At 42.7% G+C, this 56,349-nt stretch carries 59 protein-coding genes and 1 tRNA gene (2 of these 60 only partly in view); 46 read left to right on the forward strand and 14 right to left on the reverse strand.

Translation table 11 applies throughout. The features are described 5' to 3' along the window. A tRNA-Lys gene (locus tag HMPREF1518_RS04075) sits at nt 1–49 on the reverse strand; it reaches 24 nt to the left of the window's first position. A 264-nt stretch (nt 50–313) separates the two neighbouring features. Next, the gene (locus HMPREF1518_RS04080; protein ID WP_033584341.1) at nt 314–1,585 is read right to left on the reverse strand and encodes a replication-associated recombination protein A; all 1,272 of its coding nucleotides are present in this window, start codon (nt 1,583–1,585) and stop codon (nt 314–316) included. Between the two features lie 115 nt (nt 1,586–1,700). On the opposite strand from HMPREF1518_RS04080, the gene HMPREF1518_RS04085 reads away from it, so the two are divergent. The 6 genes from HMPREF1518_RS04085 to pepF all read left to right on the forward strand — a co-directional run bounded on the left by HMPREF1518_RS04085 (nt 1,701) and on the right by pepF (nt 6,718). Then, nucleotides 1,701–2,171: a DUF3013 family protein gene (locus HMPREF1518_RS04085; RefSeq protein WP_033584343.1), complete on the forward strand. Its 471-nt coding sequence runs from the start codon at nt 1,701–1,703 to the stop codon at nt 2,169–2,171. Nucleotides 2,172–2,180: 9 nt separating this feature from the next. Continuing rightward, nucleotides 2,181–2,618, forward strand: a complete 438-nt coding sequence (locus tag HMPREF1518_RS04090; protein ID WP_033584345.1) for an NUDIX hydrolase — start codon at nt 2,181–2,183, stop codon at nt 2,616–2,618. After that, nucleotides 2,605–3,078, forward strand: a complete 474-nt coding sequence (locus HMPREF1518_RS04095; protein ID WP_033584347.1) for a GNAT family N-acetyltransferase — start codon at nt 2,605–2,607, stop codon at nt 3,076–3,078. The genes HMPREF1518_RS04090 and HMPREF1518_RS04095 overlap by 14 nt, the downstream gene beginning before the upstream one ends. A gap of 137 nt (nt 3,079–3,215) precedes the next feature. Then, on the forward strand, nt 3,216–4,166 hold the full coding sequence (prmA, locus tag HMPREF1518_RS04100) for a 50S ribosomal protein L11 methyltransferase (protein ID WP_033584349.1): 951 nt from the start codon (nt 3,216–3,218) through the stop codon (nt 4,164–4,166). Nucleotide 4,167: 1 nt separating this feature from the next. After that, nucleotides 4,168–4,911 (forward strand): 16S rRNA (uracil(1498)-N(3))-methyltransferase, encoded by a 744-nt coding sequence (locus HMPREF1518_RS04105; protein WP_033584351.1) that lies wholly within the window; start codon nt 4,168–4,170, stop codon nt 4,909–4,911. Nucleotides 4,912–4,921: 10 nt separating this feature from the next. Then, a complete protein-coding gene (pepF, locus tag HMPREF1518_RS04110) occupies nt 4,922–6,718 on the forward strand; it encodes an oligoendopeptidase F (protein WP_033584357.1) in 1,797 nt (598 codons plus the stop codon). A 168-nt stretch (nt 6,719–6,886) separates the two neighbouring features. Here pepF and HMPREF1518_RS04115 read toward each other — a convergent pair whose 3' ends face one another. Further along, entirely contained in the window at nt 6,887–7,276 is a 390-nt protein-coding gene (locus HMPREF1518_RS04115) for a nuclear transport factor 2 family protein (RefSeq protein WP_000106199.1), read from the reverse strand. 149 nt (nt 7,277–7,425) lie between these two features. Here HMPREF1518_RS04115 and HMPREF1518_RS04120 point away from each other — a divergent pair, with 149 nt between their 5' ends. Together HMPREF1518_RS04120 and HMPREF1518_RS04125 are read left to right on the forward strand one after the other, a co-directional pair. Then, a complete protein-coding gene (locus tag HMPREF1518_RS04120) occupies nt 7,426–7,773 on the forward strand; it encodes a winged helix-turn-helix transcriptional regulator (protein WP_001133065.1) in 348 nt (115 codons plus the stop codon). Nucleotides 7,774–7,918: 145 nt separating this feature from the next. After that, on the forward strand, nt 7,919–8,587 hold the full coding sequence (locus HMPREF1518_RS04125; protein WP_033584359.1) for an MIP/aquaporin family protein: 669 nt from the start codon (nt 7,919–7,921) through the stop codon (nt 8,585–8,587). A gap of 253 nt (nt 8,588–8,840) precedes the next feature. Here HMPREF1518_RS04125 and queF read toward each other — a convergent pair whose 3' ends face one another. From queF to HMPREF1518_RS04165, 7 genes are all read right to left on the reverse strand, one after another. Beyond that, nucleotides 8,841–9,332 carry a preQ(1) synthase gene (queF, locus tag HMPREF1518_RS04135; RefSeq protein ID WP_000082587.1) on the reverse strand — a complete coding sequence of 164 codons (492 nt, stop codon included), beginning with the start codon at nt 9,330–9,332 and terminating at the stop codon, nt 8,841–8,843. A 17-nt stretch (nt 9,333–9,349) separates the two neighbouring features. Beyond that, on the reverse strand, nt 9,350–10,066 hold the full coding sequence (queE, locus tag HMPREF1518_RS04140) for a 7-carboxy-7-deazaguanine synthase QueE (protein WP_033584363.1): 717 nt from the start codon (nt 10,064–10,066) through the stop codon (nt 9,350–9,352). After that, nucleotides 10,059–10,502 (reverse strand): 6-carboxytetrahydropterin synthase QueD, encoded by a 444-nt coding sequence (queD, locus tag HMPREF1518_RS04145; RefSeq protein ID WP_033584365.1) that lies wholly within the window; start codon nt 10,500–10,502, stop codon nt 10,059–10,061. The genes queE and queD overlap by 8 nt, the downstream gene beginning before the upstream one ends. Beyond that, nucleotides 10,502–11,155: a 7-cyano-7-deazaguanine synthase QueC gene (queC, locus tag HMPREF1518_RS04150; protein ID WP_033584366.1), complete on the reverse strand. Its 654-nt coding sequence runs from the start codon at nt 11,153–11,155 to the stop codon at nt 10,502–10,504. Before queC ends, queD begins: the two co-directional genes overlap by 1 nt. A gap of 202 nt (nt 11,156–11,357) precedes the next feature. Next, the gene (gene trxA / locus HMPREF1518_RS04155; RefSeq protein WP_001029581.1) at nt 11,358–11,672 is read right to left on the reverse strand and encodes a thioredoxin; all 315 of its coding nucleotides are present in this window, start codon (nt 11,670–11,672) and stop codon (nt 11,358–11,360) included. Between the two features lie 15 nt (nt 11,673–11,687). Continuing rightward, nucleotides 11,688–11,909 carry a DUF4649 family protein gene (locus HMPREF1518_RS04160; RefSeq protein ID WP_000570267.1) on the reverse strand — a complete coding sequence of 74 codons (222 nt, stop codon included), beginning with the start codon at nt 11,907–11,909 and terminating at the stop codon, nt 11,688–11,690. Between the two features lie 97 nt (nt 11,910–12,006). Further along, nucleotides 12,007–12,387 (reverse strand): MarR family winged helix-turn-helix transcriptional regulator, encoded by a 381-nt coding sequence (locus HMPREF1518_RS04165; protein ID WP_000221644.1) that lies wholly within the window; start codon nt 12,385–12,387, stop codon nt 12,007–12,009. Nucleotides 12,388–12,583: 196 nt separating this feature from the next. Between HMPREF1518_RS04165 and HMPREF1518_RS04170 the strand changes: the two genes are divergently transcribed. Continuing rightward, nucleotides 12,584–12,958 carry a CidA/LrgA family protein gene (locus tag HMPREF1518_RS04170; protein WP_002879833.1) on the forward strand — a complete coding sequence of 125 codons (375 nt, stop codon included), beginning with the start codon at nt 12,584–12,586 and terminating at the stop codon, nt 12,956–12,958. After that, nucleotides 12,955–13,650 carry an LrgB family protein gene (locus tag HMPREF1518_RS04175; RefSeq protein WP_033584367.1) on the forward strand — a complete coding sequence of 232 codons (696 nt, stop codon included), beginning with the start codon at nt 12,955–12,957 and terminating at the stop codon, nt 13,648–13,650. The genes HMPREF1518_RS04170 and HMPREF1518_RS04175 overlap by 4 nt, the downstream gene beginning before the upstream one ends. 31 nt (nt 13,651–13,681) lie before the next feature. Here the strand turns inward: HMPREF1518_RS04175 and HMPREF1518_RS04180 are convergent, their stop codons facing one another. From HMPREF1518_RS04180 to HMPREF1518_RS04190, 3 genes are read right to left on the reverse strand one after another with little or no spacing between them, the layout of a single operon-like run. After that, a complete protein-coding gene (locus HMPREF1518_RS04180; RefSeq protein WP_033584368.1) occupies nt 13,682–14,410 on the reverse strand; it encodes a hypothetical protein in 729 nt (242 codons plus the stop codon). Nucleotides 14,411–14,425: 15 nt separating this feature from the next. Further along, nucleotides 14,426–15,121, reverse strand: coding sequence for an ABC transporter ATP-binding protein (locus tag HMPREF1518_RS04185; RefSeq protein ID WP_033584369.1), 696 nt, complete (start codon nt 15,119–15,121; stop codon nt 14,426–14,428). A gap of 4 nt (nt 15,122–15,125) precedes the next feature. Then, the gene (locus HMPREF1518_RS04190) at nt 15,126–15,491 is read right to left on the reverse strand and encodes a GntR family transcriptional regulator (RefSeq protein WP_033584370.1); all 366 of its coding nucleotides are present in this window, start codon (nt 15,489–15,491) and stop codon (nt 15,126–15,128) included. A 140-nt stretch (nt 15,492–15,631) separates the two neighbouring features. On the opposite strand from HMPREF1518_RS04190, the gene nrdR reads away from it, so the two are divergent. The 25 genes from nrdR (at nt 15,632) to HMPREF1518_RS04315 (ending at nt 44,147) form a co-directional block, all read left to right on the forward strand. Beyond that, a complete protein-coding gene (nrdR, locus tag HMPREF1518_RS04195) occupies nt 15,632–16,105 on the forward strand; it encodes a transcriptional regulator NrdR (RefSeq protein ID WP_001203677.1) in 474 nt (157 codons plus the stop codon). Next, nucleotides 16,106–17,269 carry a DnaD domain protein gene (locus HMPREF1518_RS04200; RefSeq protein ID WP_033584371.1) on the forward strand — a complete coding sequence of 388 codons (1,164 nt, stop codon included), beginning with the start codon at nt 16,106–16,108 and terminating at the stop codon, nt 17,267–17,269. It begins immediately after the preceding gene. After that, the gene (dnaI, locus tag HMPREF1518_RS04205; RefSeq protein ID WP_033584372.1) at nt 17,270–18,166 is read left to right on the forward strand and encodes a primosomal protein DnaI; all 897 of its coding nucleotides are present in this window, start codon (nt 17,270–17,272) and stop codon (nt 18,164–18,166) included. It begins immediately after the preceding gene. After that, a complete protein-coding gene (locus HMPREF1518_RS04210; protein WP_033584373.1) occupies nt 18,163–18,876 on the forward strand; it encodes an NADPH-dependent oxidoreductase in 714 nt (237 codons plus the stop codon). The genes dnaI and HMPREF1518_RS04210 overlap by 4 nt, the downstream gene beginning before the upstream one ends. Nucleotides 18,877–18,889: 13 nt before the next feature. Beyond that, complete coding sequence (der, locus tag HMPREF1518_RS04215) at nt 18,890–20,200, forward strand: ribosome biogenesis GTPase Der (protein ID WP_033584374.1); 1,311 nt, start codon at nt 18,890–18,892, stop codon at nt 20,198–20,200. Between the two features lie 227 nt (nt 20,201–20,427). Continuing rightward, a complete protein-coding gene (locus HMPREF1518_RS04220; protein WP_033584375.1) occupies nt 20,428–21,279 on the forward strand; it encodes a TPM domain-containing protein in 852 nt (283 codons plus the stop codon). A 160-nt stretch (nt 21,280–21,439) separates the two neighbouring features. Then, the gene (locus HMPREF1518_RS04225; RefSeq protein WP_033584376.1) at nt 21,440–22,036 is read left to right on the forward strand and encodes a LemA family protein; all 597 of its coding nucleotides are present in this window, start codon (nt 21,440–21,442) and stop codon (nt 22,034–22,036) included. A gap of 131 nt (nt 22,037–22,167) precedes the next feature. Beyond that, nucleotides 22,168–22,458, forward strand: coding sequence for a hypothetical protein (locus HMPREF1518_RS04230; protein WP_033584378.1), 291 nt, complete (start codon nt 22,168–22,170; stop codon nt 22,456–22,458). 142 nt (nt 22,459–22,600) lie between these two features. Then, a complete protein-coding gene (secA, locus tag HMPREF1518_RS04235; protein ID WP_001274110.1) occupies nt 22,601–25,114 on the forward strand; it encodes a preprotein translocase subunit SecA in 2,514 nt (837 codons plus the stop codon). A gap of 79 nt (nt 25,115–25,193) precedes the next feature. Then, entirely contained in the window at nt 25,194–26,225 is a 1,032-nt protein-coding gene (locus HMPREF1518_RS04240) for a 3-deoxy-7-phosphoheptulonate synthase (protein WP_033584384.1), read from the forward strand. A gap of 1 nt (nt 26,226) precedes the next feature. After that, entirely contained in the window at nt 26,227–27,258 is a 1,032-nt protein-coding gene (locus HMPREF1518_RS04245; RefSeq protein WP_033584386.1) for a 3-deoxy-7-phosphoheptulonate synthase, read from the forward strand. Between the two features lie 44 nt (nt 27,259–27,302). Next, nucleotides 27,303–27,665, forward strand: a complete 363-nt coding sequence (acpS, locus tag HMPREF1518_RS04250) for a holo-ACP synthase (protein WP_033584389.1) — start codon at nt 27,303–27,305, stop codon at nt 27,663–27,665. Next, nucleotides 27,655–28,758, forward strand: coding sequence for an alanine racemase (gene alr, locus HMPREF1518_RS04255; protein WP_033584391.1), 1,104 nt, complete (start codon nt 27,655–27,657; stop codon nt 28,756–28,758). The genes acpS and alr overlap by 11 nt, the downstream gene beginning before the upstream one ends. A gap of 18 nt (nt 28,759–28,776) precedes the next feature. After that, entirely contained in the window at nt 28,777–30,792 is a 2,016-nt protein-coding gene (gene recG / locus HMPREF1518_RS04260; RefSeq protein WP_033584393.1) for an ATP-dependent DNA helicase RecG, read from the forward strand. A gap of 310 nt (nt 30,793–31,102) precedes the next feature. Beyond that, nucleotides 31,103–31,585, forward strand: a complete 483-nt coding sequence (locus HMPREF1518_RS04265) for a hotdog domain-containing protein (RefSeq protein ID WP_000894825.1) — start codon at nt 31,103–31,105, stop codon at nt 31,583–31,585. A 158-nt stretch (nt 31,586–31,743) separates the two neighbouring features. Then, nucleotides 31,744–32,724 carry an acetylxylan esterase gene (locus HMPREF1518_RS04270; protein ID WP_033584395.1) on the forward strand — a complete coding sequence of 327 codons (981 nt, stop codon included), beginning with the start codon at nt 31,744–31,746 and terminating at the stop codon, nt 32,722–32,724. A gap of 334 nt (nt 32,725–33,058) precedes the next feature. Then, nucleotides 33,059–36,451 carry an SIALI-17 repeat-containing surface protein gene (locus HMPREF1518_RS04275; RefSeq protein ID WP_033584571.1) on the forward strand — a complete coding sequence of 1,131 codons (3,393 nt, stop codon included), beginning with the start codon at nt 33,059–33,061 and terminating at the stop codon, nt 36,449–36,451. Between the two features lie 233 nt (nt 36,452–36,684). Continuing rightward, on the forward strand, nt 36,685–37,383 hold the full coding sequence (locus HMPREF1518_RS04280; RefSeq protein ID WP_033584397.1) for an N-acetylmannosamine-6-phosphate 2-epimerase: 699 nt from the start codon (nt 36,685–36,687) through the stop codon (nt 37,381–37,383). A gap of 114 nt (nt 37,384–37,497) precedes the next feature. Next, nucleotides 37,498–38,826 (forward strand): ABC transporter substrate-binding protein, encoded by a 1,329-nt coding sequence (locus HMPREF1518_RS04285; protein ID WP_033584399.1) that lies wholly within the window; start codon nt 37,498–37,500, stop codon nt 38,824–38,826. A 219-nt stretch (nt 38,827–39,045) separates the two neighbouring features. Then, nucleotides 39,046–39,912: a carbohydrate ABC transporter permease gene (locus HMPREF1518_RS04290; RefSeq protein ID WP_197018559.1), complete on the forward strand. Its 867-nt coding sequence runs from the start codon at nt 39,046–39,048 to the stop codon at nt 39,910–39,912. 15 nt (nt 39,913–39,927) lie between these two features. Continuing rightward, on the forward strand, nt 39,928–40,767 hold the full coding sequence (locus HMPREF1518_RS04295; RefSeq protein WP_001183243.1) for a carbohydrate ABC transporter permease: 840 nt from the start codon (nt 39,928–39,930) through the stop codon (nt 40,765–40,767). 273 nt (nt 40,768–41,040) lie between these two features. Beyond that, the gene (locus HMPREF1518_RS04300) at nt 41,041–41,493 is read left to right on the forward strand and encodes a YhcH/YjgK/YiaL family protein (RefSeq protein WP_033584402.1); all 453 of its coding nucleotides are present in this window, start codon (nt 41,041–41,043) and stop codon (nt 41,491–41,493) included. A 20-nt stretch (nt 41,494–41,513) separates the two neighbouring features. Then, entirely contained in the window at nt 41,514–42,158 is a 645-nt protein-coding gene (locus HMPREF1518_RS04305) for a YesL family protein (RefSeq protein WP_033584404.1), read from the forward strand. Nucleotides 42,159–42,327: 169 nt separating this feature from the next. Beyond that, on the forward strand, nt 42,328–43,245 hold the full coding sequence (locus HMPREF1518_RS04310; RefSeq protein WP_033584406.1) for a dihydrodipicolinate synthase family protein: 918 nt from the start codon (nt 42,328–42,330) through the stop codon (nt 43,243–43,245). Nucleotides 43,246–43,262: 17 nt separating this feature from the next. Next, on the forward strand, nt 43,263–44,147 hold the full coding sequence (locus tag HMPREF1518_RS04315; protein ID WP_033584408.1) for an ROK family protein: 885 nt from the start codon (nt 43,263–43,265) through the stop codon (nt 44,145–44,147). Nucleotides 44,148–44,162: 15 nt separating this feature from the next. On the opposite strand, the gene HMPREF1518_RS04320 is transcribed toward HMPREF1518_RS04315, so the two are convergent. Further along, nucleotides 44,163–45,014: a MurR/RpiR family transcriptional regulator gene (locus tag HMPREF1518_RS04320; RefSeq protein ID WP_033584410.1), complete on the reverse strand. Its 852-nt coding sequence runs from the start codon at nt 45,012–45,014 to the stop codon at nt 44,163–44,165. A gap of 256 nt (nt 45,015–45,270) precedes the next feature. Between HMPREF1518_RS04320 and pbp2b the strand changes: the two genes are divergently transcribed. The 11 genes from pbp2b to HMPREF1518_RS04375 all read left to right on the forward strand — a co-directional run. After that, nucleotides 45,271–47,313, forward strand: coding sequence for a penicillin-binding protein PBP2B (pbp2b, locus tag HMPREF1518_RS04325; protein ID WP_033584412.1), 2,043 nt, complete (start codon nt 45,271–45,273; stop codon nt 47,311–47,313). A gap of 10 nt (nt 47,314–47,323) precedes the next feature. Continuing rightward, a complete protein-coding gene (gene recR, locus HMPREF1518_RS04330; protein WP_000966754.1) occupies nt 47,324–47,920 on the forward strand; it encodes a recombination mediator RecR in 597 nt (198 codons plus the stop codon). A gap of 173 nt (nt 47,921–48,093) precedes the next feature. Beyond that, nucleotides 48,094–49,137 carry a D-alanine--D-alanine ligase gene (locus HMPREF1518_RS04335; RefSeq protein ID WP_007521202.1) on the forward strand — a complete coding sequence of 348 codons (1,044 nt, stop codon included), beginning with the start codon at nt 48,094–48,096 and terminating at the stop codon, nt 49,135–49,137. 82 nt (nt 49,138–49,219) lie between these two features. After that, nucleotides 49,220–50,593, forward strand: a complete 1,374-nt coding sequence (locus tag HMPREF1518_RS04340; protein WP_000778721.1) for a UDP-N-acetylmuramoyl-tripeptide--D-alanyl-D-alanine ligase — start codon at nt 49,220–49,222, stop codon at nt 50,591–50,593. Continuing rightward, entirely contained in the window at nt 50,580–51,191 is a 612-nt protein-coding gene (locus HMPREF1518_RS04345; RefSeq protein WP_000993247.1) for an NUDIX hydrolase N-terminal domain-containing protein, read from the forward strand. The genes HMPREF1518_RS04340 and HMPREF1518_RS04345 overlap by 14 nt, the downstream gene beginning before the upstream one ends. Nucleotides 51,192–51,387: 196 nt before the next feature. After that, a complete protein-coding gene (locus HMPREF1518_RS04350; RefSeq protein ID WP_007521207.1) occupies nt 51,388–52,092 on the forward strand; it encodes a YwaF family protein in 705 nt (234 codons plus the stop codon). A 233-nt stretch (nt 52,093–52,325) separates the two neighbouring features. Next, nucleotides 52,326–53,696: a cell division protein FtsA gene (gene ftsA / locus HMPREF1518_RS04355; RefSeq protein WP_007521209.1), complete on the forward strand. Its 1,371-nt coding sequence runs from the start codon at nt 52,326–52,328 to the stop codon at nt 53,694–53,696. A 16-nt stretch (nt 53,697–53,712) separates the two neighbouring features. Beyond that, the gene (gene ftsZ, locus HMPREF1518_RS04360; RefSeq protein ID WP_000144258.1) at nt 53,713–54,969 is read left to right on the forward strand and encodes a cell division protein FtsZ; all 1,257 of its coding nucleotides are present in this window, start codon (nt 53,713–53,715) and stop codon (nt 54,967–54,969) included. A 3-nt stretch (nt 54,970–54,972) separates the two neighbouring features. Further along, complete coding sequence (locus tag HMPREF1518_RS04365) at nt 54,973–55,644, forward strand: YggS family pyridoxal phosphate-dependent enzyme (RefSeq protein ID WP_001049621.1); 672 nt, start codon at nt 54,973–54,975, stop codon at nt 55,642–55,644. A gap of 9 nt (nt 55,645–55,653) precedes the next feature. After that, a complete protein-coding gene (locus HMPREF1518_RS04370) occupies nt 55,654–56,184 on the forward strand; it encodes a cell division protein SepF (protein ID WP_000053359.1) in 531 nt (176 codons plus the stop codon). Then, a protein-coding gene (locus HMPREF1518_RS04375) for a YggT family protein (protein WP_000576502.1) crosses the window boundary here: on the forward strand, nt 56,184–56,349 show its 5' portion. Its footprint extends 95 nt past the window's final position; the window shows 166 of its 261 coding nt (coding positions 1–166); its start codon is at nt 56,184–56,186; the stop codon falls past the right edge of the window. The genes HMPREF1518_RS04370 and HMPREF1518_RS04375 overlap by 1 nt, the downstream gene beginning before the upstream one ends.

Genomic DNA, 56,349 nt, shown 5'->3' on the forward strand with positions numbered 1-56,349 from the left:
TGACCCACGGATTAAGAGTCCGCTGCTCTGCCAGCTGAGCTAAGGAGGCAAAGAAAAAAGCTGTATTGGTGCCGAAACTTCACGGTTTGTATTGAACCCGCGCAATTAAGCAGGTGGGCAACTCGCTCTAACTGAAGCTGTTTCCGTGTGAGACGGCCTACATGCTGTTAGAAGACTTTTGTTTCCCTAATAATACAAAAAATAGTCGGTCAACACTTAAGTGTGAAGTCGTACACCACAGCGTTTCTATGTTTATATGATACCACTTTTTCAAAAAAAATCAAGAGGAAAATGCAATTATTTGAAAAGGATTTCACAAGTCCCGTAATTTATCAATGGTTTCCTTGCGTTGAGCTAAAGCCCGTTCGTATTTGCCAGTATCTTCCGGAGTGAAGTAGTGCTGATCTTTAATTTTTTCTGGCAGATAGTCCTGCTTGACCCAGTTTCCAGGATAGTTGTGCGGATAGAGATAGTTTTGCGCATTCCCTAGTTCCTTGCTTCCACTGTAGTGGCCATCGCGCAGGTGGCGCGGAATAGGTAAATGACCTGATGTTTTGAGGTCAGCAAGGGCCTTGTCCATGGCCACATAGGCTGAGTTGGATTTTGGAGAGAGGGCCAAGTCAATCACGACATTGGCAATGAGAATGCGAGCTTCTGGGAAGCCAATCTTTTGAGCAGCATCTAGAGCAGTTACAGTATGAATCTGAGCTTCAGGATTGGCCAAACCGATATCTTCATAAGCGATGACGGTCAAACGACGAGCGAGACTGGGCAAATCTCCAGCCTCAATCAAGCGGGCCGCATAGTGGAGACTGGCATCCACATCTGAGCCGCGGATGGACTTTTGCAGGGCTGAAAGGACATCATAGTGACCGTCCCCATCCTTGTCCATGGGAATGTAGCTTCGTTGCAGGCTATTTTCCATGATATCAAGAGTGATATGGCGGGTGCCCTTGTCATTTTCGGGAGTAGAGAGAACAGCCAAATCTAGTGAATTAAAGGCAGAACGGAGGTCTCCATTGGTAGAGGTTGCGATGAAATCCAGCGCATCCCCATCTAGCTCAACTGGGAAGTCAAAACCACGCTCAGGGTCAGTTAGAGCGATTTGAATCGCCTCTTTGACGTCTTGATTGGACAAGGGTTCTAATTCAAAAATCTGAACACGGCTACGAATGGCAGGAGTGACAGAAAAGAAGGGATTTTCAGTCGTTGCGCCAATCATGACAACCAGACCACTTTCCAAGAGTGGCAGAAGAAAGTCTTGCTTTGTCTTATCCAGACGATGAATCTCGTCTAGTAACAGGACTAATCCTCCAGAGAATTTAGCCTCTTCAGCGATTTCTTGGAGACGTTTTTTGCTGTCAACAGTGGCATTGAAGGTCCGAAAGGCATACTTAGTAGTCCCAGCGATGGCTGAGGCAATACTGGTCTTGCCGATACCCGGAGGTCCATAGAGAATCATGGAGGACAGGCGGTTAGCTTCCACCATGCGGCGGATGATTTTTCCAGGTCCGACCAGATGTTCCTGACCAATGACCTGGTCGATGGTTTTAGGGCGCATGCGAAGCGCGAGATTGTCAGGCATAGCAGTCCTTTCTAACATGGATTTTCTGATGTATATGTGGTAAGATGGTAGTATCTATTTTAGCATAATTCCGAGCAATCGGGGCGATTTAAGAGTCACATAGAAAGAGGACAAAATGGCAACATATGGATTTTTAGATGTTTTAGAGGAAGAATTGGACAAGAACTTTCCTTTTGACTTTGAGATTAGCTGGGATAAGCGCAACCATGCGGTAGAAGTGAGTTTTCTATTGGAAGCACAAAACGCTGCAGGTGTGGAGATGGTGGATGAGGACGGAGAAGTTTCGTCAGACGATATCCTCTTTGAGGAGGCAGTCCTTTTCTACAATCCCGCCAAGTCAACAGTCAATAAAGAAGACTATTTAACGGTCATCCCTTATCTACCTAAGAAAGGTTTCTCTCGCGAGTTTTTAGCTTATTTTGCGCTTTTCCTAAAAGATACTGCCGAGGTTGGGCTGGATGCCCTCATGGACTTCTTGGAAGACCCAGAAGCAGAAGAATTTGTCATGGAATGGAACCAAGAAGTCTTTGAAGAAGGGAAAGTCGGCTTGGAAGAGGGAGAGTTTTATCCTTATCCGAGGTATTAGGAGTTTGACATGGGAATAGAGATTTCTGATTTTACAGGTTGCAAGATTGCTTTGTTTTGTGGGGATAAGCTCTTGACTATCTTACGCGATGATAAGGCAAGCATTCCCTGGCCCAATATGTGGGAGTTACCAGGTGGTGGTCGAGAGGGTGATGAAAGTCCTTTTGAGTGCGCAGCGCGTGAAGTTTTTGAGGAACTGGGGATTCATTTGACTGAAGATTGTCTGCTTTGGAGTAAGGTTTACCCAAGTATGCTTTTTGAGGGGAAGGAGTCGGTCTTTCTAGTTGGCAAGTTGGCTCAGGAACAGTTTGACCAGATTGTCTTTGGTGACGAAGGACAGGGCTACAAACTGATGAATATTGACGAATTTCTTGGCTCAGATAAGGTTGTCCCCCAGTTGCAGGATAGAGTGAGGAATTATATGGAGGAGAAATATGCTAACACTTGAGAGAGCAGGGGCAGAGGATTTAGAAACGATTATTGCCATACAAAGAGCCAGTTTTAAGGCAGTCTATGAGAAATACCAAGATGAGTATGATCCTTATATGGAGAACCGCGAACGAATCAAGTGGAAACTAGTAGAACGTCCTAATAGCTATTACTACTTTGTGAAAGAAAAGGACGAAATTATCGGTTTTTTACGAATTCAGACCAATGAAGAGTTGACGGAGGCTTGGTTGGGAACGGCAGCGATTTTGCCCCAGTACCAAGGAAAAGGGTATGGATCTGAGGGACTGAGCTTGCTGGAAAAAGAATTTCCAACCATCACACAGTGGGATTTGTGTACGGTATTACAGGATGCGGGCATGGTCGCTTTTTATGAGAAAAATGGCTACCGCAAAACCCATATCGAACCTGAAAAAGAAGGTATGGATATGGTCTACATGAAAAAATTGATTGACAAATAGAAAGGATGGTTCGGTTACATTTCTAAACTGAACCCGCCCTAAACAGTGTGCCAAAAAGATAAACTTCTCTTAGACCTAAGCGTTTTCAGAGAATTTCCTATTTTGGCTTTGTGTTTTACGGGCTTGGTATCTTAATTATGGAAACATGGCAAGAGTTAAAAGTTACAGTTAAGCGTGAGGGAGAGGAGCTGGTCTCTAATCTCCTGATTGAGCTAGGTGCTCAAGGTGTTGCGATCGAAGACAGTATGGACTATGTGGGAAATGTGGATCGCTTTGGTGAGATTTTCCCTGAAGTCGAACAGCAAGAAGAAATTGTAGTGACAGCCTACTATCCGGATACGGTTGATGTGGCAGTGGTTGAGGCGGATTTGCAGGCTCGTCTAGCAGAATTGACAGACTTTATGGATTTGGGTGAGGTCAAGATGGGGACGACTGCCTTGGCTGAGGAAGACTGGGCAGATAACTGGAAGAAATACTATGAGCCAGCTCGTATCACTCATGACTTGACCATCGTACCGTCTTGGACAGACTATGAGGCGACTGCGGGAGAGAAGATTATCAAGCTAGATCCTGGTATGGCCTTCGGGACAGGAACCCACCCAACGACTAAGATGAGCCTCTTTGCTTTGGAGCAGGTTCTTCGTGGTGGCGAAACGGTGCTAGATGTGGGTACTGGTTCAGGAGTACTTTCCATTGCTAGCTCGTTGCTTGGTGCCAAGGAAATCTTTGCCTATGACCTAGATGATGTGGCGGTTCGTGTTGCTCAGGAAAATATTGAACTCAACCTTGGCATGGAAAATATCCACGTTGCTGCTGGAGACTTGCTTAAGGGGGTTGAGATTGAGGCAGATGTGATTGTAGCTAATATCTTGGCGGATATCCTCATTCATCTGACAGAGGATGCTTATCGCTTGGTCAAGGATGAAGGCTACTTCATCATGAGTGGCATTATCAAGGACAAGTGGGACATGGTGCGAGAGTCAGCTGAGTCAGCTGGATTTTTCCTCGAAACTCACATGATTCAAGGGGAATGGAATGCCTGTGTCTTTAAGAAGACAAAGGATATTTCAGGTGTGATTGGAGGCTAGGATGCAACAGTATTTTGTCAAAGGAAGTGCTATCTCACCTATCACTATCGAGGACAAGGAAACCAGTAAGCACATGTTTCAGGTTATGCGCCTGAAAGAAGGTGATGAGGTTGTTTTGGTCTTTGATGATGGTATCAAGCGCTTGGCGCGCGTGCTGGATGTGGAATCCCGTCAGTTTGAATTGGTCGAAGAGTTAGATGACAATGTGGAATTGCCAGTCCAAGTGACCATCGCATCTGGATTTCCCAAGGGAGACAAGCTGGAGTTTATCACTCAAAAAGTAACCGAACTGGGTGCCAGCCAGATTTGGGCCTTTCCTGCCGATTGGTCGGTCGCTAAATGGGATGGCAAGAAATTGGGTAAAAAGGTTGAAAAACTAGAAAAAATCTCCCTTGGAGCAGCCGAGCAAAGCAAGCGAAATCTTGTCCCAAGAATTACCCTTTTTGAGAAAAAGGCAGACTTTCTAGCCCAACTCGACCAGTTTGACCGCATCGTGGTGGCTTATGAAGAATCAGCAAAAGAGGGAGAAGCCGCTGCGCTTCTGCAAGCAGTCACTGGTCTTGAAAAAGGAGCTAAGTTGCTCTTTATCTTTGGTCCAGAAGGTGGTTTATCACCTGCGGAAATTGAAAGTTTTGAAGCCAAAGGAGCTGTTCTTGCAGGACTTGGTCCCCGCATTCTAAGAGCAGAAACAGCCCCGCTTTATGCCTTATCAGCCATTAGTGTATTATTAGAATTAGAGAAATAAGAGGAAGAAAATGGAACAAAAACACCGTTCAGAATTTCCAGAAAAGGAACTTTGGGATTTAACTGCCCTATACCAAGACCGTGAGGATTTCTTGCGTGCAATCGAGAAAACGCGCGAAGATATCAACCAATTTAGCCGTGATTACAAAGGTAATCTTCACACTTTTGAGGATTTCGAGAAGGCCTTTGCTGAATTGGAACAAATCTACATTCAGATGAGTCATATCGGCAATTACGCCTTTATGCCTCAGACGACAGACTATAGCAATGAAGAATTTGCCAATATTGCCCAAGCTGGGATGGAATTTGAAACAGATGCCAGCGTAGCCTTGACCTTCTTTGACGACGCCTTGGTGGCAGCAGACGAGGAAGTCTTGGACCGTTTGGGTGAATTGCCTCACTTGACGGCAGCCATTCGTCAGGCCAAAATCAAAAAAGCCCACTATCTAGGGGCTGATGTGGAAAAGGCTTTGACAAATCTGGGTGAAGTTTTCTACAGTCCACAGGATATTTATACTAAGATGCGAGCTGGGGACTTTGAAATGGCTGACTTTGAAGCCCATGGCAAGACCTACAAAAACAGCTTTGTGACCTATGAAAATTTCTACCAAAACCACGAGGACGCTGAAGTTCGTGAGAAATCTTTCCGTTCCTTCTCAGAGGGACTCCGTAAGCACCAAAATACGGCTGCGGCAGCCTATTTAGCCCAAGTCAAGTCTGAAAAACTATTGGCTGATATGAAGGGCTACGACTCGGTTTTTGACTATCTTCTAGCTGAGCAAGAAGTGGACCGTGCTATGTTTGATCGCCAGATTGACCTTATTATGCAGGAATTTGCACCAGTCGCTCAGAGGTATCTCAAGCATGTTGCCAAGGTTAATGGTCTAGAAAAGATGACTTTTGCAGACTGGAAGCTAGACTTGGACAGTGCTCTCAATCCTGAAGTGACTATTGATGACGCCTATGATTTGGTCATGAAGTCAGTAGAACCTTTGGGACAAGAATATTGTCAGGAAGTTGCCCGTTATCAAGAAGAGCGCTGGGTGGACTTTGCTGCTAACAGTGGCAAGGATTCTGGTGGATATGCGGCGGATCCATATCGCGTGCACCCTTATGTCCTCATGAGCTGGACAGGTCGTTTGAGCGATGTCTATACCTTGATTCATGAGATAGGACATTCTGGTCAATTCATCTTTTCAGATAATCACCAAAGTTACTTCAACGCCCATATGTCGACCTACTACGTCGAAGCGCCGTCAACCTTCAATGAATTGCTTTTAAGTGATTATTTGGAACATCAGTCTGACGATCCGCGTCAAAAACGCTTTGCCCTTGCTCACCGTTTGACAGACACCTACTTCCATAACTTTATTACCCACCTCTTGGAAGCAGCCTTCCAGCGCAAGGTTTATACATTGATTGAAGAAGGTGAAACCTTTGGAGCAAGTAAACTCAACAGCATCATGAAGGAAGTCTTGACGGACTTCTGGGGAGATGCCATTGAAATTGATGACGATGCGGCTCTAACTTGGATGCGCCAAGCTCACTACTACATGGGCTTGTATAGCTATACCTACTCAGCCGGACTTGTCATCTCGACTGCTGGTTACCTTCATCTGAAAAACTCTGAGAATGGAGCTAGAGACTGGCTCACTCTTCTCAAATCAGGTGGCAGTAAGACACCACTTGAGTCAGCCATGATTATCGGAGCCGATATCTCAACGGACAAACCACTTCGTGATACCATCCAGTTCTTGTCAGACACAGTTGACCAGATTATTGCTTATAGTGCTGAGTTGGGGGAGTAAATTAAAAGAGTCTGGGACAAAAGTCTAACCTTAAATATAAAAAGCGAACAAAACGAGTTATCTGACACTCAGAATACTGTCTTGTTCGCTTTTTTTCTAATCTATCGATTTTAAAAATTTATAATAAAGAATTCCTAAAATCAAAATTTTTTGTCCCAGCCTCTTAAATTATCCCCAAAAGCTATCTTCTTCAGCTTGATCTGAAGAGAAGAGCCAAACTTCTTTGATTTTTCCGTCTTCAATACGGAAGAGGTCAATCCCGTTCATATTGAGTTCAGTACCATCAGCACGTGTTCCGAGAAAAGTAACATTAGCTGCGATTAAATCCTTATTGTCAGAAACCCAATTTGTTATCACCTTAAAGGTTCCATTAGTTTTCTCAGCAAATGTAGCTAGGTGAGATCCTAGCTTGTCCTTACCAACAACTGAACCAGATATACTATGATTACCAGGTTGATGCCAGACAATATCATCTGCCATCGTTTCAAAGACACCAGGAAAGTCACCAGCAATTAAAGCTTGGTTATAAGCATTGAAAATTTCTAAGTTTGTTGACATATCTATTCTCCATTTCTTTTTTATGGTATAATTGTAACAGTTAAAATCAAAAAAACAAGTAGACACTTTTTCGATAGCTGGTATCAAAAGTGGTACTATTATTAATACTAAAAGATAAATTTTTTAAAAAAATAGAAAGAAGATATTTTATGCCAAATAAAGTGAGTGAGTATGGTATTTGTCCATTTGCGACAACGCAAAGGGTTTTAACAGGGAAATGGGCACTGGTAATCATTTATCAGTTGAGTACGGGTACCAAACGATTTAAAGAATTGCAGAGATTATTGCCTGGGATTACTCAAACTATTTTGACCCGTCATCTCCGTCAATTAGAAAAGGATAAGATTGTTCAACGAAAGGTCTATGCCGAAGTTCCCCCACGAGTTGAGTACAGCTTAACCGAAATGGGGCAGGAATTCAGAGTTGTTTTAGATGCTGTCGAAAACTGGGGTCTGGATTATATTAAGTTGCTAAATGCTAATGAGATAGGCAACTGATAAGTCCCATAGAGGGAATGTATTTTTTATCGCATCCCTCAATTAAAAGACAGTAAAGCAAACCAGTAAATTTCCAGTCAATTTTCTTGAAACCCTTTCCTTCTTTTGATAGACTAATACATAGTTTAAAAAAAGGAGATTTATCATGAAAAAATTTATTGCTGAATTAATCGGTACATTTATGCTTGTGTTCATCGGAACAGGAGCTGTTGTTTTTGGAAATGGTCTTGAAGGTCTTGGCCACCTTGGAATTGCTTTTGCCTTTGGTTTGGCCATCGTAGTCGCAGCTTTCTCAATCGGAACTGTTTCGGGTGCTCACTTGAACCCAGCTGTTTCGATCGCTATGTTTGTAAACAAACGTTTGTCATCTTCAGAACTTGTAAACTACATCCTTGGACAAGTAGTTGGAGCTTTCCTTGCGTCAGTTGCAGTATTCTTCCTCTTGTCTAACTCAGGTATGTCGACTGCTAGTCTTGGCGAAAATGCCTTGGCAAACGGTGTCACTGTCTTTGGTGGATTCTTGTTTGAAGTCATCGCAACTTTCTTGTTTGTCCTAGTTATCATGACTGTCACTTCAGCAAGCAAAGGTAATGGTGCAATCGCTGGTTTGGTCATTGGTTTGTCATTGACAGCTTTGATCCTTGTGGGCTTGAACATCACTGGCCTTTCAGTAAACCCAGCTCGTAGCTTGGCACCAGCTGTCTTGGTAGGTGGTGCAGCCCTTCAACAAGTATGGATTTTCATCCTTGCCCCAATCGTTGGTGGCGTTCTTGCAGCTCTTGTTGCGAAAAACTTTCTTGGAACAGAAGAATAATTGAAACTCAAAAAGCCTTGCTCCTCATCTTGAGGAATAGGGCTTTTTCGTATGATACTCTTCTAAAATCTCTTCAAACCACGTCAGCTTCACCTTGGATTATATATGTGACTGACTTCGTCAGTCTTACCCACAACCTCAAAGCAGTGCTTTGAGCTGACTTCGTCAGTTCTATCTACGACCTCAAAGCAGTGCTTTGAGCAACCTGCGGCTAGCTTCCTAGTTTGCTCTTTGATTTTCATTGAGTATGAGTTTAGCGATTGTCAATTTTCTCTGGATAAAGGTCGTGCTGGAAGAGACGTTGTTCTGCCAAGCCTTCATACTTAGTTCCTGGCTTACCGTAATTGTAGTAGGGGTCGATTGAGATGCCACCGCGCGGAGTGAATTTTCCCCAGACCTCTAAATAGCGAGGGTCTAGCAAGTTGACCAAGTCTTTCCCGATGGTATTGATACAGTTTTCGTGGAAATCTCCGTGATTTCGGTAGCTAAAAAGGTAGAGTTTGAGGGATTTTGACTCGACACAGAGCTTGTCAGGGATGTAGGAAATATAAATAGTCGCAAAGTCTGGCTGAGCAGTGATTGGACACAGTGAGGTAAATTCAGGACAGTTAAATTTGATGAAATAGTCATTTTCCACATGACGATTGTCAAAGGATTCCAGGACTTCTGGTTGATATTCGAAAATGTAGTTGGTTTCTTTGTTGCCGAGGAGGCTAAGGTTTTTCATTTCTTCTTGTTGTGACATGATTTTTTCTTTCTAATTTAAACACCACGTTGGTTGTCGTAGAGGAGGGTATGGAGTTGAGGAAGGACGCGGACATTGCCCCAGCTATCGTCAGTAGCGACACGTTTCCAGAGTTCTTTGAGTCGGTCTAGTTGGTCTTGGACAATATTACCTGTAGCCTTGGGCTCAGGATTTCCTGCTGATAAGAAGAGGACATCTGGTTGGTAACGTTCTTGAATCCCTTTGGCAAAGGCCAAATCTGCATCGTCAAAGACAGGGATTTTAAAGGTGACCTTATCTGGATCCAGTTGGGAAACGATAAAGTCTAAGGTCTCAAAGTTGACTTCCATCTTGGATGAAGGAGGTTTGGGACTCAGAGTAACTTGGTCGATATCTTTTAACCAATTTTGCCAGCGGGAGCCTTGGGTCTCAACAGCTAGAGTGACACCGCGTTCCTTGAGCTTGGTGACGAGTTGAGCCATGTTGGCTGCTAGGATAGCAGGATTTCCCCCAGACAGGGTGACGTAGTCGTAGCTTCCTAGCTTATCTAAGGCAGCAATGACCTCGTCAGCCGTCATGCGAGTTGGTTTTTCAGAACCATCCCAAGTAAAGGCGGAGTCACACCAGTCGCAGTGGTAGTCGCAACCAGCAGTGCGGACAAACATAGTTTTCTGCCCGATAGCACGGCCTTCACCTTGAAAGGTTGGGCCGAAAATTTCCAGAACAGGTAGTTTGAGGACACGTTCCTTAGTCATCTAACCACTCCCGTCTAAACTCCGCAAAGGCAGTCGGAGTCTCATAGAGGCGAATGTATTCCAAACGGAGACCGCGCTCGTCTGGCAACTCTTGACTCATGGTTTGGAAAATCCAGTAAACCATGTTTTCAGCAGTCGTGTTCATATAGGGTAGAGTTTCGTTAAGATAGCGATGATCCAAGTGGGGTTCTAAGTAGTTCTTGTAGATCGCTTTGATATCTCCGAAATCGTAGGTCATGCCCCGTTCATCTAAAAATCCACTGACAGCAATCTGCAGATGATAAGTGTGTCCGTGCAGGGACTTGCATTTTCCCTCATAGTGAAAGAGGTGGTGGGCAGCATCGAAGGTGAACTCTTTTGATACCAAGGTTCTGTGAGGATTGTAGATAAGAGATTCCCCAGTTTCCTGTTTGATTTCTTTGGGAGCAAAAAACATTAGCTCTCTCCTTTCTGTGAGAGATAAACATCAAGGCCATGCTGGCGTAGGTGGCAGGCTGGGCAATCTCCACAGCCACTTCCGATTATCCCATTGTAGCAGGTCAAGGTCTTTTCACGAACATAGTCAAAGGCACCGAGTTGATCGGCTAACTCCCAAGTTTCAGCCTTGTCTAACCACATGAGAGGTGTTTGGATAACAAAGTCGTAATCCATGGCAAGGTTGAGGGTAACATTGAGAGATTTGACAAAGACATCTCGGCAGTCAGGATAGCCTGAGAAATCTGTTTCGCAGACACCTGTCACGATGTCTTTAATGCCTCGTTGCTTGGCAAGAACTGCTGCAAAGGACAGAAAGAGATGGTTGCGGCCGTCAACAAAAGTATTGGGAACCTCTCCCTCTTTTTGCTCAATTTCCAGATCGGAGGTCAGGGCATTTTCAGTGATTTGCCCCAGTAGAGACATATCTAGGATGTGATGACGAATGCCTTGTTCCTTAGCGATTTCTTCAGCAACTTGAATTTCGAGATGATGGCGTTGACCGTAGGCAAAAGTGACGGCTTCGACTGTTTCATAGTGTTCTTTAGCCCAAAAGAGGCAGGTTGTGGAATCTTGACCGCCGCTAAAGACGACCAAGGCTGATTGACGTTTCATAGTACTCCTTCCAAAATGGGAAATGTTCAGAGCACGCAAAAAGCTCCCTTGAGGGGAGCTAAAAAATACCAAGTAGAGGTTTTTTTTAGCGATGGCATGTCCCAAACATCGTAATATTCTACCTACAGTTTAGCATATTTTTTGAAAAATGGCAAAGGGCAAGAAAAAAGAGACCAAATAAAGTACTTGGTCTCTCGTTTGATTAGCTCAATTCAGCAACGATGGCCTTGATCTGTTCTGCAGTATGAACACCTGCAACTTGTTTCACCACTTGGCCGTCTTTTTTGAAGAGAAGGGTTGGGATAGACATGATTCCAAAAGCACGAGCTGTGTTTGGATTTTCATCAACATCCATTTTAACGATTTTCAAGACATCTTCTGAAAGTTCTTCAGACAATTTGTCCAAGATTGGACCTTGCATACGACATGGGCCACACCAAGTTGCCCAGAAGTCTACCAAGACCAAACCGTCTTTTGTTTCTTGTTCAAATGTTGCATCTGTAATTGCTTTTGCCATTGTATTTCTCCTTTTTTAGTTATATTGGCTTAAATCTTGTTTCATGAGATAGAAGAAGACATCTCCATAAGTCCCATGGTAGTCCAAATCATGACCATTATAGGTCAATTTTTGAACTGGGTAATAGTCTGCGACACCGATAAGGCAAGCTTGTTGAGAACGTTCAAAGTCTTGGTAAGACTCGAACGTCATGGTTCTCTCTTGTTTGCTGGTGTCTAGATAGGTAATTTCGATCATATTAAACTCCTTTGTTCAATCTTGACTTTATTGTACTCCTTGAAAAGAGGAATGTCAAGAAAAATGATTGCGCACGCAACTTTTTTAAAAATACTCATTAAGGCAAGAAATCAAGACTGGTTTCCAATCTTTCTTCGACGGCCTTTTGTAGATAAGCCAGGGTTGTTTGTCCCTCGTCAGTCAGACAGATAAAACTGGCCCGTCTATCCTGATCGCAACATCTGCGACTAAGCAAACCGCAGTTTTTCTCTTCTAATCTAGCCACCATTCGAGAAACAGCGCTTGGGCTGAGATGGAGCTTATCTGGCAGGTCAATTTGTCGTAGAGATTTTTCTTGGGCTAGATTCAGATAGTAGAGCAGGTAAAACTCTTTCAAGTTCAGCCTTTGTTCACTCTGCTGAGCAATAGTTTCTTCCAACAAGGCTTCCATTTCTTTTTGACGGCGATTGTAGTCAAACCATTTTTCTAAGTAGGTCATTGCTTTCTCCTTTCTTTTCAAAGTAAAAATCACAAAATCATTACTGATTATCTTTATAACACAAGATGATTGCGCATGCAATGATTATACTACTTTTAACTAATCTTTGCAAGAAAGAAGAATTTCGATATTTCCTTGAAATTTTCTGAAAAAAGAGTAAACTGGTATGCAAGAAGTCTATTTCGTGGAGTTTAGAATGAAATTATATGTTCAATTAATGATTCTCTTTGTGATTTCATTGATCGGTGAGGGAATCTCCAGTTTCTTTCATCTGCCCATCCCAGGCAGTATTATCGGCTTGATGATTCTCTTTCTAGCCCTGCAGTTCAAGTGGTTAAGGACCAGGCATGTCAACATGGTGGGGAATTTTCTGCTGGCCAATATGACCATTCTCTTTTTGCCGCCAGCGGTGGGAATCATGGAAAAGTTTGATGTGATTGCTCCCTATCTCTTGCCCATCGTCTTGATTGTCTTTTTTGCGGCTGTCATCAATATTATCCTCATAGCAGTGGTAGTTCAGTTCATCAAGAGACGATTTGAGGGAGATTATGAGAAAGGAGATGCCAAATGAGTGAATTTGTTTCCAATCCCCTGTTTGGGCTTGCCTTGTCTATCCTTGCTTATCTAGTGGGGATGTTGATTTACAGACGTTTTCCCCATCCTTTGACAACACCTTTGCTTTTATCGGCAATTTTCATTATCATCCTTCTTAAGGCGACGGGTATTTCTTACCAGGATTACTACCAAGGTGGGGTTTATCTGAACAATTTGATAGTCCCATCGACAGTGGCTCTAGGGATTCCGCTTTATAAGAGCTTTCACTTGATGAAGCACCATGCACGGAGTATTCTCTTTGGTAGTCTGCTAGCAGTCGTTGTCAATACTAGCTTCACTGCCATAGTTGCGAAAATCTTTGGCATGGACTTTTTCCTAGCCATTTCTCTCTTTCCAAAGTCAGTGACAACCGCCATGGCAGTGGGAATTACAGAAAAATTGCAGGGGTTGACGACTGTGACCTTGGTCGTCGTAGTGGCAACTGGGATTTTAACCAGTGTTATTGGACCAACCCTTTTGAAGTGGTTGAAGATTGATGATCCAGTGGCTGTCGGACTTTCTCTTGGAGGAACAGGTCACGCAGTTGGAACGGGAACGGCCTTTCGATACGGTTCTGTAGCAGGAGCCATGGGTGGCTTGGCTATCGGTGTTACCGGTATTCTCTATGTCTTTGTCAGCCCTATTGTAGCCAGTTTGATATTGAGTTAAAGAAAAACCCAGCTTTCTAGCTGGGCATTTTTTATTGCAAATTAACCTTGTTTTTCAAGATGTAATAAGTACCGAGATAGTAGATAACTGATAGAAAGAGATCGCGCAGAATTTCTGTACCAATCATCATGTTAAAGTTATTTTCAATTCGGAAAAAGAGAGAAACATAACCAATGACGATGGCAATGACGATATAGGCTAGAATTCCCATAGCTGTTCGATACTCATTAAAGAGTTGCCCGATTGAGATTGCGAGGTAAATGGACAAGATCCATGTAATCGAACCTGCTAGAAGAGACAGGGCATAGAGCCAACCGTAGCTGAGGTAAGGGGAAATGAAGTTATAGAGGTAAGTGAAGTCTTTTTCTATCGGTGTTAAGAAGAAGATAATCAGTACACTCAAGATAAAGACGATATAGCTTAAGATGGACCAGACAAGACCACCTAAAAGTTTTGCGATGATGATTTGGTGCTCAGAGACAGGCAAGGTCAGGGTCAAATACCCTTGGCGGTCATAAACACTCCCCTTGAATCTTCGGATGATTAAAAAGATTGTTGCAATCCAAAGAGTGACGCTGAGTCCTCCAAAGACTAGTACCAAAAAGAAGATGAAATAAACAGCATTGTTAGAATTGTAACTCTGGCTAAGGCTACCAAGAAAAGCTCCAATCAAAACTGAAATTGCAAGCACAGCTCCATAGAGCGCTAAATACCATTTATTGACATTTTTAAATTCATAACGAACTAGATTCCAAAACATAATAATCTCCTTTGCTTAGGCTTTAAATTCCTGGCGGAAGAGCTGGTCAATTGATTCACCTGACTCGTAACGAATATCATCAACATTTCCTTGGCGAACGACTTTTCCGTCTTTGAGGAAGATAATCTCATCCAAGATTGGCTCAATATCTGAAATCAAGTGGGTTGAAATCAGGACCGTAGAAGTTGGGGAATAGTTGTTGATGATGGTATTGAGGATATAATCACGAGCAGCTGGATCCACACCTCCGATTGGTTCGTCCAGAACGTAGAGGCGGGCTTCACGGCTCATAACGAGGATTAGTTGGACCTTTTCCTTGTTTCCTTTTGATAATTTCTTTAAGCGACTATTTTCATCAATGCCAAGGTCTGCAAGCAGATGTTGGGCGCGTTCAAGATTGAAATCTTGATAGAAGGTTTTAAAGTAAGTCAGGGCTTCTTTAACCTTCATTTGCTCATTGAGATAAGTTGTGTCTGGTAGATAAGAGACAATCGCCTTGGTAGCAGGACTTGGATCCTGTCCGTTAATGAGGACACGTCCTTTATTTGGTTGAAGGAGGCCATTGATCAGTTTGATCAAGGTTGTTTTCCCAGAACCGTTTGGCCCGAGGAGCCCGACAATCTTTCCGGCTGAGATCTCTAGTGAGATATTGTCAAGTGCCGCAGTTGCTCCATATGATTTTGATACATTTTCAAGTGCTAGTAGTGTCATAGTCTTAAACTCCTTTAATATAGTCGCTTAATACATTTGGCAGTTCTTCTTCTTTGTAGCCAAATTGAAGCATGCAAGAGACGAAGTGTTGCAGTTGCTCCTCGGAAAGTTGTTTGCGGGACTGAAGGATGAGGTCCAAATCCTCGGTGACAAAACGACCAGTTGTCCGTTTGCTGTATACAAATCCTTCACGTTCGAGGTCAGACAAGGCGCGCTGAATGGTATTAGGATTGACCCCAGCCTCGCTCGCCAAATCTCTCACGGTAGGGAGCTGTTGATTGGGTTCCAGTTCATGGGAAACAATCTGTAGTTTAATTTTTTCCATAATCTGTAAATAAATGGGTTTTGTATTATCAAATGACCAGGACATCATAGTCTCCTTTCTTTATCTTTATTGTTCTAATCAAATAATACAATAAAACAAAAAACTTGTCAAGTAAAAATAAGAATTGTTTTGGGAATTGCTCAAAAAATGGTATAATGAAAAGAAAACGACAAGGAGGGAAATGCATGCGTTGTCCAAAATGTGGGGCTACCAAGTCTAGTGTTGTTGATAGTCGACAAGCCGAAGAAGGAAACACCATCCGTCGAAGACGTGAGTGCGACGAGTGCCAGCATCGTTTTACAACCTATGAACGAGTAGAAGAAAGAACGCTGGTTGTCGTCAAAAAAGACGGTACGCGAGAACAATTTTCGAGAGATAAAATCTTTAATGGGATTATCCGCTCAGCCCAGAAGCGTCCTGTGTCAAGTGATGAAATCAACATGGTGGTCAATCGTATTGAGCAAAAACTCCGTAGTCGCAGTGAGAATGAGATCCAAAGTGAATACATTGGAGCCTTAGTCATGGAGGAATTGGCAGAACTGGATGAGATTACCTATGTTCGTTTTGCCAGTGTTTACCGTAGCTTTAAGGATGTTAGTGAGTTGGAGAGTCTGCTCCAGCAGATCACCCAGTCCTCAAAAAAGAAAAAGGAAAAATAGATGAAGCCAAATGACCGTTTTTCTTTTCTAAAGAATAATCGGGTGTCGCAAGATACCTCTTCTCTGGTGCAGTGCTACCTCCCGATTATCGGTCAGGAGGCACTGAGCCTCTATCTATACGCCATTACCTTTTGGGATGGTGGGCAAAAGGAACACCTTTTTGCCAATATTCTTAATCATTTGAATTTCGGGATGAATACGCTCCTCCAGTCTTTTAAAATCTTATCTGCTTTGGACTTGTTGACTCTTTACCAGAAGGGGGAAGTCTATGAATTGCAGCTTCATTCTCCCCTTTCCAGTCAGGAATTTCTAAGTCATTCTGTCTATAGCAGATTATTAGAGAAAAAGATTGGGGATACAGCTGTTTCTGCTATGAAGCAGGCTCCAAGTGAGGGAGAAGCACTTTCTGTTTCTTTGAGCCAAGTCTTTCCGACCCTGACTGAAGAAGTGACCCCAAGCGAGTCTAAAAGCAAGTTAAAAAATGATTTTGACTTGGAACATTTCCAGCGCCTGATGGCTCGAGATGGCTTGCGTTTTGAAAATGAGCAAGCAGATGTTTTGGAATTGTTTGCCATTGCAGATGAAAAAAAATGGACCTGGTTTGAAACCTATCAATTAGCCAAGGCGACTACAGTGGCTCAGGTTATTTCAGTCAAACGCATGCGTGAAAAGATAGCGCAAAAACCAGCATCTTCTGACTTTAGCCCAAAAGAAATGACCATTATCAGGGAAGCCAAAAATAAAACTCCCCTGGAATTTTTAGCCGAAATCAAACAAACACGTAAAGGAAACATCACCCAAAGTGAAAGAGAACTCCTTCATCAGATGGCGTCTTTAGGCTTGTTGGATGAAGTCATCAATATCGTCTTACTTTTAACCTTTAACAGGGTTGATTCGGCCAATGTCAATGAAAAATATGCTATGAAAGTCGCCAACGACTATGCCTATCTCAAGATTCGGACAGCTGAGGAAGCCGTGCTTCGGATTCGAGAGCATCAGCAAAAAGGGCAAGAGGAACAGAAAAACAAGGCCAGCTCAACTAAGACAAATGTTCCTAAGTGGAGTAATCCAGAATACAAGAATCAAACCAGTGAGGAAACTCGTCTGGAACTAGAACGCAAAAAACAAGAAATGTTAGCCCGATTAGAAGAAGGAGGAGACTAGATGGAAAGTGTTGGTGATGTAATCAAACGTCAGACAAGTCGTTTTCAGTATCAGGACTTGGTCCAGCAGATCATGAAGGACCCCGATGTAGCGGCTTTTATCCAGAAAGAATCCCTCAGCCAAGAGGAGTTAAATCGTAGCATCTCCAAGTTCAACCAATATATCACAGAACGGGATAAGTTTCTTCGTGGGGATGCTGACTATATAGCTCGTGGCTACAAGCCTATCTTGGTCATGAATCATGGCTACGCGGATGTATCTTATGAGGAAACACCAGAACTAATCGCGGCTGAAAAAGAAGCGGCCATCAAGAATCGTCTCAAGTTGATCAATCTACCAGCAAGTCTCAAGAAAGCGAAATTGGCTCAGATTGACCTAGATGACTTAGGACGTTTGCCTATTTTTGAAAGACTCTATGCCTTTGTTGACCTTTACCCAAGTATCCGAAAAGGTCTCTATCTTTACGGAGATTTTGGTGTCGGTAAGAGTTTCATGATGGCAGCCCTGGCTCACGACTTATCTGAAAAACGTGGTGCTTCAACAACCATTCTCCACTATCCAAGTTTTGTCATTGATGTAAAAAATGCCATCGGTGAAGGATCTGTGAAGACCTTGGTGGATGACATCAAGTTAGCAGAAGTCTTGGTCTTGGATGATATTGGTGCAGAACAGTCTACCCCTTGGGTGCGTGATGAGATTCTCCAAGTCATTCTCCAGTACCGCATGCAGGAAGATTTGCCGACCTTCTTTACTTCCAACTTTAATTTCCAAGATTTGGAAAAACATTTTGCCAAAGGAAAGAATGGAAATGACGAGACTTGGGAAGCTAGACGGGTCATGGAACGGATTCGTTATTTGGCTGAGGAGACAAGACTAGAAGGAGAAAATCGCCGATGACAGAAACTATTAAACTGATGAAAGCTCATACTTCAGTTCGTCGCTTTAAGGAGCAAGAGATTCCTCAAGAACACTTAAATGAAATCTTGACTGCTGCTCAAATGGCGTCTTCTTGGAAAAATTTCCAATCTTACTCGGTGATTCTTGTGCGCAGTCAAGAGAAGAAAGATGCCCTATACGAACTGGTTCCTCAGGAAGCCATTCGCCAGTCAGCAGCCTTTTTGCTTTTTGTCGGTGACTTGAACCGAGCTGAAAAGGGAGTAAGCCTCCATACAGATACTTTCCAACCCCAAGGAGTGGAAGGTCTCCTCATCACCTCTGTGGATGCTGCGCTTGCTGGGCAAAATACCTTGCTTGCTGCTGAGAGTCTGGGATATGGTGGTGTGATTATCGGTTTGGTCCGTTACAAGTCAGAAGAAGTGGCAGAGCTTTTTAATTTGCCTGACTATACCTACCCTGTCTTTGGGATTGCACTCGGTGTGCCAAATCAACAACATGATGTCAAACCAAGACTGCCTTTGAACCAAGTGGTATTTGAAGAAGAATACCAAGAACAGCCAGTTGAAGCGATTTCGAACTATGACCAAGTGCAGGCAGACTATGCTGGTGCGCGTGCGACGACCTCTTGGAGTCAACGTTTGGCAGAGCAGTTTGGTCAAGCCGAACCTAGTTCAACTCGGAAGAATCTAGAACAGAAAAAGTTATTGTAGAAAGTGAGAAAACATGGCCTTACCAACTGTTGCCATTGTAGGACGTCCCAATGTTGGGAAATCAACCCTATTTAACCGAATCGCTGGTGAGCGAATCTCAATCGTAGAAGATGTCGAGGGTGTGACACGTGACCGTATCTATGCAACGGGTGAGTGGCTCAACCGTTCTTTCAGTATGATTGATACTGGAGGGATTGACGACGTCGATGCTCCTTTCATGGAGCAAATCAAACACCAGGCAGAAATTGCCATGGAAGAAGCAGATGTCATTGTTTTTGTGGTGTCTGGTAAAGAAGGCATTACAGATGCAGACGAGTACGTAGCTCGCAAACTCTATAAAACCCATAAGCCTGTTATCTTAGCAGTTAACAAGGTTGACAATCCGGAGATGCGAAATGATATCTATGATTTCTACGCTCTTGGTTTGGGCGAACCTCTACCAATCTCGTCTGTACACGGTATCGGTACGGGTGATGTACTGGATGCCATCGTGGAAAATCTACCACATGAAGTCGAAGAAGACAATCCAGATGTCATTAAATTCAGCTTAATTGGCCGTCCAAACGTTGGGAAATCAAGTTTGATCAACGCCATTTTGGGAGAGGACCGCGTGATTGCTAGTCCAGTAGCTGGAACAACGCGCGATGCCATTGATACCCATTTTACTGATGCTGATGGACAAGAGTTTACCATGATTGATACAGCTGGTATGCGTAAGTCTGGTAAAGTCTACGAGAATACAGAAAAATACTCTGTTATGCGTGCCATGCGTGCCATTGACCGTTCAGATGTGGTCTTGATGGTCCTTAATGCCGAAGAAGGTATTCGTGAGTACGACAAACGTATCGCAGGTTTTGCCCATGAAGCGGGTAAAGGAATGATCATCGTGGTCAACAAGTGGGATACTCTTGAGAAAGACAACCACACCATGAAGAACTGGGAAGAGGATATCCGTGAGCAGTTCCAATATCTGCCTTATGCGCCGATTGTCTTTGTTTCAGCTCTTACCAAGCAACGTCTCCATAAACTGCCTGAGATGATCAAGCAAATTAGCGAGAGTCAAAACACACGTATCCCATCAGCAGTCTTGAACGATGTCATTATGGATGCCATTGCTATCAATCCAACACCGACAGACAAAGGAAAACGCCTCAAGATTTTCTACGCAACCCAAGTAGCAACCAAGCCACCAACCTTTGTCATCTTTGTCAATGAAGAAGAACTCATGCACTTCTCTTACCTGCGTTTCTTGGAAAATCAAATCCGCAAGGCCTTTGTCTTTGAAGGAACACCGATTCATTTGATCGCAAGAAAACGCAAGTAAGTCTTGCTTGTTTTCCTATAAAAATAAATTGAAAGAAGACTTCATAGTCTTCTTTTTTCTATCTAAAAGGGGAGAAAAGAACCTGCCAAATTGGAGGAGAATCTGTCATCAAATTTCAATCATTTTCCTAGCTTTTCTAATCTATTTGTAATGAAAATGCACTTTTTTTGTAAAAATCAAAATGCTATAATTCCTTAAATCAATTTTCCTTTATCAGGGAGGTTATTATGAAAAAAAGCAGATTATTTAAACATAGTTTGTTGGTTCGCTTGCTTGGGTTGCTGATGGTCTTTCTCTTCTTGTCAGCATTCACAGCACCTGAAAAACCTGAGTACGGGATCTATGACCCGGATCATTATTTAACGGATGAGACTATAAGTCAGATTCGGGAATTGAATAATGTAAATAGTAAAAAATCAGAAAAATTCCAGATGGGTGTTTACGTTGTGAAAAGCCTAGATGGAGAAACAATCGAGACTGTAGCCAATGAAACAGCTAGGGCTTGGAAAATTGGCTACTCGGGAGACAATCACGGTGTCTTGATTGTGGTAGCAGTCCAAGATAGAAAATCACGGATTGAAACCAGTAATAATGTGGCCGGTAAGATCACTGACTATCAGACCAATAGATTTTTGAAAACAGCACGACCTTACTTTCAAAAGGGAGACTACAGTAATGGAGTTCTTTCTATAGCAAACAATCTCAACTACATGTTTTATAGTGGATCGAGTACGCCTGCTTCAAGTTCTAAAAGTAGTTACGACTATACCACCAACTCTAGTCGCTTAAGGGAACTTGAAAGGTATGCTGGTGAGAGGAGTTCTTCGAGACGTCATCGAAAAAGCAGTTCGAGCGACGGAGTTATCGTATTTGGAGTTCTCATTTACTTCATCGTGATGATTATCGGATTTATATCTGGAGGTCGTGGTGGAGGTTCACATGGCGATGATTCTGGCGGTGGCTGGTGGGGCGGTGACTCATCAGATTCAGGATCCTCTTGGTCTGACTCAGGCTCCGACTCATCTGGAGGCTGGGACGGCGGTGGCTTTGATGGCGGTGGTTCGTCTGATGACTGGTGAGTGATCATATATTGCTCAAACCAATTTCTCCATGCAGTAAGGTGACTCCTTTGCAACAGTTCACTCCTTAATTAAAAATAAAAACAAAGTTTGGAAAATTGATTTAAAATCTGAGTATTTTCTCAGAAAAGTTGATAAAAGAAAGTGTTAAGGTTTTGATATGAAACAAAATAAAGTAATTCTCTATATAGTGGCGATTTTCTTTGGACTACTAGTTCTGGGAAGTTGTTCCCCAGTGACGACCTATAATGGTCTGGTTGGTGAACAGACTAAAGTGGAGCAGGCACAGGCCGATGTCTCTACAGCCCTCCAACGTCGTTCGGACCTAATTGGTAACTTGGTGGAGTCCGTTAAAGGACAAATGAATCATGAAACCGAAGTCTTTACCAAGATTGCGGATGCTAGAGCTAAAATCGGCAGTAGCTCAGTAACATCGGAAGAAAACCAAAAGGCTCAGGGAGAGCTGAGCTCTGCTCTTTCCCGTTTGATTTCTTTGACGGAGAATTATCCAGAACTCAAGAGCAATCAAAATGTTGAGCAACTGATGGTGGAACTTTCAGGAAGTGAAAATCGTATCTTTGTAGCACGTAAGGATTATAACAAGGTCGCAGCCGAGTACAATCAAAAGTTGAGAAGTTTTCCAACGGTGCTCTTTGCAAATATGATGAACTTTAAAGAAGCTGAAACCTTCAAGGAAACAGAAGAAGCCAAGACAGTTCCTAAGGTTGATTTTGGAACCTCTTCATCAAGTCAATAAAGTGAATCGACTATGAATAAAGGGATTTCTCTAGTATGACTAGTGATTTCAAACTCAAACCTGGAAAGCCTTTTCCAGGTTTTTTTGGTATAATAAATGGGAAGAGACAGTGACTGAAATGGAGGTCTGCTATGGAGAAAACAAAAGCCTTTCTTGAAGCGCACTACAAGAGATATATTCTTACGATTTGCTTTCTCTGGTTTCTCATGTTCTTTCTTCCTTGGGATTGGCAAATAGGAGGAGTTTCAGTATATTATTTCGTTATGAAAAAACTCTTCGTGGTCTTTGGTGTTTTATCTATCCTATACTCGGTGCTGATTAAAAAAATCAGTCTTCTCATCTTTGGTATCATCTTTTGCTTGGCCTTCTGGATTAATCTCTTTTGGTCTTTTGGTATATTGCCAGTGTTTTTAGGAAATTAAACATAAAATAATGATGGACTAGACTAGCTTCTAGCCCTTTTTTCCCCTTGTAAAACAAGGATTCTTTCTTGAAAAATAATAGTAAATATGCTAAAATGAAAAGAACATTCTAAAATATTCAGAATCTAAAGTAAGGAAAATCATGGCTAATATTTTAAAAACAATTATCGAAAATGATAAAGGAGAACTTCGTCGTCTAGAAAAGATGGCTGATAAGGTTCTTAACTATGAGAGCCAAATGGCCGCAATGTCGGACGAAGAACTAAAAGCAAAAACTGACGAATTTAAAGAACGCTACAATAAGGGGGAATCACTTGATTCGCTGTTATATGAGGCTTTTGCGGTAGTCCGTGAAGCAGCAAAACGTGTCCTTGGGCTTTTCCCTTATAAAGTTCAGGTCATGGGTGGGATTGTTCTTCACCATGGTGACGTTCCAGAGATGCGTACTGGTGAAGGGAAAACCTTGACGGCGACCATGCCGGTGTACCTCAATGCCCTTGCAGGTAAAGGGGTTCACGTAGTTACTGTCAACGAATACCTGACAGAACGTGACGCGACTGAGATGGGTGAATTGTACTCATGGCTCGGTCTGTCAGTAGGGATTAATTTAGCAGCCAAATCTCCAATGGAGAAAAAAGAAGCGTATCTCTGTGATATTACCTACTCAACCAACTCAGAGATTGGTTTCGACTACCTTCGTGACAATATGGTCGTTCGTGCAGAAAACATGGTACAGCGTCCGCTTAACTATGCCTTGGTCGATGAGGTTGACTCGATCTTGATCGATGAAGCCCGTACTCCTTTGATCGTTTCAGGTGCCAATGCAGTTGAGACTAGCCAACTCTACCATATGGCGGATCATTTTGTGAAGTCTTTGGATAAGGATGACTATATTATTGACATTCAGTCTAAGACGATTGGTTTGTCTGATTCTGGGATTGACAAGGCTGAGAGCTATTTCAAACTGGAAAATCTCTATGATGTCGAAAACGTAGCTCTTACCCACTTTATCGATAATGCCCTCCGTGCCAACTATATCATGATTCTTGATATCGACTATGTGGTTAGTGAAGAACAAGAAATCTTGATCGTCGACCAATTTACAGGTCGTACCATGGAAGGTCGTCGTTACTCTGACGGCTTGCACCAAGCGATTGAAGCCAAAGAAGGTGTGCCAATCCAAGATGAGACTAAGACTTCAGCTTCTATCACCTACCAAAACCTCTTCCGTATGTATAAGAAATTGGCAGGTATGACAGGTACTGGTAAAACAGAAGAAGAAGAATTCCGCGAAATTTACAACATTCGTGTTATCCCAATCCCAACCAACCGTCCAATCCAACGTATCGACCACTCAGACCTTCTCTATGCCAGTCTTGATGCGAAATTTAAGGCTGTAGTTGAAGATGTAAAAGCTCGTCACCAAAAAGGTCAGCCGGTCTTGGTAGGTACAGTTGCAGTTGAAACGAGTGACTTTCTTTCTAAGAAACTGGTAGAGGCAGGTGTTCCTCACGAAGTCTTGAATGCGAAGAACCACTACAGAGAAGCGCAAATCATCATGAACGCTGGTCAGCGTGGCGCAGTTACTATCGCAACCAACATGGCCGGTCGTGGTACCGATATTAAGCTTGGTGAAGGGGTTCGTGAACTTGGTGGACTTTGCGTCATTGGTACAGAACGTCACGAAAGTCGCCGTATTGATAATCAGCTTCGTGGACGTTCAGGGCGTCAAGGGGACCCAGGTGAGTCACAATTCTACTTGTCTCTTGAAGATGATTTGATGAAACGTTTCGGTTCAGAACGTTTGAAAGGTGTCTTTGAACGTCTTAACATGTCTGATGAAGCCATCGAATCTCGCATGTTAACGCGTCAAGTGGAAGCAGCTCAAAAACGTGTCGAAGGAAACAACTACGACACTCGTAAGCAAGTCCTTCAATACGATGATGTTATGCGTGAACAACGTGAGATCATCTATGCACAACGTTATGATGTCATTACTGCAGATCGTGACTTGGCACCAGAAATCCATGCTATGATCCGTCGTACAATTGGACGTATCGTGGATGCACATGCACGTTCTAAGGAAGATGAAAAACTGGAAGCAATCTTGAACTTTGCTAAATATAACTTGCTTCCAGAAGATTCAATCAGCCGTTCAGATCTTGCAGGTCTGTCAGATCAGGCCATCAAAGATGAACTTTTCCAACGTGCCTTGAAAGTTTATGATAGCCAAGTTGCCAAACTTCGTGATGAAGAAGCAGTGAAAGAGTTCCAGAAGGTCTTGATCCTACGTGTTGTAGACAACAAGTGGACAGACCATATCGACGCCCTTGACCAGTTACGAAATGCTGTTGGTCTTCGTGGATATGCCCAAAACAACCCTGTTGTAGAATATCAAGCAGAAGGTTTCCGCATGTTTAATGACATGATTGGATCAATTGAATTTGATGTGACCCGCTTGATGATGAAAGCACAAATCCACGAACAGGAACGTCCTCAAACTGAACACAATATCAGTACAACTGCGACTCGTAATATCGCAGCGCAGCAGACTCAGCTTCCAAAAGATGTGGACTTGAGCCAAATTGGACGAAATGATCAGTGCCCATGTGGCTCTGGTAAGAAATTCAAGAACTGTCATGGTAAGAGACAATAATATGAGATAAGATACAGGCGGATACCTGGTAAAAATCATTTTTTGCTTGGTGTCCGTTTGCTTTATAAGGAGATGAATCATGGTATTTACAGCTAAAAGTCCTAAAATTAACATCGAAGAAGTTCGCGCCTTGTCTAAATTAGAGGGGGCGGCTCTTGCGAGAAAAAACCAACGTGATCAGGAATTGGAAACCATCATCCGTGGGGAAGATCAGCGTATTCTCTTGGTGATTGGACCATGTTCATCTGATAATGAAGAAGCGGTTCTCGAGTATGCCAAACGTCTATCTACTTTGCAAGAAGAGGTCAAAGATCGTATTTTTATGGTCATGCGTGTCTATACGGCTAAACCTCGTACCAATGGAGACGGCTATAAGGGCTTGATTCATCAACCAAATGCTAAAGAAGCACCTAGCTTGATCAATGGAATCAAGGCTGTTCGTCATTTACATTACCGCGTTATTTCTGAGACTGGCATGACAACAGCGGATGAGATGCTTTATCCTGAAAATCTTCCGCTGGTGGATGATTTGATTTCTTATATGGCTGTTGGAGCTCGTTCTGTAGAGGATCAACAGCACCGTTTTGTAGCGAGCGGAGCAGATTTCTCAACAGGATTCAAAAATCCCACATCTGGAAATCTCAATGTTATGTTTAACGGGATTTATGCAGCGCAAAATAAACAGAGTTTCCTCTTCCTCGGTAAAGAGGTGGAAACAACGGGGAATCCATTGTCCCACGCAATTCTTCGCGGTGCCTTGAATGAATACGGGAAAAATATTCCTAACTACTACTATGACAATTTGATGGATACCATTGCCCAGTATGAAAAGATGGGCTTAGAAAATCCCTTTATCATCATTGATACCAATCATGACAATTCAGGCAAGCAGTACATGGATCAAATCCGTATCGTTCGTCAGACCTTGATTAACCGTGACTGGAATGAGAAAATCAAGAAATACGTTCGTGGTTTTATGATTGAGTCCTATCTAGAAGATGGACGTCAAAATGAACCTGAAGTTTTTGGTAAGTCCATTACAGATCCGTGTCTAGGCTGGGACAACACAGAAGCACTTGTTCGCGAAATTTACCAAACGCTAGGAGAGTAAGATGGCATTTATCGAAAAAGGTCAAGAAATTGATATTGAAGCAATCAAGGCTGAGACCCAGTTGTCACCTGAAGCCTTGCGAAAAAAAGAAGCCCGTGATAGAGAGTTGGCAGCCATCATTTCGGGTGAGGACGACCGAATCCTTTTGGTGATGGGGCCTTGCTCTTCGGACAATGAAGAAGCAGTACTCGAATATGCTCGCCGCTTAGCAGACTTGCAGAAAAAAGTTGCGGATAAAATCTTTATCGTGATGCGTGTTTATACAGCTAAACCTCGTACCAATGGAGATGGCTATAAGGGTTTGGTTCATCAGCCCGATACTTCGAAAGCTCCAAGCTTGATTAATGGCTTGCAAGCCGTTCGTCAACTGCACTACCGTGTGATTACGGAGACTGGATTGACAACAGCTGATGAGATGCTCTATCCGTCAAATCTCGTTTTGGTTGATGACCTGGTCAGCTACCATGCTGTTGGGGCTCGTTCCGTGGAAGACCAAGAACACCGCTTTGTAGCCTCTGGGATTGATGCTCCAGTTGGGATGAAAAATCCAACATCTGGGAACCTCGGGGTCATGTTTAATGCCATCTATGCGGCTCAAAACAAGCAAACCTTCCTTTACCATGGCCAAGAAGTGGAAACTTCAGGAAATCCCTTGGCCCACGTTATCCTTCGTGGCGCCATGAACGAATATGGTAAAAATGAACCCAATTTCTATTATGAAACCCTCTTAAATGCCATCAATCGCTATGAGACCATGGGACTTGAAAATCCCTTCATTATCATCGATACCAATCATGACAATTCAGGCAAGCAGTATATGGAACAAATTCGCATTGTTCGTCAAGCCTTGCTGAATCGTGATTGGAATGAAAAGATTAAAAAGACGGTTCGAGGCTTTATGATCGAATCATACCTAGCAGATGGCCGCCAAAATCAACCAGAGGTCTTTGGCTGCTCCATAACTGACCCTTGTCTAGGTTGGAAAAATACAGTAGCCTTGGTAGACGAAATTTATACTACCTTAACAAAATAAGTGAAAAGGATGGAGTTGGGGGAATCTCAACTCCTTTTGTGAGTATGATAGTTGGACACGGAATTGATATCGAAGAATTAGCTTCGATAGAAAACGCAGTTACACGACGTGAGGGCTTTGCTAAGCGCGTGCTGACACCTAAAGAAATGGAGTGTTTTGCCAGTCTTAAAGGGCGCAGACAGATTGAATACTTGGCAGGCCGCTGGTCGGCTAAGGAGGCCTTTTCCAAGGCTATGGGGACAGGAATTGGCAAACTGACCTTTCAGGATTTGGAAGTCTTGAACAATGAAAGAGGGGCGCCTTATTTTAGTCAGGCACCATTTTCAGGAAAGATTTGGCTGTCGATCAGCCATACAGATCAGTTTGTGACAGCCAGTGTCATTTTGGAGGAAAATCATGAAAGCTAGTCTACATAGACCAACCAAGGCTCTGATTCGTTTGGGAGCTATTCGACAAAATATACAACAAATGGGAAGTCATATCCCTAATGGTACGCTCAAATTTGCAGTAGTCAAGGCTAATGCTTATGGACATGGGGCGGTAGCTGTTGCAACGGCGATCCAGGATGTTGTTGATGGATTTTGCGTTTCCAATATCGATGAAGCTATCGAGTTGCGTCAAGCAGGTATAAACAAGAAAATCCTCATCTTAGGAGTTTCTGAGCTAGAAGCTGTTTCCCTAGCTAAAGAATACGACATCACCTTGACAGTGGCAGGGTTGGAGTGGATTCAAGCTCTCTTATCTAGGGAGAATGACCTAGCAGGCTTAACAGTTCACCTCAAGATTGACTCAGGAATGGGACGGATTGGTTTTAGAGAGGCCAGTGAGGCTGAGCAGGCTCAAGACTTGCTCAAACAACATGGTGCGCGTGTTGAGGGGATTTTTACCCACTTTGCTACTGCAGATGAGGAATCAGATACTTATTTTAATGCCCAGTTAGAACGATTTAAAGCTATTTTGGCAAGTATGAAGGAAGTTCCAGAGCTGGTTCATGCCAGCAACTCAGCAACGACCCTCTGGCATGCTGAAACTATTTTCAATGCGGTCCGTATGGGAGATTCCATGTATGGTCTCAATCCAAGTGGAGATGTCTTAGACTTGCCTTATGACTTGACACCAGCCTTGAGTTTGGAGTCTGCTCTGGTCCATGTCAAGACAGTGCCAGCTGGAGCTTGCATGGGCTATGGAGCCACCTATCAGGCGGATAGCGAGCAAGTCATCGCGACCGTGCCAATCGGTTATGCGGATGGTTGGACACGAGATATGCAAAATTTCACTGTCTTGGTAGATGGACAAGCTTGCCCAATCGTCGGACGGGTTTCTATGGACCAAATCACCATTCGCTTGCCTAAGATTTATCCGCTCGGAACAAAAGTAACACTGATCGGCACTAACGGGGACAAGGAAATCACAGCTACTCAGGTAGCGACCTATCGTGGAACTATTAACTATGAGGTGGTTTGCCTCCTCAGCGATCGCATTCCTCGAGAATATTATTAAAAAAGAAAGGAGTGGAGCATGAATCTACATCAACCCTTGCATGTCTTGCCTGGCGTGGGACCAAAGTCAGCAGAGAAATACGCCAAACTAGGAATTGAAAACTTGCAAGACCTCTTGCTCTACTTTCCTTTCCGTTATGAAGATTTCAAAACCAAGCAGGTCCTAGATCTGGAAGATGGCGAAAAGGCGGTTCTGTCTGGTCAAGTCGTGACACCTGCTAGTGTACAGTATTATGGTTTCAAGCGCAATCGCCTGCGTTTTAGCCTCAAGCAGGGAGAAGTCGTTTTTGCGGTGAATTTTTTTAACCAACCCTATCTGGCTGATAAGATAGAATTGGGAGCAACTCTTGCTGTCTTTGGGAAGTGGGACCGTGCCAAGGCCAGTTTGACTGGGATGAAGGTCCTAGCTCAGGTGGAAGATGACCTCCAACCTGTTTATCGTCTGGCTCAAGGAATCAGTCAGGCCAGTCTGGTCAAGGTCATCAAAACGGCCTTTGATCAGGGGTTAGACCTCTTGATTGAAGAAAATCTTCCCCAGTCTTTGCTGGATAAATACAAACTCATGTCCCGTTGCCAGGCTGTTCGCGCTATGCATTTTCCTAAGGATTTAGCAGAATACAAGCAGGCCCTTCGCCGGATCAAGTTTGAAGAACTCTTTTATTTTCAGATGCAGTTGCAGTCACTCAAGTCTGAAAATAGAGTTCAGGGAAGTGGTCTGGTTCTGAATTGGTCCCAGGAAAAAGTATCGGCTGTTAAAGAAAGTCTGCCTTTTGACCTGACCCAAGCTCAAGAAAAGAGTTTGCAGGAAATTTTGACCGACATGGAGTCCGACCACCACATGAATCGTCTCCTGCAAGGAGATGTGGGGAGCGGAAAAACGGTGGTTGCTGGTTTGGCCATGTTTGCGGCGGTGACGGCTGGCTACCAGGCAGCCCTCATGGTGCCAACAGAAATCCTAGCAGAGCAACACTTTGAGAGTTTACAGAACCTTTTTCCAGACTTGAAACTCGCTCTCTTGACAGGTTCCTTAAAAGCTGCAGAAAAAAGAGAAGTTTTAGAGACCATTGCCAAGGGTGAGGCTGACTTTATTATCGGAACCCACGCTCTGATACAGGATGGGGTTGATTATGCTCGTCTTGGTTTGATTATCATCGATGAGCAGCACCGTTTTGGTGTGGGCCAAAGGCGTATTTTACGGGAAAAAGGGGACAATCCTGACGTTCTCATGATGACAGCGACGCCCATTCCACGGACGCTGGCTATCACAGCATTTGGCGATATGGATGTTTCTATTATTGACCAGATGCCAGCAGGTCGGAAGCCTATTGTGACTCGCTGGATTAAGCATGAGCAGTTGCCTCAGGTCTTGACTTGGTTAGAGGGGGAAATCCAAAAAGGTTCGCAAGCCTACGTCATCTCTCCCTTGATTGAGGAATCTGAAGCTCTGGATCTGAAAAATGCCATTGCCTTATCAGAAGAGTTGACGGCTCATTTTACTGGTAAGGCAGAAGTAGCCCTCCTACATGGCAAGATGAAGAGTGACGAAAAAGACCAGATTATGCAGGAGTTCAAAGAGAGAAAAACGGATATTCTGGTTTCGACGACGGTTATCGAGGTTGGGGTTAATGTTCCCAATGCGACCGTCATGATTATCATGGATGCCGATCGCTTCGGCCTCAGCCAGCTTCACCAGCTCAGAGGTCGTGTTGGTCGGGGGGACAAGCAGTCCTATGCTGTTCTTGTGGCTAATCCCAAGACGGATTCTGGGAAAGATCGTATGCGCATCATGACAGAAACGACTAATGGATTTGTCCTTGCAGAGGAAGATTTGAAAATGCGTGGTTCTGGTGAGATTTTTGGAACCAGACAGTCTGGGTTACCAGAGTTTCAAGTAGCGGATATTATCGAAGATTTTCCGATTTTAGAAGAAGCCAGAAAGGTTGCCAGCTACATTAGTTCGATAGAAGGTTGGCAAGAGGATCCGGAGTGGCGCATGATTGCTCTCCACTTAGAAAAGAGAGAACATCTGGATTAAGCCTTTTCTAAGAAATCTATAAGCTAGCTTTTAGATTTGGTTCTTATACTAGAGTCATCAAAAAGAAACGAGGATTCTCACATGACTATTAAAGTAACCTACCAAAAGAAATTCCAAACCGTCAAACTAGAGAAAGGAGTTAGCACCTATTGATAACCAAAGAGCGGAAACGCTCTTTTTATTTTTATAAAATAGTCGACTATAAATCAAACTTAGTCGAGTGATAAAAAGATATTAGTCTCCAAGCCTATTTACTCTTTGACTGAAGCTTGATATAATTGCCCCATATGAGTAAAGAGGAGTGAAAAGAATGTTAGAAACAAGAACGATTGCTATCCAAGATAGGTATGGAGAACGATTTCAGCATTGTTGGGGATGTGGTCCCAAGAATGATTTAGGCTTACATTTAAAAACCTATCCAAGTATAGATGGAAAGAGTTGTATTAGTCGGATAAAGCTTGAAAATGCTTATACTGGTGGAGTTCCATCAAATGTCTTTGGAGGAATGATAGCGACTATTTTTGATTGCCATGGCACGGCCTCAGCAGCTTGGTTTGCCCATCATCAAAAAGGGTTGGAACTGACGAAATCAACTGTGATAGGACGTTTTATTACTGCTCACTTGGAGATTGATTACCTTAGTCCTAGTCCAATTGAAGATGAAATTGTGGTCACTTCTACTCTGGAGGAATTAGGGGAAAGAAAAGCAATTATTGCTATGGAGATGACAGTGGCTACTAAAGTCCGTGCCAAAGCCAAAATGGTAGCAGTTGCTGTGAAGGATCATATGTAAAACGGAAGATTAGAAGTTTAAGATTTTAAAACTACTTTCAGACGATCAGTTTCAGGGAGGAGAATTTAAAATCACTTTCTGTTTACCATTCTTTCTTGCATTGCTTTCCTAGATATGCTAGAGTTATGATAGCGATTACAAAACTAAAGGAGCATGCTATGAAAAATCCAGCTTTGTTAGAAGAAATCAAGACCTATCTAGGACGGGATGAGGTTCCAGAAGATTTTGATGCTTTCTGGGATGAAGAGGTCAAAAAAGTTTCATCTCTTCCAGCCTACCAGTTGGAGGAAAGAGATTTCCATATTTCCCAAGTCAAGTGCTATGAGCTCACTTTTGAAGGAACCAATGAAGGTAAGGTCTACGCACGCGTCGTTCTTCCAAAGAGTGAGGGTAAAGTTCCCCTAATCTTCCATTTTCATGGTTATATGGGGCGTGGCTGGGACTGGGCTGACATGCTGGCCTATACTGTGGCTGGTTACGGTGTTGTTTCCATGGACGTTCGTGGTCAGTCGGGCTATTCTCAAGACGGCTTGCGCTCTCCACTAGGAAATACGGTTAAGGGGCACATCATCCGTGGTGCTGTGGAAGGTCGGGATCATCTCTTTTATAAGGATGTCTATCTGGATATTTACCAGTTGGTTGAAATTGTTGCTAGTCTGCCTCAGGTAGATGAGAATCGGCTTTTCAGCTATGGTGCCTCACAAGGTGGGGCTTTAGCCCTAGTTGCAGCAGCGCTCAATCCTCGGATTCAGAAAACAGTTGCCATCTATCCTTTCTTGTCTGATTTTAGACGAGTGCTTGAGATTGGCAATACCAGCGAAGCCTATGATGAACTTTTCCGATATTTCAAGTTTCACGATCCCTTCCATGAAACAGAGGAGGAAATCATGGCGACCCTTGCCTATATCGATGTGAAAAATCTTGCCCATCGCATTCAAGGTGAGGTCAAGATGATTACGGGCTTGGATGACGATGTTTGCTATCCTATTACCCAGTTTGCGATATACAACCGTCTGACCTGTGACAAAGCCTATCGCATCATGCCAGAGTATGCTCACGAAGCCATGAATGTTTTTGTCAATGACCAAGTTTATAACTGGCTCTGTGGCAGCGAGATTCCTTTTAAGTACGTAAGATAATGAATGAGAGAGCCCAGGAGCTCTCTTTTTTATGTCCAAAACCTGAAAGTACTTTTAGATAATTTAAAATATTAAAATATTCTTAAAAGTAAAATCTATTCTGTGAGAACATAGATATAAATATAAGACTTTATTGTATAATAAAGGAAAAGTCACTTGTGAAAGGAGGAAAAGGCTGCTGGACGCTTAAAGAATGGCTCAGCAGAAATGGGAGAGGATTGGGAGCTCTCATTAAGTTGGATACTTTCTTGTAAAACTTGTCTCTTGAAGAGACAATAAAAATTTTTAAAGAAAAAAGAAAGCGCTTTATTTTATGAAAAATGAAAGGACAAACATGAATTACAAATCTTTAGATCGGAAACAGCGATACGGAATTCGAAAATTTGCAGTCGGGGCGGCATCGGTAGTGATTGGTACAGTAGTATTTGGAGCAAATCCAGTCTTAGCTCAAGAGCAAGCCAATGCAGCAGGAGCCAATACAGAAACTGTCGAACATGGTCAAGGTTTATCAGAATTGCCAAAAGAAGTGTCCTCGGGAGATCTTGCTCACTTGGATAAGGATTTGGCTGGTAAATTGGCAGCAGCTCAAGACAACGGCGTTGAGGTGGACCAAGACCATTTGAAAAAAAATGAGAGTGCAGAATCAGAAACCCCATCCTCTACCGAAACCCCTGCAGAAGAAGCAAATAAGGAAGAGGAATCAGAGGATCAGGGGGCTATTCCTCGTGACTATTACTCAAGAGATTTAAAAAATGCTAATCCTGTCCTTGAAAAAGAAGATGTTGAAACCAATGCAGCAAATGGTCAGAGAGTTGATTTATCAAGTGAACTAAATAAACTAAAGCAACTAAAAAATGCTACAGTTCACATGGAGTTCAAACCAGATGCATCAGCTCCACGCTTTTACAATCTCTTCTCGGTATCCAGTGACACCAAGGAAAATGAGTACTTTACTATGTCGGTCCTTGATAATACAGCTCTTATTGAAGGGCGTGGCGCTAACGGAGAGCAGTTCTATGATAAGTATACAGATGCTCCTTTGAAAGTTCGCCCTGGACAATGGAATTCTGTGACCTTTACTGTCGAACAACCGACAGCAGAGTTACCTCATGGTCGAGTTCGTCTCTATGTGAACGGTGTCTTATCTCGAACTAGTCTCAAATCTGGTAACTTCATCAAAAATATGCCAGATGTTAATCAAGCTCAACTTGGAGCAACCAAACGGGGCAATAAAACAGTTTGGGCATCAAATCTACAAGTTCGAAACCTAACTGTCTATGATCGTGCTTTAAGCCCAGATGAAGTTCAAACACGGAGTCAACTATTTGAAAGAGGCGATTTGGAGAAGAAACTTCCAGAAGGTGCGAAAATCTCTGAGAAAGAAGACGTCTTTGAAGGCGGAATGCATAACCAACCAAATAAAGATGGAATCAAGAGTTATCGTATTCCAGCTCTGCTCAAGACAGATAAAGGAACTTTAATCGCTGGTGCAGATGAACGCCGTCTCCATTCGAGTGACTGGGGTGATATCGGCATGGTCATCAGACGCAGTGAAGATAATGGTAAAACTTGGGGAGATCGAGTAACTATTACCAACCTACGTGACAATCCAAAGGCTTCTGATCCATCAATCGGTTCACCAGTGAATATCGATATGACCCTGACTCAAGATCCTGAAACCAAACGCATTTTTGCCATTTATGACATGTTCCCAGAAGGAAAAGGAATCTTTGGAATGTCTTCGCAAAAAGAAGAAGCCTACAAAGAAATCAATGGTAAAACCTATCAACTCCTCTATCGAGAAGGTGAACAGGAAGCTTATACTATTCGAGAAAATGGTACAGTTTACACTCCAGATGGTAAAGCAACAGACTACCGTGTTGTTGTAGAACCTGTTAAACCGGCCTATAGCGACAAGGGTGATCTATACAAGGGTGACCAGCTACTGGGCAATATCTACTTCACAACAAACAAAACTTCTCCATTTAGAATTGCGAAGGATAGCTACCTATGGATGTCTTACAGCGATGACGACGGGAAGACCTGGTCAGCGCCTCAAGATATTACTCCGATGGTCAAAGCCGATTGGATGAAATTCCTAGGAGTAGGTCCTGGAGTGGGGATTACCCTTCGTACTGGACCACATAAAGGTCGAATCGTCGTTCCTGTCTATACGACCAACCGGGCTAACCACCTCAATGGCTCTCAATCATCTCGAATCATCTACTCAGACGACCATGGTAAGACTTGGCATATGGGTGGTGGTGTCAACGACAATCGTACACTTTATGATGGTACAGTAGTCGATTCAAGTACCATGAGTAATTATTATGCTCAAAATACAGAAGCTTCAGTTGTTCAGTTAAACAATGGGGACCTCAAACTCTTTATGCGTGGGTTGACAGAAGATCTACAGGTTGCAACCAGTCATGATGGTGGTCTAACTTGGGACAATAACGTTGAACGCTACGATGTGCCAGACGTTTATGTTCAAATGGCTGCGACTCACACGGTTCAAAATGGCAAAGAGTATATTCTATTAGCAAATGCAAATGGTCCAGGTCGTAAAAATGGTTATATTCGAGTGGCTCGTGTAGAAGAAGATGGCCAGCTAACTTGGTTGCACCACCATTTGATTCAAGAAGGTGAGTATGCTTATAACTCACTTCAACAAATCGGACCAGATGAATTTGGACTTTTATATGAACACCATGATCCTGGAGGTGTTCCATACACACTTTCCTTCAAGAAGTTCAACTGGGATTTCTTGACCAAGGAAAGAATTTCTCCTAAAGAAGCAAAAGTGAAATATGCTATCCAAAAATGGCCAGGTATCATTGCTATGGAGTTCGATTCGGAAGTATTGGTAAACAAGGCTCCGACCCTTCAATTGGCAAATGGCAAGACAGCAACCTTTATGACCCAGTACGATACAAAAACACTCCTATTTACAGTGGATCCAGAGGATATGGGGCAAAGGATTACAGGTCTAGCTGAGGGTGCAATTGAAAGTATGCATAATTTACCAGTTTCTTTAGCTGGCTCTAAACTAAGCGATGGTATTAATGGCAGTGAAGCTGCTATCCATGAAGTTCCAGAGTTTACAGGTGGTGTTAATGCAGAAGAAGCGGCTGTGGCAGAGGTACCAGAGTACACGGGACCATTGGCAACAGCAGGTGAAGAACCAGCTCCAACAGTAGAAAAACCGGAATTCACTGGTGGTGTAAATGCAGAAGGAGCGGCTGTGGCAGAGGTACCAGAGTACACCGGTCCATTGGCAACGGTAGGTGAAGAACCGGCTCCAACGGTAGCAAAACCAGAATTCACAGGTGGTGTCAATGCAGTTGAGGCAGCAGTCCATGAGATTCCTGAGTTTAAAGGAGGAGTGAATGCAGTTCAAGCAGCCTCAAACGAGGTTCCAGAATATAGCGGAGGTGCTAACTTTGTCTTGGCAGCTTCAAATGACCTGCCAGAGTATAAGGGTGGAGTCAATGGCGCTGAGGCAGCAGTCCATGAAGTGCCAGAGTACAAGGGAGACACCAATATAGTATTGGCAGCTGCAGACAACAAACTGTCTCTAGGCCAAGATGTGACCTATCAAGCGCCAGCAGCTAAACAAGATGAACTTCCAAATACGGGAAGCAAGGAAACCAGCTCACTAATTTCCCTTGGCCTTGCGGGCGTCCTCTTATCACTTTTTGCATTTGGAAAGAAGAGAAAAGAATAATAAGCAAGAGCTTTTTGAGTAAGTTTCAGAAGAGATAGCAGGTTTTCAAGCCTGCTATCTTTTTTGATGACATTCAGGTTGATTCGAAATCATAAGAGGCCTGAAACTACTTTCAGGAACGGCTGTTCTATAAAATACTTTTGAAACTGAAATCTATTCTATCACAAGCTATTGAAAGCGCTTAACAAATAATATATAATAAGCCCATAAGAACAAGAAAGGGAGGAAAGAGGATGCCACAGATCAGCAAAGAAGCCTTGATTGAACAAATCAAAGATGGAATCATTGTCTCTTGCCAGGCACTTCCTCACGAACCGCTTTATACAGAAGCGGGAGGAGTCATTCCCTTGCTAGTCAAAGCGGCTGAGCAAGGTGGAGCAGTCGGTATCCGAGCAAACAGTGTTCGCGATATCAAGGAGATCAAGGAGGTTACGAAACTCCCGATTATCGGGATTATCAAACGTGACTATCCGCCACAGGAGCCTTTCATTACAGCTACGATGAGAGAAGTGGATGAACTGGCTGAACTAGATATTGAGGTCATTGCTCTGGATTGTACCAAACGTGAACGTTACGATGGTTTGGAAATCCAAGACTTTATCCGACAAGTCAAAGAAAAATATCCGCATCAACTCTTGATGGCTGATACCAGTACTTTTGAAGAAGGAATTGCAGCGGTTGAAGCAGGTGTTGATTTTGTTGGAACAACCCTATCAGGTTATACCTCTTATAGTCCGAAAGTAGATGGTCCAGACTTTGAACTGATCAAAAAACTGTGTGAAGCAAGTGTGGATGTCATCGCTGAAGGGAAGATTCACACACCAGAACAAGCCAAGCAAATCCTTGAATATGGAGTGCGAGGTATCGTTGTTGGTGGAGCGATTACTAGACCAAAAGAGATTACGGAACGCTTTGTTGCCGGTCTTAAATAACACAATCTCAAAACAGAGGAGAGTGGTCGATGCGTCGGATAAAATGAAAACGTATACAAATATAAACTTGCTCATTATCCAATATGGATACGCTTAACAATTAGGAGAATACAAATGAAATTTAGAAAACTAGCTTGTACAGTACTTGCGGGTGCTGCGATTCTTGGCCTTGCTGCTTGTGGTAACTCTGGTGGAAGTAAAGATGCTGGAAATTCTGGTAGCGATAGCGGAAAAACAGAAATCACTTGGTGGGCATTCCCAGTCTTCACACAAGAAAAAACGGGTGACGGTGTTGGAACTTATGAAAAATCAATCATCGAAGCTTTTGAAAAAGCAAATCCAGATGTAAAAGTGAAATTGGAAACCATCGACTTCAAGTCAGGTCCTGAAAAGATCACAACAGCCATCGAAGCAGGGACAGCGCCAGACGTACTCTTTGACGCACCAGGGCGTATCATCCAATACGGTAAAAATGGTAAATTGGCTGAGTTGAACGACCTCTTCACAGACGAATTCATCAAAGATGTCAACAACGAAAACATCGTACAAGCAAGTAAGGCTGGAGACAAAGCTTACATGTATCCAATCAGTTCAGCTCCATTCTACATGGCTATGAACAAGAAAATGTTGGAAGATGCTGGAGTTGCAAACCTTGTAAAAGAAGGTTGGACAACTGATGACTTTGAAAAAGTTTTGAAAGCGCTTAAAGATAAAGGCTATACACCAGGTTCATTGTTCAGTTCTGGTCAAGGGGGAGACCAAGGAACACGTGCCTTCATCGCAAACCTTTATGGCGGTTCTGTAACAGACAAAGACGTAACCAAATATACAACAGACGATCCTAAATTCGTCAAAGGTCTTGAAAAAGCTGCTAGCTGGATTAAAGACGGTTTGTTGAACAACGGTTCACAATTTGACGGTGGAGCAGACATCCAAAACTTTGCCAACGGTCAAACTTCATACACAATCCTTTGGGCACCAGCTCAAAACGGTATCCAAGCGAAGCTCTTGGAAGCAAGTAAGGTAGACGTGGTAGAAGTACCATTCCCATCAGACTCTGGTAAACCATCTCTTGAATACCTTGTAAACGGATTTGCAGTATTTAACAACAAAGACGATAAGAAAATCGCAGCTGCTAAGAAATTCGTTCAATTCATCGCAGATGACAAAGAATGGGGTCCTAAAGACGTAGTTCGTACAGGTGCCTTCCCAGTTCGTACATCATTTGGCAAACTTTATGATGACAAACGTATGGAAACAATCAGTAGCTGGACTAAATACTACTCACCATACTACAACACAATCGATGGATTTGCTGAAATGAGAACACTTTGGTTCCCAATGTTGCAATCTGTATCAAATGGTGATGAAAAACCAGCGGATGCTTTGAAAGCCTTCACTGAAAAAGCTAACGAAACCATCAAAAAAGCTACAAAACAATAAGCACTAAGTCAGATTGATTCCCCCCTTTTCCCTGTGCACTATGGTGTAAGAAAAGGGGGACTTTTGTTTGAAATGGTAGGAACTGTCACGAAATTAAAATGAAGTTCTTACATAAGCGAATCTTAAAAAATTTCATTTTGGTTTTAAAACAGTTCAAGAAAATCAAAAACTATTCTATTTGAAAGAGAGGTGCCGACTGTGAAAGTCAATAAAATTCGTATGCGGGAAACAGTGATTTCCTACGCTTTCCTAGCACCAGTGTTATTCTTCTTTGTCATCTTTGTCTTGGCTCCTATGATTATGGGATTCATTACAAGTTTCTTTAACTACTCCATGACTAAATTTGAGTTTGTGGGCTTGGACAACTACATTCGCATGTTTAAAGACCCTGTCTTTATGAAGTCTTTGATCAATACCGTTATCCTGGTTATTGGATCTGTTCCGATTGTGGTTCTCTTCTCGCTCTTTGTAGCATCTCAAACCTATCATCAAAATACCATTGCCCGTTCTTTCTATCGTTTCGTCTTCTTCCTTCCTGTAGTCACAGGTAGTGTTGCCGTAACGGTTGTATGGAAATGGATCTATGACCCCCTATCAGGGATTCTAAACTTTGTCCTTAAGTCAAGCCACATCATCAGCCAAAATATTTCTTGGCTTGGTGACAAAAACTGGGCTTTGCTAGCGATTATGATTATCCTTTTGACAACATCTGTTGGTCAACCGATTATCCTTTATATCGCTGCCATGGGGAATATTGACAACTCACTTGTTGAAGCAGCGCGTGTTGATGGTGCGACTGAATTTCAAGTCTTTTGGAAGATCAAATGGCCTAGCCTTCTTCCAACAACTCTTTACATCGCAATCATTACGACTATCAACTCATTCCAATGTTTCGCCTTGATTCAGCTCTTGACATCTGGTGGTCCAAACTACTCAACAAGTACCTTGATGTACTACCTTTACGAAAAAGCCTTCCAATTGACAGAATACGGCTATGCAAATACCATCGGTGTCTTCTTGGCAGTGATGATTGCCATTGTCAGCTTTGCTCAATTCAAGATCCTCGGAAACGACGTAGAATACTAAAGAAAGGAGACAGTTATGCAACCTACACAAAAGAAACCCTTAACAGCTTTCACTGTTATTTCAACGATTATCTTGCTCTTGTTGACTGTACTGTTCATCTTTCCATTCTACTGGATCTTGACAGGGGCCTTCAAATCACAGCCTGATACCATTATGATTCCGCCACAGTGGTTCCCTAAAATGCCAACCATGGAGAACTTCCAACAACTCATGGTGCAAAACCCTGCTATGCAGTGGATGTGGAACTCTGTATTTATCTCACTAGTAACTATGTTCCTAGTCTGTGCAACCTCTTCTCTAGCAGGTTATGTCTTGGCTAAGAAACGTTTCTATGGTCAACGCATCCTCTTTGCAGTCTTTATCGCTGCCATGGCTCTTCCAAAACAAGTTGTCCTTGTACCATTGGTACGTATCGTCAACTTCATGGGAATTCACGATACACTTTGGGCAGTGATTTTGCCTTTGATTGGATGGCCATTTGGGGTCTTCCTTATGAAACAATTCAGTGAAAATATCCCTACAGAATTGCTTGAATCAGCTAAAATCGACGGTTGTGGTGAGATTCGTACCTTCTGGAGCGTAGCCTTTCCAATTGTGAAACCAGGATTTGCAGCTCTTGCGATCTTTACCTTCATCAATACTTGGAATGACTACTTCATGCAGTTGGTTATGTTGACTTCACGTCAAAACTTGACCATCTCACTCGGGGTTGCGACCATGCAGGCCGAAATGGCGACCAACTATGGTTTGATCATGGCGGGTGCAGCTCTTGCGGCCGTGCCAATCGTAACCGTCTTCCTTGTCTTCCAAAAATCCTTCACTCAGGGTATTACTATGGGAGCTGTTAAAGGATAAGATTCTGCGAAAATTGAATTCAAACTACGTCTGCGTTACCATGCTATACTTAAGTATTGCCTGCGGTTAGCTTCCGAGTTTGTTCTTCGATTTTCATTGAGTATAGGAAAAACTGTCTATCAAAATTCAGAAGAATATGTTATAGACTAAGAGAAATATAGTTTCATAAGTGTCTACAAAATGGAGAGTATGCAGTTACTTCGTGAAGTTTTGTCAGACACTTATCAACTTAATTTATGATTTTAGTTAACTATCAGAAACGAAGGAAACAGTATGATTTTTGACGATTTGAAAAACATCTACTTTTACAAGGGGATTCATCCCAATCTAGACAAGGCTATCGACTATCTCTATCAGCACCGTAAGAATTCTTTCGAACTCGGTAAGTATGAGATTGACGGGGACAAGGTCTTTCTAGTTGTTCAGGAAAATGTCCTCAATCAAGCTGAAAATGATCAATTTGAGCACCATAAGAATTATGCAGACTTGCATTTGCTGGTAGAAGGACATGAATATTCGAGCTACGGTTCACGTATCAAAGATGAAGCAGTAGCATTCGACGAAGCGAGCGACATTGGCTTTGTCCATTGTCATGAAAAATACCCACTCTTGTTGGGCTATCACAATTTTGCAATTTTCTTCCCAGGAGAACCACACCAGCCAAATGGCTACGCAGGGATGGAAGAAAAAGTTCGCAAGTATCTCTTTAAAATTTTGATTGATTAAAAGAATCAGGAGGAGCAAACATGGCACAAAAAGGAGTAAGCCTTATCAAGGCAGCATTTGATACAGATAATTTTCTCATGCGTTTCAGTGAGAAGGTCTTGGATATCGTGACAGTCAATCTTCTTTTTGTCGTCTCTTGTTTGCCCATTGTGACGATTGGAGTGGCGAAAATCAGCCTTTACGAGACCATGTTTGAGATTAAGAGAAGCAGACGAGTTCCAGTTTTCAGAACCTATCTAAGAGCTTTCAAGCAAAATCTGAAACTGGGGCTTCAGTTAGGTTTGCTAGAGTTGGGCATTGTCTCATTAAGCTTTTTAGATCTCTATCTCTTCTGGGGCCAGACAGCTTTGCCTTTCCAGGTTGTGAAAGCTATTTGTTTGGGGATTCTCATCTTCCTCACTCTGGTGATGCTAGCTAGTTATCCCATCGCTGCGCGCTATGATTTGTCTTGGAAAGAAGTGCTGCAAAAAGGGCTTATCTTGGCAAGTTTTAACTTTCCATGGTTCTTCCTCATGTTAGCCATTCTCTTTCTCATAGTGATGGTTCTTTATCTATCCGCCTTCACTCTCCTTTTGGGTGGGTCAGCCTTTATCCTCTTTGGTTTTGGTTTGCTAGTCTTTCTCCAAGCAGGATTGATGGAGAAAATCTTCGCCAAATACCAGTAGGATGGCTTGTTTCTGAAACTACTTTCAATCGTTACAGTTTCTAAAATACAAGTAGAAACTAAAATCTAAGTGTATACAAGATATTGAAAGCGATTTTCACAAGGTGTATACTAAACTTGTAAAAATAGAACTGCTCTCAGCAGAAAAAAGAAATCTTAGGAGAAAATCTATGTCAGATTTGAAAAAATACGAAGGTGTCATTCCAGCCTTCTACGCATGTTATGATGATCAAGGAGAAGTCAGTCCAGAGCGTACGCGCGCCTTGGTCCAATACTTCATTGATAAGGGAGTTCAAGGTCTCTATGTAAATGGTTCTTCTGGTGAATGTATCTACCAAAGTGTGGCAGATCGCAAATTGATTTTGGAAGAAGTCATGGCAGTTGCCAAGGGCAAATTGACTATCATCGCTCACGTTGCCTGCAACAATACCAAAGATAGTATGGAACTTGCTCGCCACGCAGAAAGCTTGGGTGTAGATGCCATTGCAACCATTCCACCGATTTACTTCCGTTTGCCAGAATACTCAGTTGCTAAATACTGGAACGATATCAGTGCTGCAGCACCAAATACAGACTACGTAATTTATAATATTCCTCAATTAGCAGGTGTTGCTTTGACTCCAAGTCTTTACACTGAGATGTTGAAAAATCCTCGTGTTATCGGTGTTAAGAACTCTTCTATGCCAGTTCAAGATATCCAAACCTTTGTCAGCCTTGGGGGAGAAGACCACATCGTATTTAATGGTCCAGATGAACAGTTCCTAGGAGGACGCCTCATGGGTGCCAAAGCTGGTATTGGTGGTACTTACGGTGCTATGCCAGAACTCTTCTTGAAACTCAATGAGTTAATTGCTGAGAAAGACTTGGAAACAGCTCGTGAATTGCAATACGCTATCAATGCAATCATTGGTAAATTGACTGCTGCACATGGAAATATGTACTGTGTCATCAAAGAAGTTTTGAAGATCAATGAAGGTTTGAACATTGGTTCAGTTCGTTCACCATTGACACCAGTAACCGAAGAAGATCGTCCAGTTGTAGAAGCAGCTGCTCAATTGATTCGTGAAACCAAAGAGCGCTTCCTCTAATCCATAAGGAGGTATTTATGACACACTACGTTGCAATTGATATTGGCGGAACCAACATCAAATATGGTTTGATTGATCAAGAAGGCCAACTTGTTGAATCGCACGAAATGCCAACTGAGGCATATAAGGGTGGACCTCATATTTTACAAAAGACAAAAGATATCGTAGCCAGCTATTTAGAAAAAGGCCCAGTTGCAGGTGTTGCCATTTCTTCGGCAGGGATGGTGGATCCTGATAAGGGTGAGATTTTCTACGCTGGTCCTCAGATTCCCAACTATGCAGGAACCCAGTTCAAAAAGGAAATCGAGACGAGTTTTGCGATTCCTTGTGAAATTGAAAATGATGTCAACTGTGCAGGTCTAGCTGAGGCAGTATCTGGTTCAGGCAAGGGAGCGAGTGTCACTCTTTGCTTGACCATTGGAACAGGTATCGGTGGTTGCTTGATTATGGATGGGAAAGTCTTCCATGGATTTAGCAATTCGGCCTGCGAAGTCGGTTACATGCACATGCAGGATGGAGCTTTCCAAGACTTGGCTTCTACGACAGCCTTGGTGGAGTATGTAGCAGCAGCTCACGGTGATCCAGTTGACCAGTGGAATGGCCGACGTATTTTCAAGGAAGCTACCGAAGGAAACAAGATCTGTATGGCTGGGATTGACCGCATGGTAGACTATCTAGGAAAAGGTCTGGCAAATATTTGCTACGTTGCCAATCCAGAAGTAGTCATTCTCGGTGGCGGTATCATGGGGCAAGAAGCTATCCTCAAACCGAAGATTCGCGCAGCCTTGAAGGCGGCCTTGGTACCAAGCCTAGCTGAAAAAACACGATTAGAATTTGCCCATCACCAAAATACAGCAGGGATGTTGGGAGCCTACTATCATTTCAAGACAAAACAATCCTAGTTTGGTTCAACCAAACTAGGATTTTCTAACGCGTTTTTGTCTACGATAGCCATTGAGTTTTTTATTTTCCCAATAGCTATTAAAGATTTTCTCCTTGCTTTCACGATTGATTTCCAAAAAGTAGGCATAAACCAAATCTATAAGGAAGAGCATGGGGAGTTGAGCGGATATCCGTTGAATGTAGGAAGGCTGGCTGTGGCTGGCAACAAGAACGGTTTCTGTATAGGCCTGACTATTTTTGTTTGGAGCGCTGGTAAAGAGGATGGTCTTGGCCCCCATCTCTTTTGCGTCTAATAGACTGTCTAAAATAGAAGGAGTTGTACCAGAAAGTGAGAAACCGAGTACTAGACAATTTTCATCCATGATGCTGGTCGTCCATGCAAAGCCGTCCTGATCGGTTAAGGCTTCACAGACCACACCCAGACGCATGAAACGCAATTTCATTTCACGAGCGACAAGACCGGAACTACCTGTTCCAAAGAAGTAGACACGCTCAGCATCTTCGATTAACTGGGCGACGCGTTCCAGTTGTTCTTCGTCAATCAAATCCTGCGTTTGTTCTCGCATGATACTGTAGCTTCGCAAAACACGTTTGGTAAAAGGACTATGTTTGTGGGAATGAGTGTCCGGTTTACTAGCCTGATGCTGGTATTGAAAGACGAATTCTCGGTAGCCTGTAAAACCACACTTTTTGGCAAAGCGGGTCAATGCTGCTTGGGAGATGTGTAATTTCTGGGTGACTTGCTGAGAAGAAAGATCATCTTGGATCGTTTCAGGTTGTAAAAAATAGCGAGCGATTTCTTGCTCGAGCTCGGTTAATTCTTCAAAATGGAGGTCGATTATGGTTGCGATGTCTGGCTTGTTCATGAGGCTCCTTTTTATGAGTCAAATTCTTAAAGGTTAACGCTTTCCTAACTATTACTATCATTATATCATAGAAGTTAGGATAACCAAATAAAAAGGCATTTTCGGTTGAAAGTCAAAAAATGCTTCGACTTTTCCAAGAGTTTCTCCGTAAAATATGGTACAATGAAATGTACTGAACATCACCTGTTTGCTCTATTGTTTTATATGTAAATAAAGGTGAAAATCGGAAATTTTTCTAGAAAAGAGTCTTAGTTGTATGAGAAAATTCAATAGCCATTCGATTCCTATTCGGCTTAATTTACTGTTTGCCATTGTTATCCTGTTGTTTATGGCCATTATTGGTCGATTGTTATACATGCAGGTGCTCAATAAAGATTTCTATGAAACAAAATTGGCCTCAGCCAGCCAGACAAGGGTAACAACCAGTTCAGCTCGTGGACAGATCTATGATGCGGCAGGGAAACCCTTGGTAGAAAACACTGTCAAGCAGGTTGTTTCTTTCACACGAAACAATAAAATGACAGCAGCTGAATTGAAGGAGACAGCCAAGAAACTTCTCACATATGTGAATGTGACCTCCCCTAATTTGACAGACCGTCAGATTGCAGACTACTACTTGGCGGACCAGGACGTTTACAAAACAACAGTCGAATCCTTGCCAAGTGATAAACGCCTAGATTCAGATGGGAACCGCTTATCTGAAGCGACTCTCTACAATAATGCAGTTGAAAGTATTGACGTGAGTCAACTCAATTATACAGATGACCAGAAAAAGGAAATCTATCTCTTTAGTCAGCTCAATGCCGTTGAAAATTTTGCGACGGGCACCATTTCTACGGATGCCTTGAATGATACCCAAGTTGCTCTCGTTGCATCAGCATCCAAGGAATTACCAGGGATTAGTATTTCAACTTCATGGGATCGGAAAGTCCTAGACACTTCTTTGTCTTCAATTGTAGGTAGTGTATCAAGTGAAAAATCAGGTCTTCCAGCGGAGGAAGTGGACGCTTATTTGAAAAAAGGGTATTCTCTCAATGACCGAGTGGGAACTTCCTATCTTGAAAAGCAATATGAAGATGTTCTTCAAGGCAAACGCTCCGTCAAGGAAATCCACCTTGACAAACACGGAAATATGGAAAGTGTAGAAAATGTCGAAGAAGGAAGCAAAGGAAACAACATCAAACTAACGATTGACCTAACTTTCCAGAATGGTGTAGATGACCTACTCAAGAGCTACTTCAACTCAGAGTTGGGTAACGGTGGAGCTAAATACTCTGAAGGAGTCTACGCTGTAGCCCTCAATCCTAAAACCGGTGCAGTTCTAGCGATGTCGGGTGTCAAGCATAATGTCGAATCCGGTGAATTAAGTTCAGATTCGCTTGGAACGATAACCAATGTCTTTGTTCCAGGATCTGTCGTTAAGGCGGCAACCCTTAGCTCTGGTTGGGAAAATGGGGTCTTGTCAGGCAATCAAACCTTGACAGATCAGCCGATTGTTTTCCAAGGTTCGGCTCCGATCAATTCATGGTATACCTTATCCTATGGCTCCTTCCCTATCACAGCAGTTGAAGCTTTGGAGTACTCTTCTAATACCTACATGGTTCAGACTGCGCTAGGGATCATGGGACAGTCCTACCAGCCAAATATGATAGTCGCAACTGATCAGTTAGAGACTGCAATGGGCAAATTGCGATCAACTTTTGGGGAATATGGACTCGGAGCTTCAACGGAGATTGACCTCCCAGATGAATCTACAGGATTTACACCAAAAGAATTTGATTTAGCCAACTATATTAATAACGCCTTTGGCCAGTTTGATAACTACACACCTATGCAGTTAGCCCAGTATGTCGCAACCATTGCAAACAATGGCGTACGATTGGCTCCTCACATCGTTGAGGGAGTTTATGGAAACAATGAACAAGGTGGCTTAGGCAATCTAGTTCAAGAAACAGCCACCAAGGAACTGAACAAGATCAATATCTCAGAAGCGGATATGGCTCTCTTGCACCAAGGTTTCTATCAAGTTTCGCATGGAACGAGCGCTCTGACAACTGGTCGTGCCTTTTCAAATGGCGCAGCCGTTTCCATAAGCGGGAAAACGGGAACGGCCGAAAGTTATGTTAATGGTGGTCAAAAGGCCAATAATACCAACGCAGTTGCTTATGCTCCGTCTGATAATCCTCAAATCGCGGTCGCAGTCGTCTTTCCTCATAATACCAACCTAACAAATGGTGTCGGACCTTCAATTGCACGAGATATTATCAACCTCTATAACCAACAACATCCAATGAATTAGAAAGGAACTTATGCTGTATCCAACACCTATTGCCAAGTTAATTGATAGCTATTCGAAGCTTCCAGGTATCGGAATCAAAACGGCTACCCGTCTCGCCTTCTATACCATTGGAATGTCTGATGACGATGTCAATGAATTTGCCAAAAACCTTCTATCTGCCAAGCGGGAATTGACCTATTGTTCCATCTGTGGTCGCTTGACCGATGATGACCCTTGCTCGATCTGTACAGATCCGACTCGAGACCAGACAACCATCTTAGTGCTAGAGGATAGTCGCGATGTGGCTGCTATGGAAAATATCCAAGAATACCACGGACTCTATCATGTCTTGCACGGTCTCATTTCTCCTATGAATGGTATCAGTCCAGACGATATCAATCTCAAGAGCCTCATGACCCGTCTCATGGATAGTGAGGTTTCAGAGGTAATCGTGGCAACCAATGCGACAGCAGATGGGGAAGCGACGTCTATGTACCTCTCTCGTTTGCTCAAACCAGCTGGTATCAAGGTCACTCGCCTAGCACGAGGCCTAGCCGTGGGAGCAGATATCGAGTATGCGGATGAGGTCACACTTTTACGAGCCATTGAAAATCGGACAGAGTTGTAGGTGAAGACCAGTTGACAAACTCAATTCATTATACAAAAATCGAGGAGACCGACTTTGTTTTTATCGGTCTCTTTTTATGTTTTTTGAAGATCAGTATTAGCTTCAAGTTTTAAAAAAAAAGTAAATATGATATACTAAAGAACGAGTATTCTATTAGAATTAGGACAAGTAATATGAAACAAACGATTATTCTTTTATACGGCGGACGCAGTGCAGAACGTGAAGTGTCTGTATTGTCAGCTGAAAGTGTCATGCGTGCGGTCAACTACGACCGTTTCACAGTCAAGACTTTCTTTATCAGCCAGTCAGGTGACTTTATCAAAACACAGGAATTTAGCCGGACTCCAGGTCAAGAGGATCGTCTCATGACAAATGCGACTATTGACTGGGGCAAGAAAATAGCGCCAAGTGCCATCTACGAAGAAGGTGCAGTGGTCTTCCCAGTCCTTCATGGTCCGATGGGAGAAGATGGTTCTGTTCAAGGATTTCTTGAAGTTTTGAAAATGCCCTATGTCGGCTGCAATATCTTGTCATCAAGCCTTGCCATGGATAAAATCACGACCAAGCGAGTTTTAGAATCTGTAGGGATTGCCCAAGTTCCTTATGTGGCCATCGTTGAAGGTGATGATGTGACTTCTAAAATCGCTGAAGTTGAAGAAAAATTGACTTATCCAGTCTTCACGAAACCGTCAAACATGGGTTCAAGTGTCGGTATTTCTAAGTCTGAAAACCAAGAAGAACTCCGTCAAGCCTTAGAACTTGCCTTCCAATATGACAGCCGTGTCTTGGTAGAGCAAGGGGTGAATGCCCGTGAAATCGAGGTTGGTCTTTTGGGCAACTACGATGTTAAGAGCACGCTTCCTGGTGAAGTGGTCAAGGATGTTGCCTTTTATGACTACGATGCCAAGTATATTGACAACAAGATTACCATGGACATCCCAGCCAAGATTAGTGATGATGTAGTAGCTGTCATGCGTCAAAATGCAGAAACTGCCTTCCGTGCGATCGGTGGCCTTGGTCTATCTCGTTGTGATTTCTTCTATACAGATAAGGGCGAGGTTTTCCTAAACGAGCTCAATACCATGCCAGGTTTTACCCAGTGGTCTATGTACCCACTACTTTGGGACAATATGGGAATCAGCTATCCAGAACTAATCGAGCGTTTGGTTGACCTTGCTAAGGAGAGCTTTAACAAGCACGAAGCGCATTTGCTATAAAATGAAAGAAGGGGTAGAAGCCAGAATCGTCACTGTAGGTGATTAGAGTTCTCAGACTTCAACCCTTTTTAAAGGAGTAGAAATGAAACTAACAATCCATGAAGTCGCCCAAGCTGTTGGAGCTAAAAATGATGTCAGTATCTTTGAGGATGCCCAGTTAGAAAAGGCTGAGTTTGACAGTCGTTTGATTGGGACGGGAGATTTGTTTGTGCCCCTCAAAGGTGCACGTGATGGTCATGACTTTATCGAAACAGCTTTTGAAAATGGTGCAGCAGTAACCTTGTCTGAGAAAGAGGTTGCAAATCATCCCTACATTTTAGTAGATGACGTTTTGTCTGCCTTTCAAACCCTAGCTGCCTACTATCTTGAAAAAACAGCAGTTGATGTCTTTGCGGTAACGGGTTCAAATGGTAAAACAACGACCAAGGATATGTTGGCGCACTTGCTATCAACAACCTACAAGACCTACAAAACTCAAGGCAATTACAATAACGAGATTGGACTTCCCTACACAGTTCTCCACATGCCTGAAGGGACAGAAAAGTTGGTCTTGGAGATGGGGCAGGATCACTTGGGAGATATCCATCTTTTGTCTGAATTGGCTCATCCTAAGACAGCCATCGTGACCTTGGTTGGAGAAGCTCATTTGGCCTTTTTCAAAGACCGTTCAGAGATTGCTAAAGGGAAAATGCAAATTGCAGATGGTATGGCTTCGAATTCCTTGCTATTAGCACCAACTGATTCGATTGTAGAGGACTACTTGCCTACTGACAAAAAGGTAGTTCGTTTTGGGCAAGGGGCAGAATTGGAAATCACAGACTTGGTCGAACGCAAGGATAGTCTGACCTTTAAGGCCAATTTCTTGGAACAAGCCCTCGATTTGCCAGTGACAGGTAAGTACAATGCCACCAATGCTATGATTGCATCTTATGTTGCCCTACAAGAAGGAGTTTCAGAGGAACAGATTCATCAGGCCTTTCAGAACCTAGAATTGACCCGTAATCGTACTGAGTGGAAGAAAGCAGCCAATGGAGCAGATATCCTGTCAGATGTCTACAATGCCAATCCAACTGCTATGAAGTTGATTTTGGAGACATTCTCTGCCATCCCAGCTAATGAAGGGGGCAAGAAAATCGCTGTCTTAGCGGACATGAAGGAACTTGGTGACCAGTCTGTTCAACTCCATAACCAGATGATTTTGAGCCTCTCGCCAGATGTGCTGGATACCGTTATTTTCTACGGAGAAGACATTGCCGAATTGGCACAACTAGCTAGTCAAATGTTCCCAATCGGTCATGTATTCTACTTTAAGAAAACTGCGAGCGAAGATCAATTTGAAGACCTAGTCAAGCAGGTTAAGGAAAGCCTCGGTGCCAATGATCAAATTTTGCTCAAAGGCTCGAACTCCATGAATCTAGCCAAGTTGGTAGAAAGTTTAGAAAATGAATGCAAATGATTTTGCCAAGTATCTTCAAAGAATGTTAGCTATTACGGATACTGGATTAACCTTTACAAAAGATCCTTTTGACCGTGAGCGCTATGAGGACTTGCGAAGCCTGTTATCTGAAATGTTGAATCAGGTATCAGACCTCGATACAGAAGAAGTGGCAGAAGTCTTGAAACCAACTTCCGCTTATGCAACTCCTCTGATGGACGTCCGTGCTTGGATTGTTGAGGATGAAAAAGTATGTTTAGTTAGAGGAAAAGGAGAGGATAGTTGGGCTTTGCCAGGTGGATTTGGTGAAGTCGGCTACTCTCCAACCGAAAATATTCTCAAAGAAATTGAAGAAGAAACCGGCTTTACAGCAAAAGCTGAAAGGTTACTTGCAGTTTTTGACACCAATCGTTTCCAACTACAGAGCAAACAATATGCAAAGTTTGTCTTTGAATGCCAACTTCTTGATGGACAATTTCAAGAGAATCAAGAAATTGCTGAGCTTCAATTTTTTGCCATTGACCAATTGCCAGTCTTATCTGAAAAACGCATCACCAAGGAGCAAATGGAGATTCTTTGGCAAGTTTATAAAGGACAAAGAGACCAATATGTCGATTAGTTTGTGCTAGAGAAGTCGACAAATCAAAAAAGGGTGTCTGTAAAGTGCATTTCTGCAATACAAATGATATAATAGGTTGCGAATTTAAGACGCAAGTGTTCTATGAATAGCATAGAATCAAGTTTTTTCAAAAAATTTAAAAGCTGGAGAAAGTGAATTTTTTACTGCCTCTAGCTAGATGAACGAGGAATAGAATATGAATTTGTGGGATAAATTATTTACCACGCAGATATCAGAACCGCCCCAGTTTGAACTCCACTGGTATATTGGTTTGTTATGTTTACTGGCCTTTACTTTCTACGCTTCTTATCGTTTTCGCGACAAAGTGGCTTACCAACGATTTATTCAGATTCTTCAATCTGTTCAACTGATTGTTCTGTATGGCTGGTATTGGGGAAACCATCTGCCCCTGTCAGAAAGTTTACCCTTCTATCATTGCCGTGTTGCCATGTTTGTCTTGCTCCTGATCCCGGGAACCTCTAAGTACAAGCAATACTTTGCCCTTCTAGGAGTCTTTGGAGCAACAGCAGCTCTGGCGTATCCACTATTTGATCCTTATCCGTTTCCACACGTGACCATCCTGTCCTTCATTATCGGACATGTGGCACTTTTGGGAAATGCACTCTTATACTTGTTTAAAAACTATGAAGCTTCCCTGCTCAGCTTCAAAAATGTAGCGGTGATTACCTTCACCTTGAACGCTTTGATATGGGTTGTTAATTTAGTTGTCAGTGGGGATTATGGTTTCTTAACGAGACCGCCACTTGTTGGAAATCACGGACAACTTTTGAATTACCTTATTGTTTCGAGCGTTATCGTGATAGCAATTTGCGTAACAGCAAAATTGCTAGAGATTTTTTTACAGCAAAAATCGGAAGAATTTATTCAAGAGAAGGTCTAAAAAGACCTTCTTTTTTTGATGGGTTATAAATATTATCGAATTGTTGACAAGAACATCAAAAACTTTTTCCAGAAGAAAAATTTTCTAATATGTTCTCAAAAAACATGCAGGAAATTTACGAAAAACTAAGCATGATTAGTTTTTTTGTGTTATAATATTCTTTGAATAGCTATGCCCAAACATAGTTATTAAATAGAAGTGAGAAACTTGGAAGATAGAGAGGATGCGATGTAATGACTAGAGATGGTTTTTTTACAGGCTTAGATATCGGAACTAGCTCCATTAAGGTGTTAGTTGCTGAGCATAGAGATGGCGAAGTAAATGTAATTGGTGTTAGTAATGCCAAAAGTAAAGGTGTAAAAGACGGAATTATTGTTGATATTGAAGCGGCTGCTTCGGCAATCAAATCCGCAATCACACAGGCAGAAGAGAAAGCAGGTATTTCTATCAAGTCTGTCAACGTTGGTCTTCCAGCAAATCTTCTGCAGGTCGAACCAACACAAGGAATGATTCCTGTAACATCAGATACAAAAGAAATCACAGATCAGGATGTTGAAGATGTTGTTAAATCAGCTTTGACAAAGAGCATGACTCCTGATCGTGAAGTGATTACCTTTATTCCAGAAGAATTCATCGTGGATGGTTTCCAAGGAATCCGTGATCCTCGTGGTATGATGGGTGTCCGTTTGGAAATGCGTGGTCTGCTTTACACAGGTCCTCGTACGATTCTACACAATCTTCGCAAGACGGTCGAACGTGTAGGTATCCAGGTTGATAATGTGATTATTTCACCTTTGGCGATTGTGAACTCAGTCCTCAATGAAGGCGAGCGTGAATTTGGTGCGACTGTCATTGACATGGGTGGAGGTCAGACTACTGTAGCGACTATCCGCAATCAAGAATTGCAATTCACCAACATCTACCAAGAAGGTGGAGATTACGTTACAAAAGACATCTCTAAAGTCTTGAAAACATCTCAAAAGATTGCAGAAAGTTTGAAACTGAACTATGGTGAAGCTTATGTTCCGCTAGCAAGTAATGAAACTTTCCAAGTTGAAGTAATTGGCGAAGTAGAGCCTGTTGAAGTGACAGAGAGCTACTTGGCAGAAATTATCTCAGCACGCATCAAACATATCTTTGACCAAATCAAACAAGAGTTGGAAAGAAGACACTTGTTGGATTTGCCAGGAGGTATCGTCCTTATCGGTGGAAATGCAATTTTGCCGGGCGTTGTTGAATTAGCCCAAGAAGTATTTGGTGTTCGTGTAAAACTCTATGTACCAAATCAGGTTGGAATTCGCAACCCTGCATTTGCTCACGTAATTAGTTTATCTGAGTTTGCTGGTAAATTGACTGAAGTCAATCTTCTTGCTCAAAAAGCAGTTAAAGGAGATGAATTCCTTCGTCAAAAACCAATTAACTTTGGCATTCCAAATCAACGTTTGAATCCTGTGGCGCAACCAGGCCCAACGCAGCCAACTCCAGTTGAAACTGTACAGGAAACTCCAGTTGCTCCAAAGGAAGAATTCCAAGCAAGTTCTCAAAGTAAACCGAAGCTAACAGAACGTTTCCGTGGTTTAATCGGAAGCATGTTTGATGAATAAAAGAGGATAAGAAATTATGACATTTTCATTTGATACAGCAGCAGCTCAAGGCGCAGTTATTAAGGTAATTGGTGTCGGTGGTGGTGGTGGCAACGCCATCAACCGCATGGTTGACGAAGGTGTTGCTGGTGTAGAATTTATCGCAGCCAACACTGATGTACAAGCACTTAGCAGTACGAAAGCAGAAACCGTTATCCAACTTGGTCCAAAATTGACTCGTGGTTTGGGTGCTGGAGGTCGTCCAGAAGTTGGACGTAAAGCTGCAGAGGAAAGCGAAGAAGCTTTGACGGAAGCAATCAGCGGTGCAGACATGGTCTTCATCACTGCTGGTATGGGTGGTGGATCTGGTACAGGTGCTGCCCCTGTTATTGCACGTATCGCTAAAGATCTTGGTGCTCTCACAGTTGGTGTCGTGACACGTCCTTTCGGATTTGAAGGAAGCAAACGTGGTCAGTACGCTGTAGAAGGAATCAATGAACTTCGCGAGCATGTTGATACTTTGTTGATTATCTCTAACAATAACTTGCTTGAAATTGTTGACAAGAAAACACCGCTTCTTGAAGCTCTTAGTGAAGCAGATAACGTTCTTCGTCAAGGTGTTCAAGGGATCACTGACTTGATCACGAACCCAGGATTGATTAACCTTGACTTTGCTGACGTGAAGACTGTAATGGCAAACAAAGGGAATGCCCTTATGGGTATCGGTATCGGTAGTGGTGAAGAACGCGTTGTTGAAGCGGCGCGTAAAGCAATTTACTCTCCACTTCTTGAAACAACTATAGATGGTGCAGAGGATGTGATTGTCAACGTTACTGGTGGTCTTGATTTGACTTTGATTGAAGCAGAAGAAGCTTCAGAAATTGTCAATCAAGCAGCTGGCAAAGGTGTAAACATCTGGCTTGGAACATCTATCGACGAAAGCATGAAGGATGAAATCCGTGTGACTGTTGTAGCGACAGGTGTTCGTCAAGAACGACTAGAAAAAGTAGTCGGGTCTGCTACCAACCAACCAGTTGGTCGACCATCAACTAAAACTCCACAAGCACACACATTTGACCGTCAATTCGACTTGGAAGAGACAGCAGAACTGCCTAAATCAAGTCCACGTCGCTTTGAAACCAACCAAGCATCTGCTTTTGGGGATTGGGACTTGCGCCGTGAGTCAATTGTTCGCCAAACAGATCCCGTTGTTTCACCAGTTGAACGCTTTGAAACACCAGTTTCACAAGATGAGGATGAATTGGATACACCTCCATTCTTCAAAAATCGTTAATCAATGAATTTGAAAAAAAACACTGAATTAGTTTTTCAGCAAATTGCTGATGCTAGTCAAAAAGCCAACCGTAATCTAGATGCTGTTTCAGTAATCGCAGTGACAAAATATGTAGATGTACAAACAGCGGAAGCCTTGCTTCCGCTTGGCATCCATCATATCGGTGAAAATCGAGTTGATAAATTTTTAGAAAAATATCAGGCCTTGAAAGATTACCCGGTCACTTGGCATTTAATAGGAACACTACAGAGACGGAAAGTAAAAGAAGTAATCCCATATGTGGATTACTTTCATGCTTTAGACTCTCTAAAATTAGCCCAGGAAATTCAAAAGAGAACAGATCATGTTATCAAGTGTTTCTTGCAAGTTAATATTTCTGGGGAAGAAAGTAAGCATGGGTTTTCAAAAGAAGAATTGCTAGAACTTTTGCCAGAATTGGCTAAGTTAGATCAGATTGAGTATGTTGGTTTAATGACCATGGCTCCTTTTGAGGCAGACAGTGATGAATTGAAAGAAATTTTCAAGGATACGCAGGCTCTGCAAGCAGAAATTAGAGAAAAACAAATCCCTAATATGCCGATGACAGAGCTAAGCATGGGAATGAGTCGTGACTTTAAAGAAGCGATTCAGTTCGGCTCGACCTTTGTTCGAATCGGTACAGCATTTTTTAAATAGGAGAGAGCTATGTCTTTAAAAGATAGATTCGATAAATTTATAGATTATTTTACAGAAGATGGAGAAGACGTGACTAACTACCAGACTCAACAAGAGGAAACAGTTAGCCCAACCATCTCATCTTCAAAAGAATTACCAGCATCTGCTCAGCCGGGATCAGTAAAAGATGCGAATATTACTCGCCTTCATGCTCGTCAACAAGAGTTGGCAAAGCAACACCATCACTCAGATGAGAAAGTGACGATTGATGTTCGTTATCCAAGAAAGTATGAGGATGCAACTGAGATTGTTGATTTGTTAACTGGAAATGAAAGTATCTTGATTGATTTCCAATACATGACAGAAGTACAAGCGCGTCGCTGTCTTGATTACTTGGATGGAGCTCGTCACGTCTTGGCTGGAAATATGAAAAAGGTTGCGAGTACGATGTATCTATTGACGCCTGTCAACGTTATCGTGAATATTGAAGATATCAAACTTCCAGATGAATCACAAGGTGCCGAGTTCGACTTTGATATTAAACGAAATAGAGCAAGATAATGATTTTCTTAATCCGTTTAATCCAAAATGCGGTTAGCATTTACTCCATCATTCTCGTTGCATTTGCTCTTCTTTCATGGTTTCCAAATGCCTATGAAAGTCAACTAGGCCGCTTAGTTATCAGACTTGCTCGTCCAGTTATCGAGCCACTTCGTAAGCTCAATT

It is taken from the genome of Streptococcus sp. SR1, assembly GCF_000526075.1.
Lineage (GTDB): Bacteria > Bacillota > Bacilli > Lactobacillales > Streptococcaceae > Streptococcus > Streptococcus halitosis.

What these genes read in the sequence shown, in the direction of transcription:
- HMPREF1518_RS04080 (WP_033584341.1), bottom strand. Translation starts at nt 1,585, where the DNA reads ATGCCTGACAATCTCGCGCTTCGCATGCGCCCTAAAACCATCGACCAG.
- HMPREF1518_RS04085 (WP_033584343.1), top strand. Translation starts at nt 1,701, where the DNA reads ATGGCAACATATGGATTTTTAGATGTTTTAGAGGAAGAATTGGACAAG.
- HMPREF1518_RS04090 (WP_033584345.1), top strand. Translation starts at nt 2,181, where the DNA reads ATGGGAATAGAGATTTCTGATTTTACAGGTTGCAAGATTGCTTTGTTT.
- HMPREF1518_RS04095 (WP_033584347.1), top strand. Translation starts at nt 2,605, where the DNA reads ATGCTAACACTTGAGAGAGCAGGGGCAGAGGATTTAGAAACGATTATT.
- prmA (WP_033584349.1), top strand. Translation starts at nt 3,216, where the DNA reads ATGGAAACATGGCAAGAGTTAAAAGTTACAGTTAAGCGTGAGGGAGAG.
- HMPREF1518_RS04105 (WP_033584351.1), top strand. Translation starts at nt 4,168, where the DNA reads ATGCAACAGTATTTTGTCAAAGGAAGTGCTATCTCACCTATCACTATC.
- pepF (WP_033584357.1), top strand. Translation starts at nt 4,922, where the DNA reads ATGGAACAAAAACACCGTTCAGAATTTCCAGAAAAGGAACTTTGGGAT.
- HMPREF1518_RS04115 (WP_000106199.1), bottom strand. Translation starts at nt 7,276, where the DNA reads ATGTCAACAAACTTAGAAATTTTCAATGCTTATAACCAAGCTTTAATT.
- HMPREF1518_RS04120 (WP_001133065.1), top strand. Translation starts at nt 7,426, where the DNA reads ATGCCAAATAAAGTGAGTGAGTATGGTATTTGTCCATTTGCGACAACG.
- HMPREF1518_RS04125 (WP_033584359.1), top strand. Translation starts at nt 7,919, where the DNA reads ATGAAAAAATTTATTGCTGAATTAATCGGTACATTTATGCTTGTGTTC.
- queF (WP_000082587.1), bottom strand. Translation starts at nt 9,332, where the DNA reads ATGTCACAACAAGAAGAAATGAAAAACCTTAGCCTCCTCGGCAACAAA.
- queE (WP_033584363.1), bottom strand. Translation starts at nt 10,066, where the DNA reads ATGACTAAGGAACGTGTCCTCAAACTACCTGTTCTGGAAATTTTCGGC.
- queD (WP_033584365.1), bottom strand. Translation starts at nt 10,502, where the DNA reads ATGTTTTTTGCTCCCAAAGAAATCAAACAGGAAACTGGGGAATCTCTT.
- queC (WP_033584366.1), bottom strand. Translation starts at nt 11,155, where the DNA reads ATGAAACGTCAATCAGCCTTGGTCGTCTTTAGCGGCGGTCAAGATTCC.
- trxA (WP_001029581.1), bottom strand. Translation starts at nt 11,672, where the DNA reads ATGGCAAAAGCAATTACAGATGCAACATTTGAACAAGAAACAAAAGAC.
- HMPREF1518_RS04160 (WP_000570267.1), bottom strand. Translation starts at nt 11,909, where the DNA reads ATGATCGAAATTACCTATCTAGACACCAGCAAACAAGAGAGAACCATG.
- HMPREF1518_RS04165 (WP_000221644.1), bottom strand. Translation starts at nt 12,387, where the DNA reads ATGACCTACTTAGAAAAATGGTTTGACTACAATCGCCGTCAAAAAGAA.
- HMPREF1518_RS04170 (WP_002879833.1), top strand. Translation starts at nt 12,584, where the DNA reads ATGAAATTATATGTTCAATTAATGATTCTCTTTGTGATTTCATTGATC.
- HMPREF1518_RS04175 (WP_033584367.1), top strand. Translation starts at nt 12,955, where the DNA reads ATGAGTGAATTTGTTTCCAATCCCCTGTTTGGGCTTGCCTTGTCTATC.
- HMPREF1518_RS04180 (WP_033584368.1), bottom strand. Translation starts at nt 14,410, where the DNA reads ATGTTTTGGAATCTAGTTCGTTATGAATTTAAAAATGTCAATAAATGG.
- HMPREF1518_RS04185 (WP_033584369.1), bottom strand. Translation starts at nt 15,121, where the DNA reads ATGACACTACTAGCACTTGAAAATGTATCAAAATCATATGGAGCAACT.
- HMPREF1518_RS04190 (WP_033584370.1), bottom strand. Translation starts at nt 15,491, where the DNA reads ATGTCCTGGTCATTTGATAATACAAAACCCATTTATTTACAGATTATG.
- nrdR (WP_001203677.1), top strand. Translation starts at nt 15,632, where the DNA reads ATGCGTTGTCCAAAATGTGGGGCTACCAAGTCTAGTGTTGTTGATAGT.
- HMPREF1518_RS04200 (WP_033584371.1), top strand. Translation starts at nt 16,106, where the DNA reads ATGAAGCCAAATGACCGTTTTTCTTTTCTAAAGAATAATCGGGTGTCG.
- dnaI (WP_033584372.1), top strand. Translation starts at nt 17,270, where the DNA reads ATGGAAAGTGTTGGTGATGTAATCAAACGTCAGACAAGTCGTTTTCAG.
- HMPREF1518_RS04210 (WP_033584373.1), top strand. Translation starts at nt 18,163, where the DNA reads ATGACAGAAACTATTAAACTGATGAAAGCTCATACTTCAGTTCGTCGC.
- der (WP_033584374.1), top strand. Translation starts at nt 18,890, where the DNA reads ATGGCCTTACCAACTGTTGCCATTGTAGGACGTCCCAATGTTGGGAAA.
- HMPREF1518_RS04220 (WP_033584375.1), top strand. Translation starts at nt 20,428, where the DNA reads ATGAAAAAAAGCAGATTATTTAAACATAGTTTGTTGGTTCGCTTGCTT.
- HMPREF1518_RS04225 (WP_033584376.1), top strand. Translation starts at nt 21,440, where the DNA reads ATGAAACAAAATAAAGTAATTCTCTATATAGTGGCGATTTTCTTTGGA.
- HMPREF1518_RS04230 (WP_033584378.1), top strand. Translation starts at nt 22,168, where the DNA reads ATGGAGAAAACAAAAGCCTTTCTTGAAGCGCACTACAAGAGATATATT.
- secA (WP_001274110.1), top strand. Translation starts at nt 22,601, where the DNA reads ATGGCTAATATTTTAAAAACAATTATCGAAAATGATAAAGGAGAACTT.
- HMPREF1518_RS04240 (WP_033584384.1), top strand. Translation starts at nt 25,194, where the DNA reads ATGGTATTTACAGCTAAAAGTCCTAAAATTAACATCGAAGAAGTTCGC.
- HMPREF1518_RS04245 (WP_033584386.1), top strand. Translation starts at nt 26,227, where the DNA reads ATGGCATTTATCGAAAAAGGTCAAGAAATTGATATTGAAGCAATCAAG.
- acpS (WP_033584389.1), top strand. Translation starts at nt 27,303, where the DNA reads ATGATAGTTGGACACGGAATTGATATCGAAGAATTAGCTTCGATAGAA.
- alr (WP_033584391.1), top strand. Translation starts at nt 27,655, where the DNA reads ATGAAAGCTAGTCTACATAGACCAACCAAGGCTCTGATTCGTTTGGGA.
- recG (WP_033584393.1), top strand. Translation starts at nt 28,777, where the DNA reads ATGAATCTACATCAACCCTTGCATGTCTTGCCTGGCGTGGGACCAAAG.
- HMPREF1518_RS04265 (WP_000894825.1), top strand. Translation starts at nt 31,103, where the DNA reads ATGTTAGAAACAAGAACGATTGCTATCCAAGATAGGTATGGAGAACGA.
- HMPREF1518_RS04270 (WP_033584395.1), top strand. Translation starts at nt 31,744, where the DNA reads ATGAAAAATCCAGCTTTGTTAGAAGAAATCAAGACCTATCTAGGACGG.
- HMPREF1518_RS04275 (WP_033584571.1), top strand. Translation starts at nt 33,059, where the DNA reads ATGAATTACAAATCTTTAGATCGGAAACAGCGATACGGAATTCGAAAA.
- HMPREF1518_RS04280 (WP_033584397.1), top strand. Translation starts at nt 36,685, where the DNA reads ATGCCACAGATCAGCAAAGAAGCCTTGATTGAACAAATCAAAGATGGA.
- HMPREF1518_RS04285 (WP_033584399.1), top strand. Translation starts at nt 37,498, where the DNA reads ATGAAATTTAGAAAACTAGCTTGTACAGTACTTGCGGGTGCTGCGATT.
- HMPREF1518_RS04290 (WP_197018559.1), top strand. Translation starts at nt 39,046, where the DNA reads ATGCGGGAAACAGTGATTTCCTACGCTTTCCTAGCACCAGTGTTATTC.
- HMPREF1518_RS04295 (WP_001183243.1), top strand. Translation starts at nt 39,928, where the DNA reads ATGCAACCTACACAAAAGAAACCCTTAACAGCTTTCACTGTTATTTCA.
- HMPREF1518_RS04300 (WP_033584402.1), top strand. Translation starts at nt 41,041, where the DNA reads ATGATTTTTGACGATTTGAAAAACATCTACTTTTACAAGGGGATTCAT.
- HMPREF1518_RS04305 (WP_033584404.1), top strand. Translation starts at nt 41,514, where the DNA reads ATGGCACAAAAAGGAGTAAGCCTTATCAAGGCAGCATTTGATACAGAT.
- HMPREF1518_RS04310 (WP_033584406.1), top strand. Translation starts at nt 42,328, where the DNA reads ATGTCAGATTTGAAAAAATACGAAGGTGTCATTCCAGCCTTCTACGCA.
- HMPREF1518_RS04315 (WP_033584408.1), top strand. Translation starts at nt 43,263, where the DNA reads ATGACACACTACGTTGCAATTGATATTGGCGGAACCAACATCAAATAT.
- HMPREF1518_RS04320 (WP_033584410.1), bottom strand. Translation starts at nt 45,014, where the DNA reads ATGAACAAGCCAGACATCGCAACCATAATCGACCTCCATTTTGAAGAA.
- pbp2b (WP_033584412.1), top strand. Translation starts at nt 45,271, where the DNA reads ATGAGAAAATTCAATAGCCATTCGATTCCTATTCGGCTTAATTTACTG.
- recR (WP_000966754.1), top strand. Translation starts at nt 47,324, where the DNA reads ATGCTGTATCCAACACCTATTGCCAAGTTAATTGATAGCTATTCGAAG.
- HMPREF1518_RS04335 (WP_007521202.1), top strand. Translation starts at nt 48,094, where the DNA reads ATGAAACAAACGATTATTCTTTTATACGGCGGACGCAGTGCAGAACGT.
- HMPREF1518_RS04340 (WP_000778721.1), top strand. Translation starts at nt 49,220, where the DNA reads ATGAAACTAACAATCCATGAAGTCGCCCAAGCTGTTGGAGCTAAAAAT.
- HMPREF1518_RS04345 (WP_000993247.1), top strand. Translation starts at nt 50,580, where the DNA reads ATGAATGCAAATGATTTTGCCAAGTATCTTCAAAGAATGTTAGCTATT.
- HMPREF1518_RS04350 (WP_007521207.1), top strand. Translation starts at nt 51,388, where the DNA reads ATGAATTTGTGGGATAAATTATTTACCACGCAGATATCAGAACCGCCC.
- ftsA (WP_007521209.1), top strand. Translation starts at nt 52,326, where the DNA reads ATGACTAGAGATGGTTTTTTTACAGGCTTAGATATCGGAACTAGCTCC.
- ftsZ (WP_000144258.1), top strand. Translation starts at nt 53,713, where the DNA reads ATGACATTTTCATTTGATACAGCAGCAGCTCAAGGCGCAGTTATTAAG.
- HMPREF1518_RS04365 (WP_001049621.1), top strand. Translation starts at nt 54,973, where the DNA reads ATGAATTTGAAAAAAAACACTGAATTAGTTTTTCAGCAAATTGCTGAT.
- HMPREF1518_RS04370 (WP_000053359.1), top strand. Translation starts at nt 55,654, where the DNA reads ATGTCTTTAAAAGATAGATTCGATAAATTTATAGATTATTTTACAGAA.